Here is a 57,030-nt window from a genome sequence, read left to right on the forward strand (position 1 = left end):
TGTCCGCGCCCTGCACTACTTCGGCGGCGCGCAGGAGCACCCCGCCGGGCTCGTCGTCTTCCCCGCTGATGACGTTGGCGCAGAAATGCATGCCGTAGACGAAGTACACGTACAGATACCCCGCCGGACCCCACATCAGGGCGTTGCGCGGGGTCTTGCCGCGGAAGCTGTGCGACGCCGGATCGTCGAAGCCGCGGTAGGCCTCGACCTCCACTAGCCGCACGCCGACGGTGCCGTCGGGCGCGTCGGCCTCGAGGACCGCGCCGAGCAGCAGGTGCCCCAGGTCGACCGGGTCCAGTGCCAGTTCCTCGCGCCGGAACAACCGGTCCACACGTGCTCCCCTCGTTCCGCCCCAGCCTAACCGGCGGCTCCCGGGTGATCGGTCCGGCCGGGAAGCTCATGCTCCCCGGCCGGTCCGGCGCGTTACTTCAGCCACTGCCGCACGGTCGTCACCCGGTCCACGAGGCGCTCGCGCTGCTCGGCGACGCGCTCGGGCGCCGTGCCGCCGCGGGCATTGCGCGAACGCACCGACCCCTCGACGGTGAGCACCTCGCGCACCGCCGGTGTGAGGGCCGGGTTGATGGTGCGGAACTCCTCGTCGGTCAGCTCGTCGAGGCCGACGCCGCGGCCCTCGGCCACGCGCACGCTCTCCCCCGCCGCCTCGTGGGCCACGCGGAACGGCACGCCCTGGCGTACCAGCCACTCCGCGATGTCCGTGGCGAGCGTGAAGCCGGCCGGGGCCAGCTCGGCCAGCCGATCGGTGTGGAAGGTCAGGGTGGCGAGCATGCCCGCGATCGCCGGGAACAGGAGCTCCAGCTGCTCGACCGAGTCGAACACCGGTTCCTTGTCCTCCTGCAGGTCGCGGTTGTACGCGAGCGGCTGCGCCTTCAGCGTCGCCAGCAGTCCGGTGAGGTTGCCGATGAGCCGACCGGCCTTGCCACGCGTGAGCTCCGCGACGTCGGGGTTCTTCTTCTGCGGCATGATCGAGCTGCCGGTGGCCCACGCGTCGTCGAGGGTCACGTAGCCGAACTCGGCGGTGTTCCAGATGATCACCTCTTCGGCGATCCGCGACAAGTTCACCGAGAGCATCGCGACGGCGAACGCGAACTCCGCCACGAAGTCGCGTGAAGCGGTGCCGTCGATGGAGTTCTCCACGCTCGTGTCGAAGCCCAGCTCCGTGGCCACGGCCTCGGGGTCGAGGCCGAGCGACGAGCCGGCCAGCGCGCCCGAGCCGTACGGCGACTCCGCGGTGCGGGCGTCCCAGTCGCGCAGGCGGGAGACGTCGCGCAGCAGCGCCTGGCCATGGGCCAGCAGGTGGTGCGCGAGCAGGACCGGCTGCGCGTGCTGCAGGTGCGTACGGCCGGGCAGGATGGCCTCGGGGTGGCGCTGCGCCTGCGAAACGAGGGCGTCGACCACGTCGAGGGTGCCCGCGACCACGCGGCGCGCGGCGTCGCGCAGCCACATGCGGAACAGCGTGGCCACCTGGTCGTTGCGCGAGCGGCCCGCCCGAAGCTTGCCGCCCAGCTCCGTGCCCGCGCGCTCCAGCAGCCCGCGTTCGAGGGCGGTGTGCACGTCTTCGTCGGCCACGGTCGGTGTGAACGCGCCCGAGGCCACGTCCTGCGCGAGCGTGTCGAGGGCCTCGAGCATGCCCGCCAGCTCCGCGTCGGTGAGCAGCCCCGCCTTGCGCAGCACACGGGCGTGGGCCCGTGAGCCGGCGATGTCGTAGGGCGCCAGGCGCCAGTCGAAGTGGGTGGAGGCGCTCAGCGCCGCCATCGCCTCGGCCGGCCCGCTGGCGAACCGGCCGCCCCACAGGGCCACCGGCTGGTCTTTCGCGCTCACGTTCTGCCTTTCTGCCTCGGGCGTCTCACGACGCCCGGTGGGTCGGGTGGTCCGGGTGCTCCTGCCCGGTCAGGGGACGGTACCGCCGGCCGACGGGGCGCAGGTGCCTGCCGCGTCCGGCGGGCTCTTCGCCGCGGCGCCCGGTGACGACGGCGGTGCCGCCGTGGAACACCAGCCGGACGTCGCCGCACACGTGCTCCTGGCTGTGCCGCACGAACGCGTCGAGCGGCTCGCGCAGCGGCGAGGACCAGAGCCCGTCGTGGACGAGTTCGGTCCAGCGCCGGTCGACCGAACGCTTGAACCGGGCCAGGTCCCGGTCCAGTGTCAGGTTCTCCAGCTCCTGGTGCGCGGTGATCAGCACCCACGCGCCGGGGGCTTCGTAGATCTCGCGCCCGAGGTCACAGCCGTCGGTGGTGAGGTCGAACCGGCCGACGCCGTGGGCGCCGGCGCGGTGCCCGAGCCGCACCACTGCCTCGGCCACACTCACCGTCTCGCCGTCGACGGCCACGGGCACCCCGCGGTCGAACGTGATCACGGCTTCGTCGGGCGCGTCGATGTTGGCCGAGGCGTCCTCGGTGTAGGCGAAGACGTCACCGGGTCCGTGCCACGGATCGGGGTCGCTGACCACGACGGCGCGGCCCCAGAGCGTGCGGTCGGGACACAGCTTTCCGCGCTGTTCGCGTGGCCACACGACATCGGCGTTGTGCGCGCGGGCGATCGCGGTCACGTGCTTCTCGATCAGCGGGCGAGCCAGGGACCCCACGAGCGGATACCGGTCGTACAGCAACGCGTTGGCCTGCAGGGCGGGCAGGCAGTGCTCGTTGGCGAACTCGGCGCGCGCGTCGACCACGATCGATTCCGCCGCACCGGCCGCCAGGGCCCGCTCACGCAGCGCCGTGAGGTCGACGTCGGCCGCGCCGAGGTCGACGGAGACCGTGACCACGTCCGTCTCGCGCGCGAGGTGGGCCAGCGCGACCGAGCCGGCGGGGCCACCGGCGTAGGCGAGGACGGTGGTCACAGCTCCTCGCCCTCTGCCGAGCGCCGGGCGAGCGCGGTGAACCGTTCCGCGAGATCCCGGCCGCTCAACGGTTCGCGGGCGATGACGGCGACCGTGTCGTCGCCGGCGATGGAGCCGACGACCTCCTCCAGTGCGGCGCGGTCGATGGCGCTCGCGAGGAACTGCGCGGCGCCGGGCGGCGTGCGCAGCACGGTGAGGTTGCCGGACGCGTCGGCCGAAACGAGCAGTTCCGCGAGCAGCCGGGACAACCGCGACGTACCACCCTGCACCCCGCGCACCGGGCTGCCGTCCTCGGGGATGACGTAGACCGGCGCCCCCGAGTCGGCGCCGCGCAGCTTCACGGCACCGAGCTCGTCGAGGTCGCGCGACAACGTCGCCTGCGTGACCTCGATGCCCTCGGCCGCGAGCAGCTTGGCGAGCTCGGTCTGGCTGCGGATGGCCATCGTGGACACCAGCTCCGTGATGCGAGCCTGGCGCCCGACCCGGCTGCCGGTCATCGCCCGCTCTGCTCGAACAACCAGACCAGCAGCGCCTTCTGGGCGTGCAGACGGTTCTCGGCCTCGTCCCACACCGCGCTGGCCGGGCCGTCGAGCACCTCGTCGGTGATCTCCCAGCCGCGGTGCGCGGGCAGGCAGTGCAGCACGATGGCCTCGTCGGCCGCGCGCTTGAGGAGCTCGGCGTTGACCTGCAGCGCCCGGAACGGGCCGATGCGGTCGAGGCCGTCGTTCTCCTGGCCCATGGACGTCCAGGTGTCGGTGACCAGCACGTCGGCGCCCGCGACGGCGTCGTGCGGGTCGGTGAACACGGCCGCGCTGCCGCCGGTCTCGGTACCGCGGTGCTTCGCGTCGAGCATCACCTGCTGGTCGGGCTGGAAACCCTCGGGCGAGACGACGCGCACGTGCATGCCCGCGGTCACGCCGCCGAGCAGCAGCGAGTGGGCCATGTTGTTGGCGCCGTCACCGAGGTACACCAGTGTCAGCCCGGCGAGCTTGCCTTTGCGCTCGCGGATGGTCATGAGGTCGGTGAGGACCTGGCACGGGTGGAACTCGTCGGTGAGCGCGTTGACGACCGGCACCGACGCGACCGACGCCATGGAGTCGATGCGCTTCTGCGCGAAGGTGCGCCACACGATGCCGTCGACGTAACGCGACAGCACGCGCGAGGTGTCCTCGATGGTCTCCTCGCGGCCCAGCTGCATCGACCGGCCGTCGACGATCACCGGGTGCCCGCCGAGCTGGCTGATGCCGACCTCGAACGAGAAGCGAGTACGGGTGGAGTTCTTCTCGAAGATCGCCGTGACCGTCTTGCCGGCCAGGATCTTGTTGCCGAGCGGGTCGGCCTTCAGCGCATCGGCGAGGTCCAGGAGCGCGGCCTGCTCGGCGGGGCTGACGTCGTCGTCGCGGAGGAAGTGGCGAGGCATCAGTTCGGATCCTTCGTGGTGGTGGAGTCGAGCGCGTCCGGGAGTGCGGTCAGGAAGGCCTGGGCCTGCTCGGCCTCGAGCACCAGCGGCGGGGCGAGCCGGATGGTGTCCGGTGCCACGGGGTTGACGAGGTAGCCGGCTTCCTGCACGGCCTTGGCGACCGCCGCGGACACCGGCTCGCGCAGCGTGATACCGAGCAGCAGCCCGGCGCCGCGCACACCGCTGACGAGCGGGTGCCCGAGTGCCTCGACGCCGGTCGCGATGTCCTTGCCCAGCGAGGAAACGTGGTCGAGCAGGTTGTCGCGCGCGATGGTGCGCAGCACGGCCAGCCCGGCAGCGCAGCAGACCGGGTTGCCGCCGAACGTGGTGCCGTGCTGGCCCGGCTTCAGCAGCTCGCCCGCCGGGCCGATGCCGATCACGGCGCCGATCGGCAGCCCGCCGCCGAGGCCCTTCGCGAGCGTGATGAGGTCGGGGACGATGCCCGTCTGCTGGAAGGCGAACCAGGTGCCGAGCCGGCCGATGCCGGTCTGCACCTCGTCGAGCACGAGCAGCGTGCCGGTCGCCTTGGTGATCTCGCGAGCCGCCTGCAGGTAGCCGTCGGGCGCGGGGATCACGCCGGCTTCGCCGAGCACCGGCTCGAGGAACACGGCGGCGGTGTCGGTGTCGACGGCCGCGCGCAGCGCTTCGACGTCGCCGAACGGCACGTGTGTGACCCCGGGGACCAGCGGTGCGAACGGTTCGCGCTTGCCCGGCTGGCCGGTGAGCGACAGCGACCCCATCGTGCGGCCGTGGAACGCGCCCTCCGCCGCGACGACCTTGGTGCGGCCGGTCAGGCGGCTGATCTTCAATGCCGCTTCGTTGGCCTCGGCGCCGGAGTTCACGAACAGGACCTTGGCCTGGCCGGTCAGCCCCGCGACGTCGAGCAGCGCCTCGGCGAGTTCCAGCGCGACCGGGTTCACGTACAGGTTCGACGTGTGGCCCAGCGTCGCGATCTGCTCGGAGACGGCGCGCACCACCTCGGGGTGGGCGTGGCCGAGCGCGTTGACCGCGATGCCGCCGACGAGGTCGAGGTACTCGGTGCCCTCGGCGTCCCACACCCTCGCGCCCTCGCCGCGGACAAGCGTCAGCCCGGGGGTGCCGTAGTTGTCCATCAGGGCCGACTGCCAGTGCTGCCGGCTCGCCTCGTTCGAGGTCGGGGTGGTCACGGGAGCTCCGTTCCTGTGTTTTCCGGGTAAAGGGTGGGCTCGGGGTAAACCATCGTGCCGACGCCGCGGGAGGTGAAGACCTCCAGCAGCACGGAGTGGGCGAGGCGCCCGTCGATCACGTGGGCGCGGTGCACGCCGCCGCGCACCGCGCGCACGCAGGCTTCCATTTTCGGGATCATGCCGCTGGCCAGCTCGGGCAGCATTTTCTCAAGGCGGTCGACCTGGATGCGGTCGATCAGCGACGAGCGGTCGGGCCAGTTGGCGTACAGGCCTTCCACGTCGGTGAGCACCACGAGCTTCTCCGCGCCCAGCGCCGCGGCCAGCGCGCCCGCGGCGGTGTCGGCGTTGACGTTGTGCACCACGCCGTCGATGTCGGGCGCGACCGTGGACACCACGGGGATGCGCCCGGCGTTGACGATGTCGAGCACCGCGTCGGGGTTCACCGCGGCGACCTCGCCGACGAGGCCGATGTCGACCTGTTCACCGTCCACAGTGGCCTGTTTGCGCTCGGCGGTGAACAGGCGCGCGTCCTCGCCGGAGATGCCGACGGCGTACGGGCCGTGGGCGTTGATCAGGCCGACCAGCTCGCGGCTGACCTGCCCGACCAGCACCATGCGGACGATGTCCATCGTCTCGGGCGTGGTCACGCGCAGGCCGCCCTTGAACTCGCCCTCGACCCCGAGCCGGGTGAGCATCGCGGTGATCTGTGGTCCCCCGCCGTGCACGACCACGGGGCGCAGGCCGGCGAGACGCAGGAACACCATGTCCTGCGCGAATGCCGCCTTGAGGGTGTCGTCGATCATGGCGTTGCCGCCGTACTTCACCACCACGGTGGCGCCGTGGAACCGCTGCAGCCACGGCAGCGCCTCGATGAGCACCCCGGCCTTCTCGGCCGCCGTCTCGAGCCTGTCGTCCGCGGAAATCAGGTCCTCCGTGCCGGTCATGAGGAGTAGGCGCTGTTCTCTTCGACGTAGCCGTGGGACAGATCGGTGGTGTAGATCGTGGCCTCGGCCGAGCCGACGCCCAGGTCGACGACGATCTCGATGGCGCGCCCCGACAAGTCGGCGGCCGAGCGGTCCGCGGCGGTGGTGCCGGACGCGAACAGCGTGACGCCGTTGATCGTGATCGACACCGTCTCGGGGTCGATGCGCGCGGGCGCGCGGCCGAGCGCCATGGCGATGCGGCCCCAGTTGGGGTCGGAGCCGAACAGCGCCGTCTTCACGAGGTTGTCCTCGGCGATCGTGCGGGCGACCACCACGGCGTCGTCCTCGGACGCGGCGCCGCGCACCGTGACGTCGACGTCCTTGGTCGCGCCTTCGGAGTCGGCGCGCAGCTGCAGCACGAGGTCGTGGGCGACGGCGGTGAGCTGCTCGGTGAGCTCGGCCTCCGTCGGCTCGACCCCGCTCGCGCCGGACGCGAGCACCAGCACCGTGTCGTTGGTGGACGTGCCGCCGTCGACGTCGAGCCGGTCGTAGGTGACGCGTGTGGCGGCGCGCAAGGCGCGGTCGAGAACTTCCTTGTCCGCCACGGCATCCGTGGTGAGAACCGACAGCATCGTGGCCAGGTTCGGCGCGAGCATGCCGGCACCCTTGGCGAAGCCGCCGACGCTCCAGCCGGCGTCGTGCTTCGCAAACGCTTGCTTCGGCTTGGTGTCGGTGGTCATCACGCCGGACGCCGCGTTCAGGCTCGCCTCGGCGCTCGCGTCGAGCGCCTTCACGGCACTGTCCACACCGGACAGCACCGCGGCCATCGGGAGCCGCTCGCCGATGAGGCCTGTGGAGCACACCGCGACCTCGATCGCACCGACGTCGAGGACCTCGGCGACCTTCTCCGCGGTCGCGTGCGTGTCCTGGAACCCGCCCGGGCCGGTCGCCGCGTTGGCGCCGCCCGAGTTGAGCACGACCGCCTTGAGCTTCTGCTGCTTCAGGACTTCCTGCGACCACAGCACGGGCGCGGCCTTGATCACGTTGCGCGTGAACACGCCCGCGGCGACGTCGAGCGGGCCGTCGTTCACGACGAGCGTGAGGTCGAGCGCGCCGGAGGCCTTGATGCCTGCGGCGACGCCGGCGGCACGGAAGCCCTTCGGGCCGGTGACGGTCACGGTGCCACTCCCACGGTGGAAAGTCCGGTGGTCTCGGGGAATCCGAGCGCCAGGTTCATCGACTGGACGGCACCGCCCGCGGTGCCCTTGGTGAGGTTGTCGATCGAGCAGATCACGACCAGCCTGCCCGCGTCGGCGTCCACGCCCACCTGGAGCTGGACGTTGTTCGACCCGAGCGTCGATGCCGTCGCGGGCCACATACCCGCGGGCAGCAGCTGCACGAACGGTTCGGCGTCGTAGGCCTTCTCGTACACCTCGCGCACGGTGTTCTCGTCGACGTCGCCGATCAGCGGCGCCGTCGCGGTGGTGAGGATGCCGCGTGGCATCGGGGCGAGCACGGGCGTGAAGGACACGGTCACCGGCTTTCCCGCCACGCCGGAGAGGTTCTGGGCGAATTCGGGGGTGTGCCGGTGCTTGCCCGCCACGCCGTACGCGCTGGCGGATCCCATGACCTCGGACCCGAGCAGGTTCGGCTTGAGGCTCTTGCCCGCGCCGGACGTGCCGGTGACTGCCACGACCGTGACGTCGGGCTCGACCAGGCCCGCGGCGAGAGCCGGGGCCAGGGCGAGCGAGCCGCCGGTCGGGAAGCAGCCGGGGACCGCGACGCGCTTGGTACCCACGAGCTTCTCGCGCGCGCCGGGCAGCTCGGGCAGGCCGTAGGGCCACTGCCCGGCGTGCTCGCCGCCGTACCAGCGCTGCCAGTCGGCCGGGTCGGCCAGCCGGTGGTCGGCGGCGAGGTCGACCACGAGCACGTCGGGTCCGAGCTGCGCCGCGACCTCGGCCGAGTGGCCATGGGGCAACGCGAGGAACACGACGTCGTGGCCGGCCAGCGTCTCCGCTGTCGTCTCGGCCAGCACGCGCCCGGCCAGGGGCGCGAGGTGCGGCTGGTGCGTGCCCAGCAGCGTCCCCGCGCTGCTCGCCGCCGTCAGCGCACCGATCTCGACTTCCGGATGGGTCAGCAACAGGCGCAACAGTTCACCGCCCGCGTAGCCGCTCGCGCCGGCCACCGCGATCTTCACCGTCATACGCATGATTATGCACGACCATGCAATCTCAAACAAACAGGATTCCGCTGGGCCAAGTGTGTTTCCTGCCATGCCGAGCCGGAGCCAGGCCGTCCGACCCGGTCGTCCGACCGTTGTCGCAGCTCCCGGCATCGCGGCGACCGGACTGTTCGCGCTTCACCCGTTCGAGTGGACTCGCCGGGGCCGTGCCCGCGGCCACGAGGGCCGCGGGCACGGCTGCTCATTCCTCCCCCTCGGCGGACTCGCGCAGGCTCGGCGGCGCGGGCAGGTGGTGCCCCGGCCGTTCCGGATCGCAGCCCACGCGCGGCAGGCGGGAGCGGATACCACCCGCCGTGCGCTCGAACCGGCGGGCCAGCTCGGCGACCGTGTCGCCCGCGAGCCACGCGGACTCCAGCTCCGCGTCGAGCTCGGCGCTCCACGGTTTCCCTTGCTGCGCGGGCCGTTCGCCCGATCTTCGGCGCGGCCCGCCTGCGAACGCGTGGAGGCTGCCGGCCAGGAGGTCGGCCACCGCGGCGACCACGGTGGTGTCGAGGTCGAGCCTGCCGTGCACGACGGACTCTCCGTCGGGCCCTTCGCCGCCCACGGTGACCGTGACGCGGCGCTGCTCGGCCGTCTCGCCCGGGCGGGCGACGACGGCGATCTGATACTGGACGTTTCCGGCCCGGACCTCGGTCCGATGCTCTTCGATGATCGTCATGGCGGCGAAGGTAGCGCCCACCCCCGACAGAATCCGCTCACGGCCCGTGCCCGGGCGGCTGCGCTCCGAAATTGTCGGACCTCTGTCGTAGCGTCCTCGAGCGATCACGAACAGCGAGCGAGGGGGATCGGTGGAAGGGCACGGATCAGTACCGGAGCACAGACGGAGGGTGCCCCGGTCCGGCGGACCGGACCGGGGCACCGGGAGGAAGGGATCAGAAGTGCGACAGCGCGCCCGTTTTGGCCTGAGCCTGGGCCGGCTCTGGTGCCTCGCTCTTCTGCTGCGCGTCCGCGGCCGCCGGGACCGGCGGTGGCACCGGGTCGCACTGCGCGTCGGAGTGGTTGCCCGAGGTGCGCTTCGGCAGCGCGCCGGTCGCGAGGTAGTCGGCGACCTTGTCGTCCACGCAGGCGACGCCGGACAGCGAGCCGGCGTGCGTGGTGCCGCCGGGGGCGCTGATCAGGCTCGACTTCGGGAACAGCTTGCGCACGGCGAGGCTGCCCGCGTACGGCGTCGCCGCGTCGAGCTCCTCGCTGATGAGCAACACCCCGCCGACCTTGCCGCCGTCGACCTTCACCGGTTTGCCGACCTTGGCGGGCCAGTCGCGGCAGGGCGCGTTGAACCACGCGTTGCCCCAGGTCTCGAACGGAGCGCGGAAGTAGGTCGTCCAGTTGTCGAGGCGCCAGCGGTTCCAGCCGGCCGGCCACTGCACGTCGGTGCACTGGACGGCGCTGTACACGGCGTACCCGTTGTCGTCACCGGGCGGGTTGGAGCTGTCGTAGAGCTTCTTGAGCGTCTGCCAGTCGCCGCGGTGCACCCAGCCGTCGAACGCCTTGGCCAGGTCCTCCCAGCCGAACACGTAGTAGCCGGCCTGCAGGAAGACGTCGGTCCACTCGTCGCCGCCGATCACGCCGCCGGCGGCGGAGCGGTCGAGCTTCTTCTGCTGGTCGTACCAGAGCTTCTCCACCGCGGCCTCGGTCTTGCCGAGGTGGTAGACGCTGTCGTACTTCGCGAGCCAGCCGAAGTAGATCTTGATGTTGCGGTCGAAGGCCACGTCCTGGTCCAAGTTGGCCTCGTACCAGACCTTGCCCGGGTCGACGTTGCCGTCGAGCACCATGCGGCGCACGTTCTTCGGGTACAGCGTGCTGTAGACCTGGCCGAGGTAAGTGCCGTAGGAGAAGCCGTAGTAGTTGATCTGCTTCTCCCCCAGCGCGAGGCGGAGGCTGTCCATGTCCTGCGCGACGTCGGTGGTCTTGATGTGGTCGAGGATCGCGCCGTTCTTCGCACACGCCTTCGCATAGCCCTTGGCCTTGGCGAGCCAGGTGCGCTCGAGCTGCGGCGTCGAAGGCACGTACGGCGGGCGGTCGTAGGAGAAGTAGCCGCCATCGCACGTCACGGCCGGCTTGCTGGAGCCGACGCCGCGCGGGTCGAAGCCGATCCAGTCGTAGCTCTCACCGGCGCCGTGCGGCACGTACTGACCGAGTACCGAGAGCCCGAGCCCGGAACCGCCGGGGCCGCCGGGGTTGACCAGCATCACGCCCTGGTCCTGCGCGGACTTGTGCTTGATCCGCGACACGGCGACCTGCACCTTGGTGCCGGAGGGCTTCGCGTAGTCCATCGGGACCACGAGGAACCCGCACTCGGCACCGGCGTTCTTCAGGCTCGTGGTCTGGCACGGCCCCCAGCTGATCGACGGCGGGGTGTAGCCCGGCTTCGCCGCCCCCGGCACAGCTGTGGCCGCCGGCGCGGCGGCCATCGTCCCGACCGCGACACCCGCGGCGGCCAGGACAGCAAGGATTTTCTTCACGGTGGCCCTCTTCGCTCGCGGGTTACCCGAATTGGTCGAAACTACCGACAACCCGGAACAATCTCCTCGCACGACACGAGTTGCGCCAGCCGTCGCCCGCCGGTGGCCGGCGCGGTGGAGGTGACCGCGGATGGGTGTGGACAAGGCGTTGATCTCGGCTGTCCGAACCGGACTCGCCGCCCGGTCGGACCCGGGGAAAGCGCCCGCCATGCAGGCCTACATGAAGTCGGCGATGCCGTATCGCGGGGTGGCCAAACCGGGGCGCGCCGCGCTCATGAAAGAGGTCCTCGCCGCCCACGTTCTGCCCGATCGGGTGAGTTTTTCAACGACCGTGCTGGCCCTGTGGCGCGACGCGGAATTCCGCGAAGAGCGCTACGCGGCGATCGACCTGTCGGGTCACCGCGCGTACCGGCGGTGGCAGGACCCGGACCTGCTCGGCCTCTACGAGGAGCTCATCGTGGACGGTGCGTGGTGGGACTTCGTCGACGAGGTCGCGATCCGCCGCGTCGGGCCGATCCTGCGGGAGTACCGCGCGGAAGTCACGCCGGTGCTGCTGCGCTGGGCCACCGACCCCGACCGCTGGCGGCGCCGCACCTCGGTCATCTGCCAGGTGTCGGCGAAAACGGACGTCGACCGCACCCTTTTGACGACGGCGATCGAAGCCAACAGCGCTGACCCGGATTTCTTTCTGAGGAAAGGAATCGGCTGGGCGTTGCGCGACCAGGCGAAAACGGATCCGGACTGGGTGCGCTCCTTTGTGCGCGACCACCCGGGGCTGTCACCACTGTCCACACGGGAGGCTGTGAAGAACCTGACCTGACAGCAACCCACGACCGGACGAAGGGAGGACCAAGCACGGAACAGGAGCCGACAGGACGACCGGAAGCCGAGCCGCCGAGGCGGGTACTCGGCGCAGGTACCGGGGCACGCAGCCGGGTCGCCACTCGCGGCGGAGGCCCGGGGCAGCGACCTGAGGCGGGCACCTGGGTGAGCGCCCGAGACCGGCACCCCGGGGCGGCCGCGCACAGCAACCGGGATGGCCGTTCGCGGCAAGCAGCCGCGGCAGTCACCCGAGACCGGCACCGGGGCAGGCGCCAGCGGCCAGCGCCCGGAGCCGGCACCGAGTGGAGAGCCGACAGTGGAGAGCCGGCGGCGGAGAAACGGCAGTGGGCCGGAAACTCCGCGGCGAGGCGGTGTCTCCGGCCCACTGGACCGAGATCGGTCAGGTGGTGCTGCGGGGGTCAAGCCCGCAGCGTCGCTCCGAAGCGGTCGCCGGCGGCGGAGACGGCGGCGTCGCGGGCCTTGGTGGCTTCGTCGACCGTCAGGGTGCGGTCCGGGGCCCGGAAGCGGAGCTTGTAGGCCAGGGACTGCTTGCCTTCGCCGATCTGAGTGCCGGTGTAGACGTCGAAGAGCGCGATGTCTTCGAGGAGCTCACCGGCGCCCGAGCGTAGGACCTCGGCGAGGTCGGCGGACGGGACGTCGGAGCCGGCGACCAGGGCGACGTCGAGCAGCACCGGCGGGTAGGCCGAGACCCTCGGTGCCGGGCGGGAGTCCGGCAGCGGGATGGCGTCGAGGTCGAGCTCCATGGCGACGGTGCGCGGCGGCAGGCCCAGGGCCTCGACGACCTTGGGGTGCAGCTCGCCCGCGTGGCCCACCGGCCAGTCGCCCACGCGCAGCTGGGCGCAGCGGCCCGGGTGCCACGGCGGGAGGTCGGCCGCCTGCACCGTGAGCTCCACGCCGGCGGCCTCGGCCACCAGGCGGGCGGCCTCGACGGCGTCGGCCCAGCCGGCCGGCTCGCCCTTCCCCCACCAGCCGGCGCGGCGGCGCAGGCCGGTGAGCACGACGGCGACGTGCACGGGCTGGGCGGGCACGGCGGCTTCCAGCACGGCAAGCTCTTCGTCGCTCGGCCGGTGCTCGACGCCGAGGTCCGGCACCTTCAGCTGGTGCGGCTTCGGCAGCACGACCTGGCCGATGTGGAAGAGCGAGACGTCCTTCATGCCGCGGGACACGTTGCGCTGCAGCGTGTCGAGCAGGCCGGGCAGGAGCGTCGTCGACATGCGGTCGTGGTCGGCTTCGAGCGGGTTGCGCACGCGGACGGTCTTGCGGCGCACGTCGTCCTCGGGCAGGCCGAAGGAGTCCCACACCGAGTCGCCGACGAACGGGAAGGGCAGGACCTCGACGTAACCCGCCTCGGCCAGAGCACGGGCGACACCGCGGCGGCGCTTCTGCTCTTCGGTGAGGCCACGGCCCGCGGGCGCCGCAGGCAGAACCGACGGGATGCTCTCGTAGCCCTCGAGCCGCAGCACCTCCTCGACGAGGTCGGCGGGCTGCACGAGGTCGGCGCGCCAGCTCGGCGGGTTCGCGGTGACCGAGGAGATGCCGGCGTCGCTGGTGCTCACCTGGACCTTGCAGCCGATCTGGGTGAGCCGCCGGACGGTGACGCCGCGCTCGTAGCGCACGCCCGCCACCTGGTCGGGCAGGTTGATCGGCATGGTGACCGGCGGCAGCGGCGCGACGCCGCCCTCGTCGGTGCGGCCGGGCTGGATGGCGCCCTCGCCGTACTGGCGCAGCAGCCTGGCGGCCAGCTCGACTGCGGCCGCGCACAGGCCCGGGTCGGTGAAGCGCTCGAAGCGCTTGGCCGCCTCGGAGAACAGCTTGTGGCGACGCGCCGTGCGGCTGATCGACGCGGGGTTCCAGTGCGCCGCTTCGAGGAGCACGTCGGTGCTCTCCGGGGTGATCTCCGTGCCGGCGCCACCCATGGTGCCCGCGAGCGAGATCACGCCGGAGTCGTCGGCGATCACGATGTCGTCGGCGTCGAGCGTGCGCACGACGTCGTCCAAAGTGGTCAGCTTCTCCCCCGTCTTCGCGCGCCGCACCACCAGGTCGCCCTGGATGGCGGTGGTCGCGAACGCGTGGAGCGGGTGACCGAGTTCGAGCATCACGTAGTTGGTGACGTCGACGGCCAGCGAGATCGACCGGATCCCGGCGAGCATCAGCCGGCGGCGCATCCACCAGGGCGACGGCGCCGTCGCGTCGAGACCCTTCACGCGGCGCAGCACGAACCGCGGGCAGCCTTCGGGGTCCTCGACCCGCACCGGCCACGCGTCGCCCTCGGCCTCGGGGATGTCGATGTTCGCGGGGTCGCCGAAGGGCACGTCGAGCGCGTTGGACAGCTCGCGCGCGAGGCCGCGGATCGACAGCGCGTAGCCGCGGTCCGGGGTCGGCGTGACCTCGATGACGGTGTCGGACAGACCCAGCAGCTCCTTGGCGTCGTCGCCAGGGCTCGCGGTGCCCGGCGGCAGCACGAGGATGCCGCTGTGGTCCTCGCCGAGGCCCAGCTCCTTGGCGGAGCAGATCATGCCGTCGCTGACCTTGCCGTAGGTCTTGCGCGCGGCGATCTCGAAGTCGCCCGGCAGCACGACGCCCGGCAGTGCGACCACGACGAGGTCGCCCTCGGCGAAGTTGGCGGCACCGCACACGATGCCGCGGGTCTTGATGCCGTGGGGGCCCTCGTTCTCGATGGGGCCTTCGTCGTCGTCCTCGTCGTCGTCCTCATCGGACGCGGCGGTGTCCTCTTCGGACTCCGGCTCCTCGCCGACCTCGACGCGGCAGAACCGCACCGGCTTCTTGAAGCCCGTCAGCTCCTCGATTTCGGCGACGCGCCCGACCACGAGCGGGCCGGTCACGGGGCCGAGCTCGCTCAGCTCGTCGACCTCGATCCCGATCCGCACGAAGGCGTCGGCCAGGTCCTGGGGCGTGACCTCGTCACCCACGTCGAGGTGCTCGGTCAGCCAGCTCACCGGGACTCGCACTACGCCTCCGTTCCGAAGGGAAGGGTGAACCGGACGTCGCCTTCGACCATGTCGCGCATGTCCGGGATGCCGTTGCGGAACTGCAGGGTCCGCTCGATGCCCATGCCGAACGCGAAGCCCGAGTACACCTCGGGGTCGACGCCGCACGCGCGCAGCACGTTGGGGTTGACCATGCCGCAGCCGCCCCATTCGACCCAGCCGGGGCCGCCCTTCTTCTCCTCGAACCACACGTCCACCTCGGCGGACGGCTCGGTGAAGGGGAAGAAGTGCGGGCGAAGCCGCGTCTTGGAGCTCTCGCCGAACATCGCGCGCGCGAACGCGTCGAGCGTGCCCTTGAGGTGGGCCATGGTGATGCCCTTGTCCACGGCCAGGCCCTCGACCTGCGTGAACACCGGCGTGTGCGTGGAGTCCAGCTCGTCGGTGCGGTAGGTGCGGCCCGGGCACACGACGTAGACCGGCAGGTCGCGGTGCAGGAGACTGCGGGCCTGCACCGGCGAGGTGTGCGTGCGCAGCACCAGGCCGGAGTCCTCTTCGCCCACGTAGAACGTGTCCTGCAGCTGGCGCGCGGGGTGGTCCTTGCCGAAGTTCAGCGCATCGAAGTTGAACCACTCGGCCTCGAGCTCGGGCCCTTCGGCGACCTCGTAGCCCATCGCGATGAACGCGTCGGCCACGCGCTCGGACACGGTGCTGATCGGGTGCCGGGCGCCGCGCGGGATCTGGTCCCACGGCAGCGTGACGTCGACGGCCTCTTCGCGCAGCACGTGCTCGTCCCGCTCGGCCTGCAGCACCGCGCGGCGCTCGTCGAACGCGGCTTGGACGGCCTGGCGGGCCTCGTTGACCCGCTTGCCGGCGTCGGCCTTCTCCTGCTTGGACAGCGCGCCGATGGCCCGGCGCGCGAGCAGCAGCGGCGCCTGGTCCCCGAGGTGCGCCGGCTTGACGGCGGCGAGCGCCTCCAGGTCGGTGGCACCCGCGAAGGCCTCTTCGGCCGCCTTGATCGCCGCACGCAGGGTTTCCGGTGCGAGCACGTCGACCGGCTTGTCTGTGGCTCCGGACATGACTCCTCGGCGTCCGCTGGGACGGGTTGAGCGGCAGCGCACGGGCAGGAAGCCGCACGTGCACATCGGGCAGCCCAGTCTAGGGGATCGGCCACCGGCCCCGGCCGCTCACCCTCCGCTAAGGAGCCCGCCTCCGCACCGGCCGCGATCGGCCGCGCGCGACGGCGCCGGTCAGCGGTGCGCGGCCATCGCGGCCGTGTACACGCAGACAGCGGCCGCCGTGGCCAGGTTGAGGCTTTCGGCTTTGCCGTACAACGGGATGCGGACGGCGGCGTCGGCCGCCGACAGGACGGCCGGGGACAGGCCGTGCGCCTCATTGCCGAAGATCCACGCGACCGGGTCACCGAACGTGATCTCGTCGAGCGAAGTGTCCGCGTAGCCGTGGGCGGCCAGGGTGCGCAGGCCGGCGGCGCTCAGCGACGTAAGCACCGACGGGATGTCACGCTCGCGGGCCAGCGGGACGTGGAAGGTGCTGCCGGCGGCGGCGCGGACGCTCTTGCCGTTGTGGGGGTCGACGGTGTCGCCCGCAAGGATCACGGCGTCGGCGCCCGCGGCGTCGGCGACGCGGATCACGGTGCCGGCGTTGCCGGGTTCGGCGACGTCCACCAGGACGACCACCAGTCGAGCACCGGTCAGCACCGTCGAGAGTGGACGGTCGACCAGGGCGCACACGGCCACGAGGCCTTGCGGGGTCACGGTTTCCGACAGGCCGTCGGCGGCGCGGTCGGTGATGAGCGAAACGGCCACACCCGCCGAGGAGGCGGCGGTCATCAACTCGGGGTGCGCCGAAGCCGCGCGTTCCGTGGCGAACAGCTCGAAAACGGTGCCGTGGGCCAAAGCGGCCTCGACGGCGTTGACGCCCTCAGCCAGGAAGCGGCCGGTCTTTTCGCGTTCCGCGCGGCGCGTCAGTTTGCGCGCAGCAACGACCCGGGGGGTCCGTTCGGTGAACGGGACCGCCCCGGGTCGCGGAAAACTGCCGGTCAGGCCGACTTCGCTTCGCCGGTGTTGACGTTCGCCTTGGCGAGCTCGGCGAGCGCCGTGAAGGCGGCAGCGTCGTTGACCGCGAGGTCCGCGAGGATCTTGCGGTCGACCTCGACACCGGCGACCTTGAGGCCCTGGATGAACCGGTTGTAGGTCACGCCGTTGGCCCGAGCGGCCGCGTTGATACGGGTGATCCACAGCTGGCGGAAGTCACCCTTGCGCGCGCGGCGGTCGCGGTAGGCGTAGTTGAGCGAGTGAAGCGTCTGCTCCTTGGCCTTGCGGTACAGCCGCGAACGCTGGCCGCGGTAGCCGCTGGCCAGTTCGAGAGTTGCGCGACGCTTCTTCTGGGCGTTGACCGCCCGCTTGACGCGTGCCACTGGTCCATCCTGTCGGTTTCAGGGGGCGCGGAGACCCCGGAGTGATGTGGTGCGAGTACGGGGAGAGTCAGATCCCGAGCAGGCGCTTGACCCGGCCGGCCTCGGTCTTGGAGAGCTCCGTGGTGCCCTCGAGACGGCGGGTGAGGCGGTTGGACTTCTTCTCCATCAGGTGCCGGCGGCCGGCCTTCTGGCGGCGCAGCTTGCCCGTGCCCGTCACGCGGATCCGCTTGGACGTACCGCTGTGCGTCTTCATCTTCGGCATGGTTGTTCTGTCCTCTTCCGTGCGGCGGCACACCGGTCCCCCGGTGTGCCGCTGACTGTGCTGGTCGGCGCTGCGGGAGGCGTTACGCCTCGGGCACCTCGGCCTCGGCCTTGACGGCCTTGGGCTTCACGTTCTTGTGCGGGGCCAGCACCATGATCATGTTGCGACCGTCCTGCTTGGGCGACGATTCGACGAAGCCCAGCTCGGTCACGTCGTCGGCCAGCTTCTGCAGCAGCCGGAAACCGAGCTCCGGCCGGGACTGCTCGCGACCGCGGAACATGATCGTGACCTTGACCTTGTTGCCTGCCGCCAGGAACCGCGACACGTGACCCTTCTTGGTCTCGTAGTCGTGCTGGTCGATCTTCGGACGCAGCTTCTGTTCCTTGATGACGGTCAACTGCTGGTTGCGGCGGGACTCGCGGGCCTTCTGCGCGCTCTCGTACTTGAACTTGCCGAAGTCCATGAGCTTGCATACGGGCGGGCGGGCCTGAGGCGCGACCTCGACGAGGTCGAGATCGTTCTCCTGTGCCAGCCGCAGCGCATCTTCGATCCGGACGATGCCGACCTGCTCGCCGTTGGGTCCGACGAGCCGGACTTCCGGCACCCGGATACGTTCGTTGATGCGTGTCTCGGAGCTGATGGGGCCTCCTTGGTCCGAGTGACTACTTCTCTTCTCGACCTGGTGCCCACATGACTCAGGCCCCGTCTCCGGCATCCTGCCGGTTCACGGGGCCCGCTCTGTCTCCGATCGCGCCCGATCACCAGGATCGAACGCTTCGCCGAAATGACAGATGTACCGACATCCACCACTTCGGCGAGACCGGACCCGGACACCTGAAGCGGTGACGCGGGTGGGAGCGGGGCTCCACTTGCCGCCCCCGATTCCTCAGGGGCTGGTCGCTCGTGGAAGGGTACCAGACGTGTCAGAACAACCTTCGCCGCAGCCCCCGTATTCCCCCCATCAGCCCCCCTACTCCCCGGACGTCCGCGACCTTGAGGACATCCCGAGCGTCGAGGTGATCAGCCGCGCGGCCGTGATGCTGATGTCGGCCGCCGCCGAACGCCTGGGCCTGGCCGACGCCGACCCGGACACCTCGCCCCACCGCGACCTCGACGAGGCGCGCCGGCTCATCACGGCGCTGGCCGGGCTCATCACGTCGTCCGTAGAGTACCTGGGCCTGCACGCCGGCCCGCTGCGCGACGGGTTGCAGTCGCTGCAGAAGGCGTTCCGCGAAGCTTCCGCCGTCCCCGACGCGCCGGGCCAGGGCCCGGGCGAGAAGTACACCGGCCCGGTCTACTGACCGTCGCTTCCGAGGCCCGTCCGCCACCCCGCGGACGGGCCTTCGTCGTCCCGGAGTCCCGAAGGCCTTGTCGAACAGCTCGAAAGACATCTAACATGTTAGATGTGAGTCCGCTTCCCAAAGTCACCCGGCCGCTGCTGCGCGACGAGGCCTACGACCGCATCCGCCAGGCCATCATCGACGGCAGCCTCGCGCCCGGCACCCCGCTGCGCGACGCCGACCTGGCCGAAGAGCTCGGCCTGTCGCGCGCTCCCGTGCGCCAAGCCTTGCTGCGCCTGGCCGGCGACGGGCTCGTCGAGTCCAAGCCGCAGAGCTACACACGCGTGGCCGCGATCGCGGGCGACGAGGTGCGCGACGCCGTTCAGCTCGTCCGCGCGCTGCACGAGTTCGCCATCCGCCAGGCCCTTCCCCGGCTCGGCACCGAGCAGGCCGCCGCTATGCGCGCGGCCAACGAGCGCTTCGCCGCAGCGGTCGGTTCGGGTGACGTCGCCGCGGCGATCGCCGCCGACGACGAACTGCACGACGTGCCCGTACGCGCGTGCGGCAACCGCGCCGTCGCCGCGACGCTCGAGCGCTACACCCCGCTGCTGCGCCGGCTCGAGTACGCGCGCTTCAGCTCCCTTCCCGCGCACCGCTCGATCCGGCGGCACACCGAACTCGTCGACGCGATCGAAGCCGGAGACGCCGAAACCGCCGCCGCCGTCACCTCGACCATCTGGTCCGACCTCGAAGCCAGCCTGGAAACAGCCGAAACCCTGGAGACCCCGTGAGCCTCGCCGACTTCCCGCGTTTCCCGCTGATGATCGGCCCGTCGCCGATCCACCGGCTCGACCGCCTCACCGAGCACCTCGGCGGCGCGGCCGTGTGGGCCAAACGCGAAGACCTCAACTCCGGTCTCGCCTACGGCGGAAACAAAACCCGCAAGCTCGAGTACCTCGTGGCCGACGCGCTCGCCCAGGGCGCCGACACGCTCGTCTCCATCGGCGGCGTGCAGTCCAACCACACCCGTCAGGTCGCCGCGGCCGCGGCCCGCGCGGGCCTGAAAGCCGTGCTGGTGCAGGAAAGCTGGGTCGACTGGCACGACCCGCTGCACGACAAGGTCGGCAACATCCAGCTGTCGCGGATCCTGGGCGCCGACGTGCGGCTTGTCGAGGCCGGCTTCGGCATCGGCTTCAAGGAGAGCTGGGAGCAGGTCCTCGCGGAGGTCCAGGACGGCGGCGGGAAGCCGTACGCGATTCCGGCCGGCGCGTCCGACCACCCGCTGGGCGGGCTCGGCTTCGCGGGCTGGGTCGCGGAGCTGGAAGAACAGGAGCGCGAGCTCGGCGTTTTCTTCGACACCGTGGTGGTCTGCTCGGTCACCGGGAGCACTCAGGCCGGGATGGTGGCGGGCGCCGCGCTGAGCGGACAACCCCGCCGGATCCTCGGGATCGACGCGTCGGCCAAGCCCGCAGAGACGCGCGAGCAGATCACCCGCATCGCCAAGAACACCGCGGAGCTCATCGGCGCACCCGGCATCGGCGACGTGCTCCTCGACGAGCGCTACCACGCCGGCGTCTACGGCATCCCCGACGAGTCCACACTGGACGCGATCCGCACGGCGGCGCGGCTCGAGGGCATGATCACCGACCCCGTGTACGAGGGGAAGTCCATGGCCGGGCTCATCGATCTCGTCCGCTCCGGTGAGATCCCCCGCGAGTCGAATGTGCTCTACGCGCACCTCGGCGGCCAGCCGGCGATCAACGCCTACACGAGCGTGCTGGGCTGACCCGGGCGCCTGGGCCAGCCACCCCGGCGAGCCCAGGCGAACCCGGCAAAACTCAGTGCACCGAACTCAGTCGAGCACGCAGAGCACGTCGATCTCCACGAGGAGACCGGCGGGCAGGCCGACGTAGACCGTGGTGCGAGCCGAGTGCGGGCCGTCGCCGATCAGCTCGTTGTAGACCTCGTTGAACGGTGCGAAGTGGCTCGTGTCGGTGAGGTACACGCGCACCATCACCGCGTCGGCCCAGCCCGAACCGGCCTCGGTGAGCAGGGCCTCGATGTTCTTGGACACCTGCCGCGTCTGCGTCGCGATGTCGTCGCCGACGACCGCGCCGGTCGCGGGGTCGAACGCGACCGTGCCCGCGACCTGCAGGATGTTGCCCTTGCGGACGGCCTGCGAGAACTTCGCCGGCGGCTTCGGCGCGTTCTCGGTCGTGATCGCCGTCTTGCCCATCATTACCCCTTTCCGTTCCCCGTCCATCCACTGTGGACGGAAGCCTCGTCGGTGGCGGCCCTCAGCTCGGGCACGAGCGCGAGCAGGCCGTCGTAGTCCAGCAGCACCTTCGGCACCGACATCGACGCCGCGGCCAGCACCTCGCCGCCCGCGCCGCGCACGGGGGCCGCGATGCAGTGGATGAAGTCCTCGTGCTCGGCGTTGTCCACGGCGTAACCGCGTTCGGCGACCTTCTCCAGTTCCGCCAAGTACGCCTCGGGTGAGGTGATCGTGTTCGGCGTGAGCACCACGTAGTCCAGCGAACGCGCGATCTCCTCGCGCCGCGCCCGCGGCATCGCGGCCACGAGCACCTTGCCGACGGCGGTGCAGTGCAGGGGCGCGCGTTTGCCGATGCGGGAGTACATCCGCACGGAGTGATGGCCTTCGAACTTGTCGATGTAGACGACTTCGCCGTCCTCATAGGACGCGAGGTGCACGGTGTGCCCGGTGCGGATGTTGAGCGCCGCGAGCGAGTCGTGGGAGCTGCGGCGCACGTCGTGGTCTTCCAGCGCCTGGTTCGCGAGGTCGAACAGCGCGCTGCCGAGGCGGTAGTGGCGGGTTCCCTCGCGGCGCACGAAGTGGTGCGACTCGAGTGTGCGCAACAGCCGCAGCACGGTCGTCTTGTGCACGCCGATCTCCTCGGCGAGCTCGTCCAGCGTCTTCGCGCCGCGGGCGAGCCCGGCCAGCACGGTCAGCGCCCGGTCCAGGCTCTGGCTCACCTCACCACCACACCCTCTCCCGTCAGGCGGGCCGCGCTCCACTCTTCGGCGTCCGCGCGCAGCAGCGTATCCACCACAGGGGCGGGCAGGGGCACGCCGACGTCGTCGTGGGTCAGCAGGGTCGCGGCGGCCTGCAGGTGCCCGCGGCGCAGCCGGGTCGACGGGTCGGCGCCGCGCAGGGTGGCGGCGAGGAACCCGGCCGCGAACGCGTCGCCCGCACCGACCGGCTCGATCACGTCCACGCGCAGCGCGGGTTCGAACACCGGCGCCGCCTCGCCTTCGACGAGCGTCGCGCCGCGTTCGCCGTGCTTCACCACGAGGGTGCGTGGCCCGGGCAGCAGCTTCCGCAGCCGCGCGGGGTCACCGGTCCCCCACACGCGTTCGGCCTCGTCGTCGCCGGTGAGCACGAGGTCGGCGCGCCCGGCCAGCTCCGCGAGCACGGAGAGGTCCTGTCCCAGCGCCGGCCGGTGGTTGACGTCGAACGACACGAGCCGCTCGCCGCGCGGGGCCTCCAGCACCGCGCGCACGAGCGCGAGGCAACTGGCCGACAACGCGGGCGTGATCCCGGACAGGTGCAGCACGCGCACGCCGCCGAGGTGCAGCCGGCTCACGAGGTCCGGTCCGAGCGCCGAGGCGGCCGAACCGGTGCGGTAATAACGCACCGGGCTTCCCTGGGCGCCGCTTTCCTTGACGTACAGGCCCGTCGGACGCGCCAGATCGATCTCGACACCGCTCACGTCGACGCCGGCCGAAGCGATCTCCCGCACCAGCGCGCGGCCGAACGGGTCGTCGCCGACCGCGCTCACCCACGCGCTCGGAACACCGAGCGCGGGCAGGTGGCACGCGACATTCGACTCGGCGCCGCCGAAGGTGCGCAGCCAGCTGCGCACCTGTTCGGGTGGGCCGGGTTCGGCCGGCACGAACAGGGCCATCGACTCGCCGATGCAGAGCACCTCGGGCGGGCTCGTCACTGACTTTCTCCCTGTTCCGTCACCCCGTTGACCTGTGGCGAACCGGATGCTACACCTATGTCGCGCATTTTGCGCAACGCCCGTTGCACTATACGCAACCATATTCGGTCCACGAGGTCTGAATCGATGAACAGCTCCGAGCACGCCGCCCTGGCCGCCGCCGTCCGCGCAGGCCGGGACGAGAAGATCGACTGGCGCTTCCGCTCGATCGCGCCCGCGCTGGCCGGGCTCACCCTCGACGAGGCCGCGGCCCGGCGCGCGAACCTGTTCGCCGACGGCTTCTTCGGCCCGTTCGTGGTGCTCGACGCCGCGGCGCTGGAGCACAACCTCGCCACCATGGCCGCGTGGTGTGACGGGCACGGGATCGCGCTCGCGCCGCACGGCAAGACCACGATGGCGCCCGAGCTGTTCGCGCGCCAGCTCGAGCACGGCGCGTGGGGCGTCACCGCCGCCAACGCCGGGCACCTGCGGATCTACCGCGCGTTCGGCGTCTCGCGGATCCTGCTGGCCAACCAGCTCGTGGACCCGGCGGGCCTGCGCTGGCTCGCGGCCGAGCTGGCGGCGGATCCGACGTTCGAGTTCGTGTGCTGGGCCGACTCCGTGCGGGGCGTCGAGCTGATGACCGAGGCGCTGGCCGGTTGCGCGCGGCCGGTCGACGTGCTCGTGGAACTGGGCGGCGCAGGCGGGCGCACAGGGGTGCGCGACCCCGAGACCGCGCTGGCCGTGGCCGAGGCCATCGCCAAGAGCCCGGCGCTGCGGTTGCGCGGCACCGGCGGTTACGAGGGCGCGTTGTCGCACGACACCGACGACGCCGCCCTGACCAAGATCAGTTCCTATGTGGACACCCTGCGCGACTCGGCGATCGCGTTCGCGGAAAAGGGCCTGCTCGCCGAAGGCCAGGTGTACGTGACGGCCGGCGGGAGCGCGTACTTCGACCGTGTGGCCCAGGAGCTCACGAAACCGTGGCCGGACGGGATGGATGTGCTGCCGATCCTGCGCAGCGGCGCCTACGTGACTCATGACGACGGCTTCTACCGCGAGATCTCACCGCTCGGCGTGCACCCACGCCTGACCGGCGTCGCGCCGTTCCACGCCGCGCTGCACGCGTGGGCGCAGGTCACCTCGAAGCCCACTCCCGAGCTGGCGCTGCTCACCGCCGGCAAGCGCGATCTGCCCTACGACGAGGGTATGCCGGAGCCGCAGCTGCTGCGCAAGAACGGCGTCAACGCCGAGCTGACCGGCCACGCCGTGACGAAGCTGAACGACCAGCACGCGTTCCTCGCGCTGTCCGCCGGCTCGCCCGTCGAGGTCGGCGACTGGGTGCGGCTCGGGCTTTCGCACCCGTGCACGACGTTCGACAAGTGGTCGCTGCTGCCGGTGGTGGACACCGACGGCGAGACGGTCGTCGACTTCGTGCGGACGTGGTTCTGATGGATCTGGTCTTCCGCGGCGCCCAAGTCGCGGACGGCACCGGCGACCCGCTGGCCCGCCGCGACGTCGGCGTCACCGGCGACCGCATCACCGAGGTCGCCGAGCCGGGCTCGCTCACCGGAAAGCGCCTTCTGGACGCCGACGGCCTCGTGCTCGCGCCCGGGTTCATCGACATGCACTCGCACTCCGACCTGCAGCTGCTCACGAACCCGGACCATCTCGCGAAGGTCTCCCAGGGCGTGACCACCGAGGTGCTCGGCCAGGACGGCCTCTCGTACGCGCCGGTCGACGACACCGTGCTCGAAGCCCTGCGCCAGCAGCTCGCCGGCTGGAACGACGACCCGGCCGGCTTCGACTGGAACTGGCGCTCGGTCGGCGAGTACCTCGACCGGCTCGACAGCGGCGTCGCCGTGAACGCCGCCTACCTCGTGCCGCAGGGCACGGTCCGGATGCTCGCCGTCGGCTGGGAGAACCGGCCGGCGACCGACGCCGAGCTCGACCGCATGAAAGAGCTGATCGCGACCGGGCTCGAAGAAGGCGCTTTCGGGCTGTCCTCGGGGCTCACCTACACGCCGGGCATGTACGCGGACACGGCCGAGCTCGTCGAGCTGTGCCGCGTGGTCGGCGCGCATGGCGGCTACTACAGCCCTCACCACCGCAGCTACGGCGCGGGCGCGCTGGAGGCCTTCGCCGAGATGGTCGACGTTTCGCGCCGCGCGGACTGCCCGCTGCACCTCGCGCACGCCACGATGAACTTCTCCGTCAACAAGGGCAAAGCGCCGGAGCTGCTGAAGCTGCTGGACGACGCCCTCGACGCCGGCGGAGACATCACCCTCGACACCTACCCGTATCTGCCGGGCGCCACCTACCTGTCGGCGCTGCTGCCGAGCTGGGCCACCGAGGGCGGGCTCGACGCGACTCTCGCGCGACTGTCCGATGCGGACAGCCGTGAGCGGATCCGCGTCGAGATCGAGGAGACCGGCTCGGACGGCGCGCACGGCGTGCCCATCGACTGGTCCGGCATCGAGATCAACGGCGTGCGCCGGCAGAGCAACGCCGGCCTCGTGGGCCACAGCGTCGCGGAGTCCGCGCGGGCACAAGGTAAAACGCCCGCCGAGCTGTACTTCGCCACGCTGGTCGACGAGCGCCTCGGCACCTCGTGCCTGATGCACATCGGCCACGAGGAGAACGTGCAGGCGATCATGCGCCACCGCACGCACACCGGCGGTTCCGACGGCCTGCTCGTCGGCAACCGGCCGCACCCGCGGGCCTGGGGCACGTTCCCCCGGTACCTCGCCCGCTACGTCCGTGAACTGGGCGTGCTCGGGCTGGCCGACTGCGTCGCGCACCTCACCGGACGCGCGGCGCGGCGGCTGCGGCTCGCCGACCGGGGCCTCGTGCGCCCCGGGTACGCGGCCGACCTGGTGTTGTTCGATCCCGCCACGATCACCGACACCGCCACCTTCGAAAACCCGAGGCAGCCCGCCGAGGGGATCTCCCACGTTTTCGTGAACGGCGTCGCCGCGATCGAGGACACCCACCCCACCGGCGCCCTCGCCGGCCATTCCCTTCGTCACCCCGGGAGGGGCCGATGATCCACTGGCTGCAGACCACGACCGGCGGTCTGCTCACGCTCGCCGCGGTTTCGATCGCCGTCCTGCTCGTGCTCATCATCAAGGTCAAGGTCGAACCGTTCATCGCGCTGATCGTGGTGGGCGTGCTCACCGCGCTGGCCGCCGGGCTGCCGGTCGGCACACTGGTCGGCACCGCGCAGAAAACGTCGGACTCCTTGCTGGAAAAGGGGTTCGGCAGCATCCTCGGGCACATCACGGCGATCATCGGCCTCGGCACGCTGCTGGGGTCGATCCTCGAACGCTCCGGTGGCGCCCGCGTGCTGACCTCGGCGCTGCTGCGCTCCTTCGGCGAGAAACGCGCGCCGCTCGCGATGGGCCTGTCCGGCCTGATCTTCGGCATCCCGGTGTTCTTCGACATCGGCATCTTCGTGCTGGCGCCGCTCGTTTACGCCGCGGCCAAGCAGGGCGGCCGTTCGATCGTGCTGTACGCGATGCCGCTGCTGGCGGGTCTGTCGATCACGCACGCGTTCATCCCGCCGCACCCCGGCCCGGTCGCGGCGGCCGGGTTGCTGCACGTGGACCTCGGCTGGCTCATCCTGATGGGCGCGGTCTGCGGCATCCCGGCGTGGTTCGTCGGCGGCATCCTCTACTCGACGTGGATCGGCAAACGCGTGAACGTGCCGCTCGCCGAGGAATTCGCGAAGCTCGCCGGTGACGATGAGGACGAAGCCACAGACCCGCCTTCGCTCGGCCTGGTCAGCGGCATCATCGCGATCCCGCTCGTGCTGATCCTCGTGGGCACGTTCGGCAGCATCGTGCTGCCGAAGAACTCCGGCGCCGCCGGGGTCGCGGCCTTCCTGGGCACCCCGGCCATCGCGCTGACGATCGCGACGCTGCTCGCGTCGTGGCTGCTGGGCCGCCGGCGCGGCATGACGGGCGCGGACCTGGCGCAGCTGTCGACGAACGCGCTGCGCCCGGTCGCGATGATCCTGCTGGTGGTGGGCGCGGGCTCGTTCTTCGGAGCGGTGCTCTCGGCGACCGGCATCGGCAAGGCCGTCGCCGGCTCACTCGGCGACGCGGGCCTGCCGGTGATCTTCGCGGCGTACATCATCAGCTGCGGCATGCGCATCGCGCAGGGCTCGGCGACGGTCGCGATCGTGACCACGAGCGGCATCGTCGCGCCGACAGTGGTGGAGCTGCACTACTCGCAGCCGCAGCTGGCCCTGATCGTGATCGCGATCTCCGCGGGCTCGATCATCGCCTCCCACGTGAACGACGGCGGGTTCTGGATCGTGTCGCGTTACTTCGGTCTTTCCGTGCCCCAGACGCTGAAAACGTGGACCGCACTCGAAACGGTCCTTTCCGTCAGCGGCTTCGTCGTGGCAGCATTGATCATGGCAGTGGTCTGAACCACCTTCTGGTCCCCTCACCGTTGGGAGAAACCTCGATGGCCGGACTTTCCCGTCGCACGTTCCTCGGCGCCGCCGGCGCCGCCGGACTCGGCACCGTGCTCAGCACCCAGCTCGCGAGCGCCGCACCCGTCGCGTGCCCGCGAGACGCGGGAACCACCGCGTACGTCGGCAGCTACACCAGCACCCCACCGGCCGGACACGGCCTCGACGTCACAGGCCGCACGGGCACCGCGCCGGCGCTCACCCCGGTACGCACCGTCGCGGGCGTGCCCGACGCGTCGTGGTTCGACCGCAGCCGCGACGGCCGCACCCTCTACGTGACCAACGAGGGCGACCCGAACGGCGCGATCTCCGCGCTCGACGTCACCACGGCGACGAGCCCGAGGCTGCTCAACTCCGTGTCGTCGAAGGGCAGCGCGCCCACGCACCTGTCGGTGCACAGCAGCCAGAAGTACGTGCTGGCGGCCAACTACGGCTCGGGCAGCGTGGTCGTGCTGCCGATCCTGGCGGGCGGCAAGCTCGGCCCGGCCACCGACGTGCAGCAGCACACCGGGGCCGAGCGCGACGCGCACGCGCACCAGGTGGTGAACGACCCGACCGGCCAGTGGGTGCTGTCGGTCGACCTCGGCGCCGACTCGGTCTACGTGTACTCGCTCGACACCGGCAGCGGGAAACTCGCGCTGCACCAGCAGGTCGAGCTCCCCTCCGGCGCGGGACCCCGGCACCTGGCGTTCCACCCGAACGGCCGCTACGCCTACCTCGCGCAGGAGCTGCGGCCGGAGATCACCGTGCTGTCCTGGGACGCGGCGGCGGGCAAGCTCACGCCGCTCGCGGTCGTCCCGGCGGTGCCGGCCGGCAGTACCGGCGACCTGTTCCCCGGTGAGATCGCCGTGTCGAAGGACGCGAAGTTCGTCTACGCGACCGTGCGCGGTCCGAACACGATCGCCACGTTCTCGGTCTCCGGCGGCGGCACCACGCTGAAGCTGATGTCCGGTGTGGACACCGGGGGCAACTGGCCGCGCCACCTCGCGCTCTCGCCCGACGAGCGCTGGTTCTACGTGTCCAACCAGCGTTCGGGCACCGTCACCTGGCTGCCGCGCGACCCGGCCACGGGCCTACCCGGCGCGGTCGCCGGCTCGCTGGCCGTGCCGTCGGCCAACTCCGTTTTCTTCGCCTGACCCGGCGTTGCCCGCAGGCGGCGGACCGACCGGTCCGTCGCCTGCGGGCCCTACCCTCTGGGAGCTCAACGATGAGAGTGCGTCGTCCGTCCACCGTCATCAGTGTCGCCGCGGCGCTGGCCCTCCTGGCCGGCTGCGCACCCACGCAGTCCGCCCCGGCCGCGGCCGGCGGGGACGACCAGACCGGCACCCTGCGGGTGTGGCTGTTCGACGAGGCCAGCCGCGCGCCCAAGGAAGCGGCGGTGAAGGAGGCCATCACCGAGTTCAAGGCCGCGCACGCCGGCGTGGACGTCGACGTGCAGTGGGTGCCGGTCGAGGGCCGCGCCGACAAGTTCTCCGGCGCCTTCAACGACCCGTCGAACGCCCCGGATGTCGCCGAGTTCGGCAACACCGATGTGGCGAGCTACGCCCAGACCGGCGCGCTCAGCGACCTCACGGGCGACATCTCGTCGTGGAGCGAGGGCAAGGACCTGCTGCCCTCGGTGCTCGACACCGCGAAGTCGGGCGGCAAGACCTACGGCCTGCCCTGGTACACCGGCATCCGCGCTCTCTACTACCGGACCGACGTGTTCACCGAGCTGGGCCTCAAGCCGCCGGCCACCCTCGCGGAGCTGACCGACGACGCCCGCAAGATCCACGCCGCCAAGCCCGACCTCTACGGCATCTCGACCGGCGGCAAGTACACCTACGCGCTCCTGCCGTTCGTCTGGGCCAACGGTGGTGACGTGGCCAAGTCCGACGGTGGCAAGTGGACGTCCACTGTGGAATCCGCTCAGGCGAAGGCCGGCATCACCGCGTACGCGAACCTGCTCAAGGACGACATCTGCCCGCCCGCCGCGTGCGCGAACCTCACCGGCACGCAGAGCGTGACCGCGTTCGCCGGCGGCAAGGCCGGGATGACCATCGGCGGTGACTTCAACCGCAAGGCCGTGGAGCAGGGCGCGGTGAAGGGCAAGTACGCCGTGGTCCCGCTGCCGGGCACCACCCCGGGCTCGGTCGCGCCCGCGTTCGCCGGCGGCAACCTGCTGGGTGTGTTCGGCGCGAGCAAGCGCCACGGGCTCGCCGTGCAGTTCGCGGAGCTGCTGGCCGGGGCGAAGTACCAGGAGAAGATGTACAACGCCATGGGCAACCTGCCCACGCTGGAGAGCGTGCAGAAGAAGCTCGCGGCGAGCGACCCGACGCTCAAGCCGTTCGTGGACACCCTCGCCGCCGGCACGAAGTTCGTGCCGAGCACGCCCGGCTGGTCGAAGATCGACAGCCAGAACGTGCTGCCCACCGCCGTCCAGCAGATCGCGACCGGCGGCAAGGACGTGGACGGGGCGCTCGCCGACGCCACGGCGGCGATGAACAAGAACTTCGGCTGATGGTCACCCAGCAGCTGCCCGTCTCCGTCCCGGCTCCGGTCGCGCCCCGACGCGCGCGCCGGCGCCGGGACGGCCGGGCGGCCCTGATGTACCTGCTGCCCGCGGGCATCCTGCTCGCGGCGCTGCTGGTGTACCCGATCTACCAGCTGGTGCTGATCTCGTTCTACGACTACGGGCAGCCCCAGGCCGCGGGCGCGGCGCCGCTGGTGTTCCTCGGTTTCGACAACTACGCGGCGCTCCTCCAGGACGTGCAGTTCTGGACGGTGCTCGCGAAGACCGTCGGGTTCGCCGCCGCGTGCGTGATCGGCAGCCTCGTGGTCGGCACGGCGCTGGCGGTGCTGGCGTCGAGGGTGCGCGCGGTGCCGCGCACGCTGCTGTTCCTCGCGGCGCTCGGCGCGTGGTCGACGCCCGCGATCGCCGGCTCGTACGTGTGGCTGTTTCTCTTCGACACCGACTTCGGTCTCGTGAACGAGGTGCTCTCGGGCATCGGCTTCACGGGTATGGCGCACCACTCCTGGACGTTCGGCACCTTCGGCGCGTTCGGGCTCGTGGCGGCCGAGGTGGTCTGGTGCTCGTTCCCGTTCGTGCTGGTCACGATGTACGCCGGGATCAAGGCGATCCCGGAGGAGGTCCTCGAGGCCGCGTCGCTCGACGGCGCGTCGATGTGGCGCAGCACGTGGACGGTCGTGCTGCCGATGGTGCGGCCGCTGCTGATGATCGCGACGATCCAGTCGATCATCTGGGACTTCAAGGTGTTCACGCAGATCTACGTGATGACCAACGGCGGCGGCGTGGCGGGGCGCAACCTCGTGCTCAACGTCTACGCCTACCAGCAGGCCTTCGCCGGGCAGGAGTACGGCCTCGGCTCGGCGATCGGAGTCGTGATGACGGTGCTGCTCCTGTCGATCACCGGGCTGTACGTCCGGTCCCAGCGCCGGAGCACCGCATGGCTGTGATCAGTGCGCGGTCCTCCTCGAAAACCACGGGCCACCGCCGGGTGCGTCGGCCGGGCCGGCTCGTCGCGGAGATCATCACGGTCGTGGTGGCCGGGATCGTGGCGTTCCCGCTCTACTGGATGGTGCTCTCGGCGTTCAAGCCGGCGGGTGAGATCCAGACGGCCGACCCGAAACCGTGGACGCTCGCACCTTCGCTCGACAGCTTCCAGCGGGTGCTCACCGTGTCGGGCTTCGGCCGGTTCTTCGTGAACAGCCTGGTGGTCGCGCTCGCCGTGGTGGTGCTGTCGCTGCTGCTGTCCTTCCTGTCCGCGGTCGCGCTCACGCGGTTCCGCTTCCGCGGGCGCACGGTGCTGCTGGTGATGATCCTCGTGGCGCAGATGGTGCCGGTGGAGGCACTGACGATCCCGCTGTTCTTCCTGATGCGCCAGATCGGCGCGGTCGCGCCGGCGTTCGGGCTCAACGAGCTGGGCTCGCTCGTGCTGGTGCACCTGGCGTTCAGCCTGCCGTTCGCGATCTGGATGCTGCGCGGGTTCGTCGCGGCGGTGCCGGCGGAGCTGGAGGAAGCGGCGAAGCTGGACGGCGCGTCACGGATGCGCTTCACCTGGCAGATCCTGTTCCCGCTGGTGGCGCCCGGCTTGGTCGCCGTGAGCGTGCTGGCGTTCATCCACGCGTGGAACGACTTCCTGTTCGCGAAGACGTTCATCATCTCCAAGACCGAGAACCAGACGCTGCCGCAGGCGATCCTGGTGTTCTTCAAACCGGAGGAGACCGACTGGGGCGCGGTGATGGCGTCGTCCACCCTCATGACGATCCCGGTGCTGGTGTTCTTCGTGCTGGTGCAACGCCGGCTCGTCTCCGGGATGTCCGGCGCGGTGAAAGGCTGATCATGCCCGGGTTCGACACTCTGCTCCCCCGTCCCGTCTCCGTCACGGAGGTCCCGGGCGCGTGCCCGTGGCCGGCGCCGGTCACCGTGCGGCCGGCGCCGGAGCTGCCCGCCGAGGGCTACCGCCTGACGATCACGCCGCGCGGCGTCACGCTGGCGGTCGCCGACGCGGCGGGCGAGGTGTACGGCCGGCAGACGCTGCGCCAGCTCGCCGGGCCGGACGCGTTCCGGGCGGCGTCGATCCGCACTGGGCTGACGCTGCCGTGCGGCGTGGTGGACGACCACCCGCGGTTCGGGTGGCGCGGCTGCCTGCTCGACGTGGCGCGGCACTTCCGCACGAAGGCCGAGGTGCTGCGGTTCGTCGACCTGCTGGCGGCGCACAAGCTCAACGTGCTGAACCTGCACCTGACCGACGACCAGGGCTGGCGGATCGAGGTGCCGCGGTTCCCGCGGCTGACCTCGGTCGGCGGCTGGCGGCGTTCGTCGATGGTCGGGCGCCACGACGGCCCCGAGCGCGACGGCCGTCCCCACGGCGGGTTCTACACCACCGACGACCTGCGGGAGATCGTCGCGTACGCGGCTTCGCGGGCCGTGACGGTGGTGCCGGAGATCGACGTGCCGGGCCACGCCCGCGCGGCCATCGCCGCGTACCCGAAGCTCGGCCCCGATCCCGACGCGGACTGGGAGGTGTGGACGTCCTGGGGCATCAGCACCTCGCTGCTGGATCCTTCGGAGTCCACTTTGGACTTCTTCCGCACCGTGTTCGACCACGTGCTGGACATCTTCCCCTCGCCGGTCATCGGCCTCGGCGGCGACGAGGTGCCGGGCGCGACCGAGGCCCACGGCCGGTTCGTCCGCGAGATCGCCGCGCACCTGGCTTCGCGCGGCCGGCAGGCGCTCGGCTGGGACGAGGTGCTCGACATCGACGACCTCCCGCCCATGGTGATCGGCGCCTGGCAGGACGAGGCGCGCGGCGAGCTAGCCGCGTCGCGGGGTCACGACGTGGTGCTCTCCCCGGAAGACCGCGTGTACCTCGACCACCGCCAGTCCGCCCACCCGGACGAGCCCATCGCCGTCGGCTACCTGCGCACGCTGGAGGACGTCTACACATACGAACCGGCGTTGACCGGTCCCCGCCTGCGCGGCGCCCAGGCCCAGGTCTGGACCGAACACCTCGACACCGCCCGGCGCGTGGACTACGCGGCTTTCCCCCGGCTGAGTGCGTTCGCGGAGCTGGCGTGGAGCACCGGCCCCCGCGACTTCGCCGAGTTTCTGCCGCGGCTGCAAGAGCACCACCTGCCGCGGCTCGACGCGCTGGGGGTGGAGTACCGGCCGCTCGACGGGCCGCACCCGTGGCAGACCCGGCCAGGCGTGCCGGGGCGGCCGCGCTGAGTCCTAGCGCCGCCCGCGGTCCGGCCTGACCACGTGCGGCCCGGGCTTCCCGTCCGGCAGCGCGCTCACCGGACGGACACCCGTGGCCCACCACCAGAACGCCGCTCCGACCACCGCCACCAGCAACCCGCCCACCATCAGGACGACGGCGAGCCACACAACCGACGCCGACAGCGCGGCCATGCCCCCGACCACGGCCAGCACCCCGGCAAAATACACCAGCGCCCACGCCAGCAGCGACTGTCGCACCTTCCGGGCGGCCGCGACACGCAGCCGGAGTTCGGCGCCGCACCAACCGCAGACGGCTGTCGCCGAGGTGTACCCGGTCGCGGGGCGCCGGACGGTGAGCGGCGAGGTACGTTCGCCGCCTTCGGTGCTCCGCTCGTGCGCGAGGTGCCGCAGTCGCAGCCGTGGGCGCGGGTCTCGCTCCACCGGTTTCCCCTTCGTCGGGCTGGTTCGCGGCGACCGTACCGCGCGCCCTGCCGAGCTGTGTAGAGCGTTATACAGAACAGTGAGCGAACAACCATCCGGGTGAAACCGGGCGATTCGCCCCACGCATCCGGGTGCGACCAAGCAGCAGCTGACCCGCGGCGTTGAGCGCGGCTCGTTTTGACGGCAGCGGCCCGTACGGCGCTAAGCCGGGCCGTGGCGGTACCAGACCTCGGGCCGGCCGACCTGGCCGTAGCGGGGCTCGCGGTGGGCCAAGCCGTTGTCCGCCAAGTACTCCAGGTAGCGGCGGGCCGTGACGCGCGAAGCGCCGATCGCGCTCGCCGCGCCGGCGGCGGAGAGTCCTTCGGAGGTGGCGGCGAGGGCGGCGGTGATGGCTTCGAGCGTCTCGGCGCTCATGCCCTTCGGCAGGGCGTGCTGCTCGCTCGTGCGCAGCGTGGCGAGCGCGCGGTCGATCTCGGCCTGGCCGGTGACCTCGCCCGAAGCCTGGTGGAACTCGGCGTAGCGCTCGAGCTTTTCCCGCAGCGAAGCGAAAGTAAACGGTTTCAGCAGGTACTGCACCACGCCCACCGACACCGCCGCCTTCACCAGCGCGAGGTCGCGCGCCGAGGTCACCGCGATGACGTCGATGGGCAGGCCGGCCGCGCGCAGGGAGCGGCACACGGCGAGGCCGTGGGTGTCGGGCAGGTAGAAGTCGAGCAGCACGAGGTCGACGGGTTCGCGTTCGCAGAAGCGCAGCGCGTCGCCGCCGGAGTGGACCACGCCGGCGACGCTGAAGCCGGGCAAGCGCTCCACGTAGAGCCGGTGGGCCTCGGCGGCCACGGGCTCGTCCTCCACCACCAGCACGCGGATCACCGCAGCGCCTCCTGCCTCGGCAACCGGACCGTGAACACCGCACCGCCGTCCCGGCCGACGTCCACGCCGCCGCCGTAGCGGCGCACGGCCTGGACCACCAGCGCGAGCCCGAGCCCGTGGCCCTCGCCCGCCTTCGTGGACCAGCCGCGGCGGAACATGTCCTCCACAGCTTCCTCCGGTACGCCCGGGCCGTTGTCGGCGACCCGCAGCAGCAGCCCGTCCTCGTCGGTCCGCGCGGTCACAACCACGGCGGGCCGGCCGCTCGCCCCGCGCGCGGCGGCGTCGATGCCGTTGTCGACGAGGTTGCCCAGGATCGTCACGAGGTCCCGGCCGACGATCTCCGGGCCGAGGTCCTCGATCACCGTGTCAGGGGTGATCGTGAACTCGACGCCGCGTTCGCTGGCTTCCGCGGCCTTGCCGAGCAACAGGGCCGCCAGCACGGGCTCGGACACCGCGCTCATCACGCGGTCGGTGAGCTCCTGGGCCAGGACGAGCTCGGCCGTCGCGAACTCCACCGCGTCCTCGGGCCGGCCGAGCTCCACCAGGGAAACGACGGTGTGCAGCCGGTTCGCCGCCTCGTGCGCCTGCGACCGCAGCGCCTCCGCGAGGCTGCGGGCAGTGGTGAGCTCGCCCGTCAGCGTCTGCAGTTCCGTGTGGTCGCGCAGGATCACCACGGTGCCCTGCGCGCGTCCGCCGGAGCGCACAACAGTGGTACTCACCACCAGCACGCGCGTGTCGGTGAGGTGCAGCTCCTCGGTGCGCGTCTCGGCGGACACGAACGCGGCCACCAGTTCCGGCGGCAGCCCCAGCTCGACCAGCGGCTGCCCGACCGGATCCGCGGTCAGGCCCAGGAGCGTGCGCGCACCGTCGTTGCACAGGCCGACGCGGCCGTCGCGCCCGACCAGCAGCACGCCCTCGCGCACGGAATGCAGCACCGCTTCGTGGTACTCGAACAGGTTGCTGAGCTCGCCGGGCGCGATCCCGCGCGTCTGCCGCTTGAGCCGGGCGCTCACGAGCCAGCCGCCGCACGCGCCGACGAGCAGCACCGCGGCCGCGACGCCGGCGAGCGGCCATACGCGATCGCGCAGCTCGGCGGAGATCGCGGCGATCGTGATGCCCACCGCCACGAGGGCGACGACGCGGTGGTTCGCGTCGAACACCGGCACCACGGCCCGGACCGAAGGCCCGAGCGAACCCGTGTAGGTCTCGGTCACCACACCACCCTGCTGGGCGGCGGCGATGTGGCCGAGGAACGGCTGCCCGATCAACGCCGGGTTCGGGTGGGTGTAGCGGATCCCCTGCGGGGTCATGATCGTGACGAAGTCGACCTCGGCGTCGGTCTGCACCCGCACCGCGTAGGGCTGCAGCACGGCCGTCGGGTCCGGTGTGGACACCGCTCGGGTCACACTCGGCGAGTCGGCGATCGCGTGGGCGACCGCCAGCGACTGGTCGCGCGCCCGGTCGGTCGTCGTGTGGCCGGCGTCGAGGTACGCGATGGTGATCCCGCCGCCCACGAGCACCAGCAGCACCGCCAGCTGGAGCACCAGCAGCTGGCGGGCGAGGCTCCAGCGGCTCGTCCGGGTCCGGGTGGGGGCAGGCACGTGCTCATACCAGCACACGCGGGCGCGGGGCAACACCCGGGTGGTGCCACGACCCTCGTGTACCACCGTCCGAACCGGACTGGACCTATCGTGCGAACTCAATGAACACAACGGTGACGCTGGTCATATCCTCCCCGCATAGTGACCGGCGTTCCACCCATTCCCCTACTGGAGGCAACGGTGCCGACACCGACCCCCGAAGCGGCCGCGCCCAAGCGCGACCGCACGCGTTACCTTTACCTGGCCGTGATCGTCGCCGTGGTGCTCGGCGCCGCGGTCGGCTTGATCTGGCCGTCGGTCGGCAAACAGCTCGCACCGCTGGGCACCGGTTTCGTCAACCTGATCAAGATGATGATCGCGCCGATCATCTTCTGCACCATCGTGCTGGGCATCGGCTCGGTCGCGAAGGCGGCGAAGGTCGGCAAGGTCGGCATCACCGCGCTGGTCTACTTCGTCGTGATGTCGACGTTCGCGCTCGCGATCGGCCTCATCGTCGGCAACATCCTGCACCCGGGCAGTGGTCTGCACCTCAACCCCGCCGACGTCACCAAGGTCCACGACCAGGCCAAGGGCGCCGAGGGTGGCGTCGACTTCGTGCTCGGGATCATCCCGACCTCGTTCGTCTCGGCGTTCACCGAGGGCCAGACCCTGCAGGCGTTGCTCATCGCGCTGCTGACCGGGTTCGCGCTGCAGAAGCTCGGCCGGCGCGGCGAGCCGATCCTGCGCGGCATCGAGCACGTGCAGCGCCTGGTGTTCCGCATCCTGTCGATGATCATGTGGGCCGCGCCCGTCGGCGCGTTCGGCGCGATCGCGGCGGTGGTCGGCGCCACCGGCTGGGGCGCGCTGCGCAGCCTGCTGGTGATCATGCTCGGCTTCTACGTCACCTGCCTGATCTTCGTCTTCGGCATCCTCGGCACGGTGCTGTGGCTGGGCGCACGGGTCAACATCCTCCAGCTGCTCAGGTACCTGGGCCGCGAGTTCCTGCTGATCCTGTCCACCTCGTCGTCGGAATCGGCGCTGCCGCGGCTGATCGCGAAGATGGAGCACCTCGGGGTGAGCAAGCCGGTCGTCGGCATCACGGTGCCCACGGGCTACTCGTTCAACCTCGACGGCACGGCGATCTACCTGACCATGGCGACCCTGTTCATCGCCACGGCGCAGGACCAGCCACTGGCGCTGGGCGAGCAGATCGGGTTGCTGCTGTTCATGATCCTCGCCTCGAAGGGCGCGGCGGGCGTCAGCGGCGCCGGCATCGCGACCCTGGCGAGCGGCCTGCAGTCGCACCGGCCGGAGCTGGTCGACGGCGTCGGGTTCATCCTCGGCATCGACCGGTTCATGTCCGAGGCCCGCGCCCTGACGAACTTCGCCGGCAACGCCGTGGCGACCGTCCTCATCGGATCGTGGATGAAGGAGTTCGACCGCGACAAGTCCCGTCAGGTCTTCGCTGGGTCCGCGCCGTTCGACGAAGCCACGCTGCTCGACGAAGCGCCCGCACCGGCCGAACTGCCCGCCACTGAGCCGCCCACCGACCGGGGCGAACCCGTCGGAGCCTCAGCGGGCAACTGAAGCCGTTCGCACCCCAGGGCTCCTTCCGGCCCACACTCCCCCCGCCGGGGTGCGAACACCCCCGTGTGCCGTGGTCGTGAGCGTCCCCCGTGCTCACGACCACGGCACACGCGTTTCTACTGCGCGTCGTAGACGTCGCGCGACACGGCGATCGCCTCGCGGTGGCGCTGCGCCCAGTCGACGAGCCCCGACAACGTGCCGTAGAGCTCACGCGCCATCGGCGTCGCCTCGTACTCCACGCGCGGCGGCACGGTCGGGTAGACGGTGCGCTCCAGCAGCCCGTCGCGTTCGAGGTTGCGCAGGGTCAGCGTGAGCATCCGGCGGCTGATGCCCGCCACGGAGCGTTCCAGCTCCGTGAACCGCACCGGGCCCTGCGACGCCTCCAGCAGGATGCCGATCGCCCACTTGCCACTGATCCGGTTGAGCACCTCGAGCAGCGTGCACGCCTCGAGTTTCTCCGGGTCGATCGTGCTGACCTGGTCGGTCACACCGGTGTTCCCCTGGGACATGAAAGTGCCTCCTTCCGCGCTCCTCGATGGTCACACAAGATGGTCGCTGTAACAAGAGATGCCCTGGGCACGACCTGGGGATTCTCTTCGGTGATCGTTCTGGAGGGACCGAAATGCCGGAAGTCCGTCGCCGGGCCGTCGCGCTGGTGGTGCTGTGCGCGGCCTCGCTCATGGTGGTGCTCGACGGGACCATCGTCGCCGTCGCGCTGCCCTCGATCCAGGCCGAGCTTGGCTTCACGTCCGCGGGGCTGGCCTGGGTCGTCAACGCCTACCTCGTCGCGTTCGGCGGGCTGCTCCTGCTCTCGGGCCGGCTCGGTGACCTACTGGGCCGGCGGCGGGTGTTCCTCGCCGGGCTCGTCGTCTTCACCGCGTCGTCGCTCCTGGCCGGGCTCTCGACCGACGCGGCGGTACTGGTGGCCGCCCGGTTCGTGCAGGGCATCGGCGGCGCGCTCGCGTCGGCCGTGGTGCTGGGCATGATCGTGACGATGTACCCCGAACCCCGTGCGCAGGCCCGCTCGATCGGCGTCTTCAGCTTCACGCAGGCCTCGGGCGCGTCGATCGGGCTCATCGCCGGCGGCGCGCTCACGCAGGCGCTCGACTGGCACTGGACCTTCTACGTGAACCTGCCGATCGGCATCGCCGCGCTGGTGCTGGCGCCGCTGGTCGTGGACGCCGATCGCGGCCGGGGGCTGCGCACGGGCATCGACGCGCTGGGCGCGGTGCTCGTGACGGGCGGCGTAATGCTGCTGGTGTACGGGATCGTCGAGACCGGCGCCGCGCTTCCGTTGGCGGGCGCGGCTTTGCTGCTCGTCGCATTCGTCGTCCGGCAGGCTCGCGCGCGGACTCCGTTGCTGCCGCTGCGGCTGTTCCGCGTTCGCGCGATCAGCGGCGCCAACGTCACGATGGTGTTCATGGTCGCCGGCATGATGGGCTTCCAGTTCGTGACGGCGCTGTACCTGCAGAAGGTGCTCGGGCTCGACGCGCTCGCCACCGGGCTCGCGTTCCTGCCGGCGCCGGTGATGATCGCGGTGTTCTCGCTGGGGATCTCGGCGAAGCTCAGCGCGCGCTTCACGCCGGGCGCGGTGCTGCTGGGCGGGCTCGTGGTGGTCGTGATCGCCTTCGCGTTGCTCACCACCGTGCCCACGGACGGCAGCTACTTCCTGCACGTGTTCCCGGCGCTGGTGCTCATGGGTTCCGGTGCGGGCGCGGCCATCCCGGCGGTGATGGGGCTGGCGATGTCCGGGACCGACCCGGCCGACGCGGGGGTGGCGTCAGGCCTGATCACCACCACGCAGCAGGTCGGCGCGGCCATCGGCACCGCGGTACTCGCGACGGCCGCGGCGGCGCGCACGGCAGGGCTGGCGTCGGAGGGGGCCCGCGCTGCACTCCCTTCGGGTTACCGGCTCGCGTACGGGCTGAGCGCGGGCTTCGTGGCACTCGCGGCGGCGGCGGCGATCGTGCTGGTGCGCCGCCCGCGCCCGGCCGCGGAGCCCGAGCTGTGCGTGGCGGGTCAGGCCAGGTAGGCGGACAGACCGCGGTGGCCCCGGCGCATCATCCACGCGTGGTTGGCGCGGAAGAACGGCCGGGCCACCGTGTCCAGCTTGCGCAGCAAGGGTTTGCTGGCCCGCACGTGCTGCGTGATCTCCAGCCGCGTGCCCTCGCCGACGACGTGCAGCGCGCCGGCGAGGAAACCTTCGAGATCGCCGCTCAGGCCGACGCGGACGTGGCCCGTGACGGGATCCTCTTCCTCGCGGCGCATGGCGATCACGAGGTGGTAGGGCAAGCGCGAGCGGCAGACGACCTCGGCGGTGTCGTCGTCGAGGCGGCGGACCGAGCGCACGTCGCGCCACCAGCTCGGGTACGCCTCGAGGTCCACGACGGCGTCGAAGACCCGGCGGGCCGGGGCGGCCGGGAGCCACCAAGTGCTGGAGAACCGGTACTCCGCTCCCACCACGGCCTACACCTGCGCCGAGACCAGGTCCCGGCCGTCGAGGGTGACGATGCCGACCGAGGCGACGTCCGCCGGCGCGACCAGCGCCGAACCGTCGAGGCCGAAGCCCTGCGTGCTCCACTTCTCCGACACGAGCCAGCTGCCGGCGTCCCACTTCGCGCCGGTCTTGTCCGTGACCACGAGCTTGCACTTCTCGCCCGCGGGGATCCCCTTCACGGCCACGTGCACCTTGACCCAGCCGGCCGCCGGGATCACCGACGCGGTGAGGCTCGCGCCCGTCGCCGCGTTGGTGGCGGCCACGTCTCGGGTGCCGGGCACGGCCACCTGCTGGGCGGGCTCGGGCGCCGTCTGACGGCCGATGAAGACCCCGCCGCCGAGCGCCACCGCGGCGACGACCGCCGCGGCCGCGATCGCGAGCCCCCGGCGTGAACCGGCGCGGCTCGGTGCCGCGGTGGATGGGGTGGGGGCGGACTGCTCCTCCTCGGCCCGGATCCGGCGCAGCGTGCGCTGCAGCAACAGGTCACCGCCCTCGGGCGGGCCGTCGAGGAACGCCTCGGGCGGCACCTCGTCGAGTGCCTCCCGCAGGGCGCCGAAGTCCTTGAGCTCGAAGCGGCACTGCGCGCACGTGGCCAGGTGGCGTTCGAACTCGACCGCCTCGGCCGGGTCCAGCGCGCCGAGGACGTAGGCGCCGAGCTGCGCGTGCTCCTGCTCGACCGCGCTCATCTCACCGCCTCCGTTCCACCGCTCACCATCGCCGCGCGCAGGGCGCGCAGCGCGTAGTAGGACCGGGATTTCACGGTGCCGGGAGCGACCCCCAGCATCTCGGCTGCCTCCGCCACCGATCTCCCTCGATAGTAGATCTCCACGAGCACGTCGCGATGCTCTTGCGACAACCCTTCGAGGGCTCCCAGCACCGTCATCGAGTCGACCACTCCCTGGGCGTGGTCGCGTTCCACCGGCGCCGCGAGCGTCTCCGGGCCCTCGGCGACCTCCGGTGGCCGCGAAGCGCGAGCCCGCGCCCGGTCCGTGACGAGGTTGCGCACCACGGTGAGCAGCCAGCCGCGCACGGACCCCTGGCGGTCGCCGCTCAGGTCGTCGGCGTGTTTCCAGGCGCGCACGAGCGTCTCCTGGACCACGTCCTCGGCGGCCGCACGGTCACCCGTGAGCCTGGTCGCGTAAGCCACCAGGCTCCGGCCGTGTTCCGCGTAGAGCTGCTCCACGAGCCGCTCGGCGGCGGCCCTTTTCGGCCGCCCGCGTCCGATCGCCACCCTCGACCTCCCGACGGTGTTCTGGGTAGGCGAGGACAGTACTGCAAACCGCGGCGTGAACGCCGGTCGTCGCCGCACGCCCAGCACCGCCGCCGTGTCCACCGTGGGATCGCCCCCCTTCCGAGGTGAGAGTGGGTCGTGCCGCCGCCGGTGAGAGCCCCCGACACCCCTCACACGGATGCCGGCGCCACGCGGTTCACCGCGAATTCAGAAAGTTCGCCGGAGGAATTCGTCGCCGGAGGCCGGGCGGATGGGTGGTGCCGGTGGCCGGGACGCGCCTTGTCGATCACCGGCACGGGTTCCTAAGCTGACGCGGCACCGCCGCCGCCTGGACGTCCCGGAGGCTTCGCCGTGCCCGTGAAAACCCGCCTCGCGCTCGCGGCGCTGGCCGTGCTGGTCGCCGCCGGCTGCTCCGCGGCCCCGGCCGCCGCTCCGGCGCCACCGCCCCAGGGCCTCACGGCGACGCTCACGACGCCGACGGACATCGACCTGCGCTGGCCCGCGGGCGACCCCGCCGCGGCCGGGCACCTGCTCGAATACGCGAACTCCGCCGACGGCCCGTGGACGGCGCTGCAGTACGTCCCGCGCTCGCAGACCGCCTACCGGCACCCGGACCTGATCCCGGAGACACCGTTCTACTACCGCGTGCGGGACTTCTACGGTCCCGTGTCGGCGGTCGTGCAGCCTGGCTCCGATGACCGGCCCGGCTCCGCGGGGCACGCCACTCCCCCGGCCGCGGCCGTGCCGGTGCGGACGCCGGGGGACGCCGCTGCTCCGGCCGACGTCACCGTGGTCCCGGCCGAGGACGCGTCCGTGCACTTCACCTGGGCGGACCGCTCAAGCGACGAGGCGGGGTTCCTCGTGGAGATCCGCAAACCGGGCGTGGCGGACTTCGTCCCGGTCGAGATCACCGACCCCGACACGACGACCTGCGCGCTGTCGCTGCTGCCCGACGAACAGGGCCCCGCCTTCCGCGTGCGCGCGCTGTACTACGGACCGCTCTCGCCGGTGGTCGACCGCACGACCGGCAAGGACTGACTCCCGCCGGCGCGGTGACCCGGTTTTCGGGCCACCGCGCCAGGACGGGGTCAGGCCGGGTTGAGGACGTGGCCGAGGAACTCGCCGGTGTAGCTCTCCGGCACCGCCGCGATGTGCTCGGGCGTGCCCTCCGCGACGATCATGCCGCCGCCGGAACCGCCCTCCGGGCCCATGTCGATGATCCAGTCGGACGTCTTGATCACGTCGAGGTTGTGCTCGATCACGATCACCGTGTTGCCCTTGTCCACCAGCCCGTTGATCACGCCGATCAGCTTGCTGATGTCCTCGAAGTGCAGGCCAGTGGTCGGCTCGTCGAGGATGTACACCGTCTTGCCGGTCGAGCGCTTCTGCAGCTCGCTCGCAAGCTTCACACGCTGCGCCTCGCCGCCCGACAGGGTCGGCGCGGGCTGGCCGAGGCGCACGTAGCCGAGGCCGACGTCGACGAGCGTCTGCAGGTGCCGGTGGATCGCCTTGATCGGCTCGAAGAACTCGGCCGCCTCCTCGATCGGCATGTCCAGCACGTCGGACACCGTCTTGCCCTTGTAGTGCACCTCGAGCGTCTCGCGGTTGTAGCGGGCGCCCTTGCAGACCTCGCACGGCACGTACACGTCGGGCAGGAAGTTCATCTCGATCTTGATCGTGCCGTCGCCGGCGCACGCCTCGCAGCGGCCGCCCTTGACGTTGAACGAGAACCGGCCCTGCTGGTAGCCGCGCACCTTGGCCTCGGTGGTGGCCGCGAACAGCTTGCGCACGTGGTCCCACACGCCGGTGTAAGTGGCCGGGTTGGACCGCGGGGTGCGGCCGATCGGCGACTGGTCCACGCGCACCAGCTTGTCGACCGTGTTCAGCCCGTTGACCCGCGTGTGGCGGCCCGGCACCTGGCGCGCGCCGTTGAGCTTGTTGGCCAGCACCTGGGCGAGGATGTCGTTGACGAGCGTGGACTTGCCCGAGCCGGACACGCCGGTGACGGACACGAGGCAGCCCAGGGGGAACGACACGTCGATGCCGCGCAGGTTGTGCTCGCGCGCGCCCACGACCGTGAGCTGCCGCTTCTTGTCGACCGGGCGCCGGATCGCCGGCACCTCGATCGCGCGGCGGCCCGACAGGTAGGCGCCGGTGAGCGACTCCTTGCTCTTCAGCATCTTCTTGTACGGTCCACTGTGGACGATGTGCCCGCCGTGCTCGCCCGCGCCCGGGCCGATGTCGACGACCCAGTCGCTCGCGCGGATCGTGTCCTCGTCGTGCTCCACCACGATCAGCGTGTTGCCGAGGTCGCGCAGGCGCGTGAGGGTCTCGATCAGGCGGTGGTTGTCGCGCTGGTGCAGGCCGATCGACGGCTCGTCGAGCACGTAGAGCACACCCACCAGGCCCGAGCCGATCTGCGTGGCCAGCCGGATGCGCTGCGCCTCGCCGCCCGAGAGCGTGCCCGACGCGCGGTCGAGCGAGAGGTAGGTGAGGCCGACGTCGAGCAGGAAGCGCAGGCGCGCCTGGATCTCCTTGAGCACCGCGCCGGCGATCATCGACTCGCGCTGCCCGAGCACCAGCTCGTCGAGGAACTTCGACGCCTCGTCGATCGACAGGGCGCAGACCTCGGCGATCGAACGCTCACCCTGCGTCGCGTGCTCCAGGGTGACCGCGAGGATCTCCGGCTTGAGCCGCGTGCCCTGGCACGTGGGGCACGGCACCTCGCGCATGTAGCCCTCGTACCGCTCGCGCATGTACTCGGACTCGGTCTGCTCCTGGCGCCGCTCGAGGAACGGGATCACGCCCTCGAAGTTGGCGTAGTACGAGCGCTGCCGGCCGTAGCGGTTGCGGTAGCGCACGTGGACCTGCTCGTCGACGCCGTGCAGCACCGCCTTCTGGACCTTCGCCGGCAGCTGGCGCCACGGCGTGTCCATGCGGAACCCGATGGCCTCCGACAGCGACTCCAGCAGCCGGATGAAGTAGTCGGCGCTCTGCCCGCCGGCCCACGGCGCGATGGCGCCCTCGCCCAGCGACAGCTCGTCGTCCGGGACCACCAGCTCCGGGTCGACCTCCTTGCGGATGCCGATGCCGGTGCACACGGGGCACGCGCCGTAGGGCGAGTTGAACGAGAACGACCGCGGCTCGAGGTCCTCGATCGCCAGCGGGTGCCCGTTGGGGCACGCCAGGTTCTCGGAGAACCCGCGCACGCGGTGCGGGTCGTTCTCCGGCAGGTCGACGAACTCCAGCTCGACCAGACCGTCGGCCAGCCGCAGCGCCGTCTCGACCGAGTCGGTGAGCCGCTGGCGCGAGCTCGTCTTCACGCTCAGGCGGTCGATGACCACACCGATCTGGTGCTTCTCCTGCTTCTTCAGCTTCGGCGGGTCGGTGAGCGGGTGCACCTTCCCGTCGACGACCACGCGCGCATAGCCCTGCTGCTGCAGGTTCTGGAACAGGTCGAGGTACTCGCCCTTGCGCCCGCGCACGACCGGCGCGAGCACCTGGAAACGCGTGCCGTCGTCCATGTCGAGCACCTGGTCCACGATCTGCTGCGGCGTCTGCTTGCTGATCAGCTCACCGCACTGGGGGCAGTGCGCCTTGCCCGCGCGGGCGTAGAGCAGCCGCAGGTAGTCGTAGACCTCGGTGATCGTGCCCACCGTGGAGCGCGGGTTGCGCGAGGTGGACTTCTGGTCGATCGACACCGCGGGCGAGAGGCCCTCGATGAAGTCGACGTCGGGCTTGTCCATCTGCCCGAGGAACTGCCGCGCGTAAGCCGAGAGCGACTCGACGTAACGGCGCTGCCCCTCGGCGAAGATGGTGTCGAAAGCGAGGCTCGACTTGCCCGACCCGGACAGGCCCGTGAACACGATCAAACTGTCGCGGGGCAGATCGAGGTCGACACCGCGGAGGTTGTGCTCGCGGGCCCCGCGAACAACGAGGCGATCAGCCACGCCCACGTCCCTTCAATTCAAATCTCGGCTCGGAGGCCGGCCCGGTGGAAGTCCTGCACGGGCGGCCGCGTCCATGCTAGGACGCACCACCGACAGAAACGGGCTCCGGCTCTTCGACCTGGGCTTTTGCGGGTTCCTGGGCGGGTTTGCCCGCCCGCCGGGCGGTCAGGCGCCGGTGCAGCGGCCGTTCCACCCACGCGGTGAGCGCCCAGCCGGCCAGCACGGCGCCGGCCAGCACCGCGGGGAGCCGCAGCCAGCCGGGGACACCGATGTCCAGCAGGGCGCGCGCCAGGACGTAACCCAGTTCCTGGTGCACCAGGTAGAGACCATACGAGATCCCGGCGAGCCAGGTGAGCGCCGGGGCGACCCGCGCGAGACCCGGGAACCGCCAGTCGGAGCCGCGTGCCGCGAGGCAGATCACCAGCAGCAGCACGGCGAAGCCGATCGTGGAGGGCCAGCGTGCGGGGTCCTGGGCCATCGCCCGGTGGAACGGGAAGACGTGCAGGTCCTGCACCACGATACAGGCCGCGACGAGCAGTCCGAGGTGCCAGGACTTCAGCCGCTTCCGGCTCCAGAGCCACAGCGCGATCCCCATGGCGAACAGGTGTGTGCGCTGCAGGCCGAGCCCGAAGAAGACGTTGACGACCTGGATCGGCGTGCTGCCGGGGTCGAAGATCCCGAACCGGACCACCGCCGGCGCGACCATCAACACCCAGACGAGCCCGATCATCACTCGATCGGTGCGCCACCGCCGCGGGAACAACCACGCGGCGGCGCAGAACGCGAACAGCTGGACCGGCAGCGTCCACCACGAACCGTCGAGGTAGTGGAACCCGTAGTAGTCCCACGCCTGGATCATCCCCAGGTTCGTGAGCAGGTCCTGCCAGGTCGGGATGTACCACGGGAACGGGTCCGCCGGCGGGCCCTGCGGCACGCCGAACAGGAAGCCGGTGAAGCCGTCGGGCACGGGCAACCCGCTGAAGCGAATGGCGGCGTAGCGCGTGACGACGTAGGTGACGAGCACCGCGACGAGGTACGCCGGCACGAGCCGCGCGACGCGGCTCCACAGCCACCGGCCCGTGTCCGGCTTGCGGACGCTCACACACACGAAGTACCCGGAGATCACCATCAGCCCCGCGGCCCCGAACTGCGCGGGCACACGGAACGGGTAGCCGGTGAGCTCGCCGTGCAGCAGCGCGCCCTGGTGCGTGACGTGGCCGAGCACGACCGAAACGATCGCGATGACTCTGAGCAGGTCCCAGCTGATCCGTCGGGTGGAGTGGTGCGGTGTCGCGGTGTTCGGCACTGGTTCCCTGGGGTCGCCCGGCTGGTCGCGCCGAGCCTACGTGTGCGGGGGTGGGACAGACCGCGTTGCCCCGGCTACCGTGTGGACGTGAACATCGCCGACACCTACACCGGGCACGTCGAACCGGGCGGCGACGCCGCCCGCCGCACGCTGGACGCGCTGACCATCACCAAGCTCTCCGTGGGGCCGATGGACAACAACGCGTACCTGCTCGTCTGCCGCGCCGAGAACGAGGCGCTGCTGATCGACGCCGCCAACGACCCCGAGCGCATCTCCGACCTCATCGGCCACGGCCCCGACCGGCCCGCGCTGCGCACCGTCGTGACCACCCACCAGCACCAGGACCACTGGCAGGCCCTGGGCGCCGTGGCGGGCGCCAACGGCTCGAACACCGCCGCGCACCCACTGGACGCCTCGCCGCTGCCCGTGCCGCCCGACTTCCTGGTCGAACACGGCGACACACTCCAGGTGGGCCAGGTCACGCTCGAAGTGATCCACCTGCGCGGCCACACCCCGGGGTCGATCGCCTTGCTGTACCGCGACCCGGCCGGGCACCCGCACCTGTTCACGGGTGACTCGCTGTTCCCGGGCGGCGTGGGGAAGACGTCGTCGCCGGAGGACTTCGCGTCGCTGCTGGACGATGTTTCGGCGCGGATCTTCGACGAGCTGCCGGACGACACGTGGTTCTACCCGGGGCACGGGGATGACTCGACGTTGGGGGCTGAGCGGCCGAAGCTCGCGGAGTGGCGTTCGCGCGGCTGGTGAGCTGAGGATCGACCTACCCGGACTGGGCTGCCTGGTTTTCAGGCAGCCCAGTTTTGTTTCGCCGTAACGGACTCGGCTCGCCGAGTTGCCATTTTCGAACCGGTTGACGTGGTGGGTGCTCGCGAGCGCGGTGAGGTCGTGCGCTCCGATCACGTGCCAGACGTGGCGCACGACGCCGAGGAAGAACGGGCGATCCCAGAACTTCACCCCCGGCTCGAACTCCACCTCCTCGGTGGTGAATCGCTCGTAGTCCAGCGCGTTCGACCACGTGTCGAACAAGTAGCGGCCACCGACCTGAGGGACTGCGGCGACGGGGTCGAACCGCAACGGCAGGTATTTGTGCCGCATCCCGGGGCGGACGTCCATGGCGGGCCGGTCGGCCTCCACCAGGTCCGCGATCTGCCGCACCCGAAGCTCACCGGGGAGCGCGAAATCGGAGGTGAAGGCGGCTTCCGCTGTGATCGGCCCCGGCTCGTACCCGCGGATGTCCGTCGACGCTCCCCTCGCCCGGCTTCTGCGACGAACGTAAGAAGCCGGCGGGGCCAAGATCAACTTCGCCGGCCGCGCGTGTCGGCACGGTGGTCGAACGGGTCGTCGCGGCGAACCGAACGGCCAGTTTTCTCTTACAGGACGGCGATGTCGCTGATGCGCCAGTGCCCGTTGTCTTCCGTGGCGGTGAGGCGGACCTGCGCGCCGCCGCTGGAGGTGTCGGGGGTGCCGGCGCGGGAGGTCGTCTGGTCGGCGAAGACGAGGACGTGGGCGGTGGTGCCGGTGATGTCCTTGATGCCGATGGTGCGGACGCGGCTGGTGAGCGTGAGGTGGTTGGGGACGGCCTACTGCTGGACCGCCGAAAGCAACTGCCGGTACTGGGTGACGGCGTTGCCGGTGAGGTACTGGTCGGCGGCGCGGTCGGTTTTGGCGACGTCCTGGTAGTCGAGGGAGAAGACGGCTTCGGAGGCGGCGCTGAGCTGGCCGGTGACGGCGGAGGTGGCGGCGCTGTCGGAGAAGGCGTGTCGGCGGCCGGGCCGGAGGTCGTGGAATGGTGGGCCTCGAAGGCGAACCAGCCGGCAGCGGCCAGGAGGACGACGGTCAGGGCCGACAGGCCCAGGACGACGCGGTTGCGGCGAGGTTTGCCGGGCGCGGCAGTTGCCGGTTCTTCGGTGGGTTCGGCCGACAGCTCCTCGGCGCCAGCCTCAGGTGTGGCGGCAGTGCGGCTGCGCGGCGCGGCATCGTGGCTGCCCGTGGCGGCAGCGCGGCCGCCCGACGCGGCATCGGAGTCCGGCGCGAAGGCACCACGAGCCTTCGACTCGATTCCCGAGTCCGGCGCGGCGGCCTCGGGCTCGGCGGCGAGGTCCGGCCCCGCCGCCGCCTCGATCACGTCGACGGCAGACGCCGCCGAAGGCTGCGCGGCGCGGGGTTTCCCGGCGACCGCGGTGCGGCGCGGGCGGGGGACGGCGGGCGGTGGCGGGTGAGGGCCATGGCGGGAATCCGTTCGGAAGGGTCTCAGAGGCTGACGGTGACCGGCTGGACGGCGGACAGCTTCCAGCCGTCCGGAGTCCGCGTGACGGTCGCCTGGAAGCGGTTACGCTTGACGGTTTGCGCATGCCGCCGGAGATCTCGCCGGGCAGCTTGCGGTCGGCGCCGGCCAGGCCCGTGAGCTCCGGCTTCTCGTGCACGATCCGCCGGATCTCGGTCTCCGACTTGCGGGTGTGCTCGCGCGGCGGGAACGCGATGTTGTCGAACAAGGTCATGGAGCCGAACAGCGCGCCGTCCTGGAACAGCACCCCGAACAGCTTGCGCACCTCGTAGAGGCGGTGCTCCGAGCACGTGACCACGTCGACGCCGTCGACCACGCAGCGGCCGCGGTCGGGCTTGAGCAGCCCGATCAGCGACTTGAGGAACACCGACTTCCCGGTTCCCGAGGGACCCAGCAGGACGGACACCTCACCCGGGGCAGGGTGAGGGTCACGTCCCGCCAGATCGTCTGGCGCCCGAACGACTTCGTCAGGCCCTCGACGACGACTTCCGCACCCACCGTTGCGCTCGCCCTTCCCGGCTCAGTCGACGATCAGGTCCTCGCGCCCGTCGGCGCGCAGCTTTTCGACGTACACGGGGAAGAGCCTCTTCGACAGCGGGGCGAGCTTGATCAGCTTCGACACCGGACCGTCCACTTTGACCTTGCCGCGGGCCATGGCGAACGTGAGGTTCACCTTGCCCTGCCAGTAGCCGTTGGCGACCTCGCTGTCCATCGTCATGGTCGCGTCGGCCGGGGCGTCGAACGCGTCGCCGACCACACGGCGGTTCTGCGTGTCGATCAGCAGCGCGGACTCCGGGTTGGTGCACACCATCTTCAGCACCAGTCCGGTGCCGGCGAGCTTGGCGGCGAGGTCGGCGTCGGCGAACGCGGTCTCGAAGATGCCGCCGATGTACTGGTAGATCTCTTCGGGCTTGCTGAACGCGGGCATGGCTGGTCTCCGGTCTGTTCGGGCTGCTGGAGGAACTGCTGCTCAGAAGTGACAGGGCATGGCGCGCACGGCGTGCACGAAGTTGCCGGCCAGGTAGTCGGGCTCGCCGGCGGTGATGGTCGGCAGGGTGCGCAGCAGCTCGCCGAACAGGGCGCGCAGCTGAGCCTTGGCGACCTGGTTGCCCAGGCAGAAGTGGGCGCCGCCCCCGCCGAAGCTCACGTGCGGGTTGGGGCTGCGGCTCAAGTCGAAGCGGCCCGGCTCGTCGAACACCTCGGGGTCGAAGTTGCCGGACGCGTAGAACATCACCACCTTCTCGCCGGTGCTGATCCGCTGCCCGCCCAGCTCGAAATCCGCGACGGCCGTGCGGCGGAAGGTCATCACCGGCGAGGCCCAGCGGACGAACTCCTCGAGCGCGCTGCCGATGCGGCCGTCGAAGTCGGCCATCAGCCACTCGCGCTGCTCCGGGAAGTCGGTGAGCGCGCGCAGGGTGTGGCTGGTGGTCTGGCGGGTGGTGTCGTTGCCGGCCACCGACAGCAGCACGAAGAACGCCGCGATCTCCTCGTCGGTGAGGCGCTCACCGTCCACTTCGGCCTGTACGAGGTTGGTCATCAGGTCCTCGGCCGGGTGGGCGCGGCGGTGCTCGGCCATCTCGAACGCGACGCCGTGCAGCGTCATCTGGGCCTCGAAGATCATGTCGATCGGGTCGCGCCCGGCCAGGTAGACCGGGTCGGCCCAGGACACCGACGCGTCGGCGGCGTGGGCCACGCTCTCGCGGTGGGCCTGGGGGATGCCGACCATGTCCGACAACGTCCGGATCGGCAGCTGCCCGGAACACTGGCGTACGAAGTCGGCGCCACTGCCCGCCTCGGCCAGCTCACGGACGATGTCGGCCGCGTTGGCCTTGATCTGCTCCTCGATGCGGCGCACCTGCTTCGGGGTGAACGCCGCGCTGACGAGCTTGCGGATCTTCGTGTGCCGCGGCGGGTCCATCGCCAGGAACGACTGCGACGCCTCGAGCATCTCCTCGGGGATGTTCTCGAACATCACGCCCTGGCCGGACACGAACACGTCGTTGCGGCGGCTCACCTCGACGATGTCGGCGTGGCGGACCACGGCCCAATAGCCGGGGTCCTCGGGGTCCTCCATCAGCGCGTCCTCGACCGGCCGGTGCCACGACACCGGACGCTCCTGGCGCAGCGCCGCGAAACTGCGCTCGCGGTCGGCGGCGCGGGTCGACCAGAAGGCCCGCGACGAAAGGTCGATCTCGTCGTACTCGGGCGGCTGCGGGGTCACGATGGCGGTCATGCGGGAATCTCCTGTCCCAAGTAGACGGACTTGAGCTGCTGGTAGGCGGCCAGGCCCTCGGGCCCGAGCTCGCGGCCGACGCCGCTGGCCTTCACGCCGCCGAACGGAGCGCCCAGGTCGAGGTCGTAGAAGTTCACGCCGACGCTGCCGGTCTCGACGCGGCGCGCCACGTCGAGACCCTTCTCCACGTCGGAGGTCCAGATGGTGCCGCCGAGGCCGTAGTCGGAGTCGTTGGCGATCGAGACCGCTTCGTCGACGTCGCCGTACGGGATCACCGTGAGCACCGGGCCGAAGATCTCCTCCCGCGCGATCCGGCTGCCGTTGTCGACGCCGCCGAACACGGTCGGCTGCACGTACCAGCCGCGGTCACGGTCGGGGCGCCCACCGCCGGCGGCGAGCGTCGCACCGGACTCGCGGCCCACGGCCACGTACTCCTCGACCCTGCGCCGCTGCTTGTCGCTGACGAGCGGGCCGATGTGCGTGCCCGGGTCGAGCGGGTCGCCGACGGTCAGCGCGGACGCCAGCCCGGACAGCGCGGCGACGACCTCGTCGTGGCGCGAACGCGGGGCGAGGATGCGCGTGGAGAGGTAGCAGGTCTGGCCGTTGTTGAGCAGGCTCGCGGTGGCCAGGCCCTGCACGGTGGCCGCCAGATCGGCGTCGTCGAGCACGATCGCCGCCGACTTCCCGCCCAGCTCCAGCGTGACGGGACGCAGCAGGCGGCCGCAGGCCTCGCCGATCTTGCGGCCCACCGGCGTGGACCCGGTGAACGCGACCTTCCGCACGCCCGGGTGCGTCACGAGGTACTCGCCGATGTCGGCGCCGCCGGAGATCACGTTCAGCACGCCCGCGGGCAGGCCGGCGCGCTCGGCGGTGGCCGCCAGCTCCAAAGCGTCCAAAGTGGTCTCGGGCGAGGGCTTGAGCACCACGGTGCAGCCCGCGGCCAGGGCCGGCGCGAGCTTGAACATCGTGAGCACCTGCGGGAAGTTCCACGGCACCACGAGCGCGACCACGCCGGCCGGCTCCTTGCGCACCACGGTCACGCCCTGCCCGTCCAGCCGCGGCCGGCGCTCCTCGGCGGGCGCGGCCCCGAGCGCGGCGTAGTACTGCAGGATCCCGACGGGGCCGGCGCCCTCCGCGGCGGTGGCGACGGTGATCGGCATGCCGTTCTGGATCGTGGTGAGCTCGGCGCGCTGGGCCACGTTCTTGCCCAGCTCCTCGGCGAACGCCATCAGCAGCCCCGCCCGGGCCTCCGGCGTGAGCCCGCCCCACTCCGCGGACCGCAGCGCGCGGCCGGCGGCGGCGACGGCGGAGTCCACTTCGGACTCTCCGGCGAGCGGCACCGTGCCGATGCGTTCCTCCGTGTCCGGCGAGATCACGGCGAGCGTGGCACCGCCGGCCGGGCGCACCCACGCGCCGTCGATGTACAGGGCTTCGTGTTCGTGCATCAGCGCACTCCTTCGGACACGGGTTCCCGCCGCCGGGCGGCGAAGTCGAGCGCGCCGGACCAGTCGGTGCGGCGGGCGATGAGGGCCCGGAACTTCATGATCTCCCGCTGTTTGTTCACCGCGAGCACGCCGGTGAGGCGGTCGCCGGAGCGGTACAGCGCGACGAACCGGCCCTCGTCCGGATCGCCGAGCACCACCTGGGTCTCGTCGGCGTCGGGCACGCCGGCGAACTGGATGCGGCTGTCGTACCAGTCGGACCAGAAGTAGGGCACGGTCTCGTACGGCTTGGCCGCCCCCGGCAACGCGGCGGCAACGCCCGCCGCGGCCCCCTGCTCCGCGGCGCTGCTCCAGTGCTCCAGGCGCATGGCCCGGCCGAACAACGGGTTGGCCCACCGGGCGACGTCACCCGCGGCGTACACGCCGGGCAGCCCGGTCGCGAGCGTCTCGTCGCACACCACACCGTCCTCCAGCGTGAGGCCGCTGCCCGCGAGCCAGTCCGTGGCCGGGACCGCGCCGGCGCCGACCACGACGAGGTCGGCGTCCAGCGTCGTGCCGTCGGCCAGCCCCACGCGTTCGACACGGTCGTGGCCTTCGACGCCGGTCACGGCGACGCCGCAGCGCAGGTCCGTGCCGTTCGCTCGGTGCAGCGCCGAGCACGGTTCTCCCATGGCGCCGATCGCGCGCATCAACGGCGTCGGCGCGGCCTCCACCACGGTCACCGGGAGACCGCGTTTGCGCGCTGCCGAAGCGACTTCCGAGCCGATGAACCCGGCGCCGATCACCACCGTGCGCGCACCGGCGTCGAGGGCCGCGCGCACGGCGAGCGCGTCGTCGAGGGTGCGCAGCGTGTGCACGCCGGCCAGGTGGCTCGTGCCGGGCAGCGTCCGGGCGGTCGCGCCGGTGGCGATCACAAGGCCGTCGTACGGGATCTCCTTCTCGCCCGCGTGCACCACGCGCTCGGCCGGGTCCAGCGCGTGCGCCCGAATGCCGAGCACGAGCTCGACGCCGAGCTCGTCCCGCAGCACCTGCTCCTCGCGGAACACCGGCGCGGCGACCGGCCCGTCGAGGAACGCCTTCGACAGCGGCGGCCGGTCGTAGGGCAGGTGTTCCTCGGCGCCGACGAGCGTGACGGGCCCGGTGAACCCGGCCTTGCGCACGCCCTCCACGGCCCGCAGCCCGGCCAGGGAGGCGCCGACCACCACGAGACGTGTCACTTCTCAAGCCCCGTCACTTCTCAAGCCTCAGTGCCTCGGTCGGGCACCCCGTCACGGCTTGCTCCACTTCGGACTCCAGCCCGTCGGGCACGGTCTCGGACGAGAGGACCAGGTCACCGTTGTCGTCCACCTCGAACACCTCGGGCGCGAACGACTCGCAGATGCCCAGCCCGGTGCAGCGGGCGCGGTCCACGACGATCTTCACGTGCTCACTCCTTCCGCGCGGAGGGAACCAGGACGGGCTTCACGACCTCGCCCTTCAGGCTCGCCTGCTCGGCTTCGTTGATCTCCTCGAACGGGAACGTCTCCACGAGCCGGTCGAACGGGAACCGGCCCTGGCGCCACAGCTCGATCAGCCGCGGGATCATCACCTGCGGCACAGCGTCGCCCTCGAGGATTCCCATCACGTTGCGGCCCACGGCGAGCGCCGTCGGGTCGAGCACCAGGTCGCCCTGCTGCACCCCGACGAGCCCGCAGGTGCCGGTCGGGCGCAGCACCGCGATCGCCGTGGTGATCACCGACGGCACGCCGGTGGTGTCCAGCGTGTACTGAGCGCCGCCCGTGGCCGCGAGCAGCTGCTCGACCAGGTCGGCCGCGGCGCCGTCGACGACGTGCGTGGCGCCGAGCTCCTTCGCCAGCTCCAGCCGGCGCGGGTTGAGGTCCACGGCGACGATCCGCGCGGCACCGGCCACCCGCGCGGCCATCACCGCGGACAGGCCCACGCCGCCGGCGCCGAACACGACGAAACTCGTGCCGGGCGCCACGCCGAGCGCGCTGAACACCGAGGCCGCGCCGGTCTGGATGCCGCAGCCGAGCGGGCCGAGCAGCTCCAGCGGCAGCTCCGGGTCGACCTTCACCGCGTTGCGTGCGGCGACCACCGAGTGCGAGGCGAACGACGACTGCCCGAACCAGCGGGCGGCCACGGCCTCGCCGGCGGCGTCGAGCACCGGCTGCTCGCCGTCCGGGTCGTGGCCGGTGAGGTTGCGCGGGAAGAAGGTCTCGCAGTACGACGGGTGCCCGGCGACGCAGTTGGCGCAGTGGCCGCAGAAGTCGAACGAGAGCACCACGTGGTCACCCGGCGCCAGGCTCGTGACGTCGGCGCCCACGGCCTCGACGATCCCCGAGCCTTCGTGCCCGGTGATGATCGGCGGCGCGGCCAGGAAACCCGGCGCGCGCGGCAGCAGGTCCGTGTGACAGAGCCCGGCGCCGGCGATGCGCACCAGCACCTGGTCCGTGCTCGGGGCGGGCAGCTCGACGTCCTCGATCCGGTAGGGCCCGTCGGCGGCGCGCAGCACCGCGGCCTTGATCTGCATGATCTTCTCGCTCCTGGTGAGTCCGAGGTGGTCGGTCAGCGGGTGAGCTCGCCCTTGACGAGCTTCCCGGTGGGAGTGCGGGGCAGCCGGTCCACGAAGGTGAACGCCCGGGGGACCTTGTAGTGCGCGATGCGTTCGCGCAGGTACTCGCGCAGCTCGTCGCCGAGCCCGGGCGCGGCCTCGCCCGCGGGTTCGACGAACGCCTGCACCGCCTCGCCCATCTCCGGGTCGGGCACGCCGACCACGGCGACGTCGAGCACCTTCGGGTGCAGCGTCAGCGCGTTCTCGATCTCCTGCGGGTAGATGTTCACCCCGCCGGAGATGATCATGAAGGCCTTGCGGTCGGTGAGGAACAGGAAGCCGTCCTCGTCGACGTAGCCGACGTCGCCGGTGGTGGTCCACGTCGGGTGCTCCGGGTGCTGCGCTTCGGCGGTCTTGCCCGGGTCGTTGTGGTAGGCGAACGGCAGCGCGTCGCGTTCGAAGTAGACGGTGCCGATGCCGCCCGCCGGCAGCTCTTCGCCGTCCTCGCCGCAGATCCGGAGCACGCCGACGCCGGCCGGCCCGACCGAGCCGGGCTTGCGCAGCCACTGCTCGCTGTCGATGAACGTGATGCCGCTGCCCTCGGTGGACGAGTAGTACTCGTGCAGGACCGGGCCCCACCAGTCGATCATGGCGCGCTTGACGTCGACCGGACACGGCGCCGCGGCGTGGATGGCCGCGCGCTGGCTCGACAGGTCGTACTTCGCGCGCGTGGCTTCGGGGAGCTTGAGCATGCGGACGAACATCGTCGGCACCCACTGGCTGTGCGTCACGCGGTGGGTCTCGATCGCGGAAAGCGCTTGCTCCGCGTCGAACTTCTCCATCAGCACCACCGTGCCGCCCAGCGCCTGCACCACACCGCCGAAGCGCAGCGGCGCCGCGTGGTAGACCGGCGCGGGCGAGAGGTAGACCGTGTCGGGGCCGAACTCGTACAGGGGCCCGAAAACCGCGGTGTAGACGTCGCCTGGCTCGTCGACCCGGCGCTCTGGCAGCGGCGGCTTGATCCCCTTGGGCCGGCCGGTGGTGCCGGACGAGTAGAGCATGTCCATGCCCCGCGGCTGCTCCGGCAGCGGCTCGGCCGACGTGCTCGCCAGCGCGTCCTCATAGGACTCGTACCCGGCCACGCTTGCCCGGTACGCCAGGCGGATGCGCACCTTCGGCGTGTCCGCGACGACGGCCTCGGCCACGTCGGCGAGCCCGGCCGACACGATCAGCGCCTCGGCGCCGCAGTCGTCGACGATGTAGGCGACCTCGGCCGGCGACAGGTGCCGGTTCACGGCGGTGATGTAGAGGCCCGAGCGCAGCGCGGCCCAGTAGACCTCGAACACTTTCGGGTCATTTCCCGAAAGGAGCGCGATGTGGTCGCCGCGGCGCAGCCCCGCGTCGTGCAGGTAGCGCGCCAGCCGCGCCGAACGCTCCTCCAGCTGCCCGTACGTGAGCACCTCGCCGCCCGCCACGACGACGGCGGGCTTGTCGGGGAACTGCTCGGCGTGGACACCGGGGTACATGGGCGCTCCTGGCGGGGGAACCGGACGGGGAGTCGACCGGTGCGCCGCGGGCGCCCGAACCGGTCGGCTGTGACCTCGGAAGAGCTATCTAGCGTTCGTTAAGTTGAGCGTATGGCCCAGCTCACATGTTGTCAAGACAGTATGTCTGGATTCTCTGTCCAGTCAATTCGAGCGGCGAGCCGGTAGGGTGAGAGCGAAGAAAAGGAGGCTGGATGCCGTCGGTGACCCGCAAGCCCCAGACCGCTCGCAAGCAGCAGCGCCGGGAGACGCTCGGCCGTCAGTTGCTGGAGGCCACCGAGCGCCTCATGGGCGAGGGACTCACGTTCACCGAGCTGAGCGTCGACCGCCTGGCATCCGAGGGCGGCATCTCGCGTGCCACCTTCTACGTCTACTTCGAGGACAAGGGCCAGCTGCTGCGGCTGTTCGCCCAGCACGTGTTCGCCGACCTCACCGAGGCCGCGCAACGCTGGTGGGACAGCGCCGACGCGCGCG

54 protein-coding genes and 1 pseudogene (2 of these 55 only partly in view) are annotated in these 57,030 nt (G+C 71.2%); 18 read left to right on the plus strand and 37 right to left on the minus strand.

The features are described from left to right. The 11 genes from K1T34_RS50995 to K1T34_RS51045 form a co-directional block, all read right to left on the minus strand. A protein-coding gene (locus tag K1T34_RS50995) for a DNA-3-methyladenine glycosylase (RefSeq protein ID WP_220241944.1) crosses the window boundary here: on the minus strand, positions 1-331 show its 5' portion. Its footprint begins 299 nt before the window's first position; only the first 331 of its 630 coding nucleotides appear in the window; its start codon is at positions 329-331; its stop codon lies beyond the left edge, outside the window. A 92-nt stretch (positions 332-423) separates the two neighbouring features. Further along, a complete protein-coding gene (gene argH, locus K1T34_RS51000) occupies positions 424-1,839 on the minus strand; it encodes an argininosuccinate lyase (RefSeq protein WP_220241945.1) in 1,416 nt (471 codons plus the stop codon). Between the two features lie 25 nt (positions 1,840-1,864). Beyond that, on the minus strand, positions 1,865-2,857 hold the full coding sequence (locus K1T34_RS51005) for an argininosuccinate synthase domain-containing protein (protein ID WP_220241946.1): 993 nt from the start codon (positions 2,855-2,857) through the stop codon (positions 1,865-1,867). Further along, a complete protein-coding gene (locus tag K1T34_RS51010; protein ID WP_220241947.1) occupies positions 2,854-3,354 on the minus strand; it encodes an arginine repressor in 501 nt (166 codons plus the stop codon). Before K1T34_RS51010 ends, K1T34_RS51005 begins: the two co-directional genes overlap by 4 nt. Further along, positions 3,351-4,277 (minus strand): ornithine carbamoyltransferase, encoded by a 927-nt coding sequence (gene argF / locus K1T34_RS51015; protein WP_220241948.1) that lies wholly within the window; start codon positions 4,275-4,277, stop codon positions 3,351-3,353. The genes K1T34_RS51010 and argF overlap by 4 nt, the downstream gene beginning before the upstream one ends. Then, positions 4,277-5,482 carry an acetylornithine transaminase gene (locus tag K1T34_RS51020; RefSeq protein ID WP_220241949.1) on the minus strand — a complete coding sequence of 402 codons (1,206 nt, stop codon included), beginning with the start codon at positions 5,480-5,482 and terminating at the stop codon, positions 4,277-4,279. Before K1T34_RS51020 ends, argF begins: the two co-directional genes overlap by 1 nt. Then, on the minus strand, positions 5,479-6,426 hold the full coding sequence (gene argB, locus K1T34_RS51025) for an acetylglutamate kinase (RefSeq protein WP_220241950.1): 948 nt from the start codon (positions 6,424-6,426) through the stop codon (positions 5,479-5,481). Before argB ends, K1T34_RS51020 begins: the two co-directional genes overlap by 4 nt. Next, positions 6,423-7,583: a bifunctional glutamate N-acetyltransferase/amino-acid acetyltransferase ArgJ gene (gene argJ, locus K1T34_RS51030; protein WP_220241951.1), complete on the minus strand. Its 1,161-nt coding sequence runs from the start codon at positions 7,581-7,583 to the stop codon at positions 6,423-6,425. The genes argB and argJ overlap by 4 nt, the downstream gene beginning before the upstream one ends. Further along, on the minus strand, positions 7,580-8,608 hold the full coding sequence (argC, locus tag K1T34_RS51035; RefSeq protein WP_220241952.1) for an N-acetyl-gamma-glutamyl-phosphate reductase: 1,029 nt from the start codon (positions 8,606-8,608) through the stop codon (positions 7,580-7,582). Before argC ends, argJ begins: the two co-directional genes overlap by 4 nt. Before the next feature lie 220 nt (positions 8,609-8,828). Further along, complete coding sequence (locus K1T34_RS51040) at positions 8,829-9,305, minus strand: helix-turn-helix domain containing protein (protein WP_220241953.1); 477 nt, start codon at positions 9,303-9,305, stop codon at positions 8,829-8,831. Positions 9,306-9,519: 214 nt separating this feature from the next. After that, positions 9,520-11,109 (minus strand): alpha/beta hydrolase, encoded by a 1,590-nt coding sequence (locus tag K1T34_RS51045; protein WP_220241954.1) that lies wholly within the window; start codon positions 11,107-11,109, stop codon positions 9,520-9,522. A 130-nt stretch (positions 11,110-11,239) separates the two neighbouring features. On the opposite strand from K1T34_RS51045, the gene K1T34_RS51050 reads away from it, so the two are divergent. Further along, positions 11,240-11,929, plus strand: a complete 690-nt coding sequence (locus K1T34_RS51050) for a DNA alkylation repair protein (protein ID WP_220241955.1) — start codon at positions 11,240-11,242, stop codon at positions 11,927-11,929. Between the two features lie 421 nt (positions 11,930-12,350). Here the strand turns inward: K1T34_RS51050 and pheT are convergent, their stop codons facing one another. The 6 genes from pheT to infC form a co-directional block, all read right to left on the minus strand. Further along, positions 12,351-14,921: a phenylalanine--tRNA ligase subunit beta gene (gene pheT / locus K1T34_RS51055; RefSeq protein ID WP_220241956.1), complete on the minus strand. Its 2,571-nt coding sequence runs from the start codon at positions 14,919-14,921 to the stop codon at positions 12,351-12,353. Next, a complete protein-coding gene (gene pheS / locus K1T34_RS51060; RefSeq protein WP_220241957.1) occupies positions 14,921-15,976 on the minus strand; it encodes a phenylalanine--tRNA ligase subunit alpha in 1,056 nt (351 codons plus the stop codon). Before pheS ends, pheT begins: the two co-directional genes overlap by 1 nt. Positions 15,977-16,147: 171 nt before the next feature. Continuing rightward, a complete protein-coding gene (locus K1T34_RS51065) occupies positions 16,148-16,960 on the minus strand; it encodes an RNA methyltransferase (protein WP_220247852.1) in 813 nt (270 codons plus the stop codon). Then, positions 16,957-17,334 carry a 50S ribosomal protein L20 gene (gene rplT, locus K1T34_RS51070; protein ID WP_220241958.1) on the minus strand — a complete coding sequence of 126 codons (378 nt, stop codon included), beginning with the start codon at positions 17,332-17,334 and terminating at the stop codon, positions 16,957-16,959. Before rplT ends, K1T34_RS51065 begins: the two co-directional genes overlap by 4 nt. Before the next feature lie 67 nt (positions 17,335-17,401). After that, positions 17,402-17,596, minus strand: coding sequence for a 50S ribosomal protein L35 (gene rpmI, locus K1T34_RS51075; RefSeq protein ID WP_220241959.1), 195 nt, complete (start codon positions 17,594-17,596; stop codon positions 17,402-17,404). An 82-nt stretch (positions 17,597-17,678) separates the two neighbouring features. Continuing rightward, positions 17,679-18,311 carry a translation initiation factor IF-3 gene (gene infC, locus K1T34_RS51080; protein ID WP_220241960.1) on the minus strand — a complete coding sequence of 211 codons (633 nt, stop codon included), beginning with the start codon at positions 18,309-18,311 and terminating at the stop codon, positions 17,679-17,681. Positions 18,312-18,516: 205 nt separating this feature from the next. On the opposite strand from infC, the gene K1T34_RS51085 reads away from it, so the two are divergent. The 3 genes from K1T34_RS51085 (at position 18,517) to K1T34_RS51095 (ending at position 20,662) form a co-directional block, all read left to right on the plus strand. Further along, positions 18,517-18,897, plus strand: a complete 381-nt coding sequence (locus K1T34_RS51085) for a DUF1844 domain-containing protein (RefSeq protein WP_220241961.1) — start codon at positions 18,517-18,519, stop codon at positions 18,895-18,897. Between the two features lie 104 nt (positions 18,898-19,001). Then, the gene (locus K1T34_RS51090; protein WP_370643586.1) at positions 19,002-19,667 is read left to right on the plus strand and encodes a GntR family transcriptional regulator; all 666 of its coding nucleotides are present in this window, start codon (positions 19,002-19,004) and stop codon (positions 19,665-19,667) included. After that, on the plus strand, positions 19,664-20,662 hold the full coding sequence (locus K1T34_RS51095; protein ID WP_220241963.1) for a 1-aminocyclopropane-1-carboxylate deaminase: 999 nt from the start codon (positions 19,664-19,666) through the stop codon (positions 20,660-20,662). The genes K1T34_RS51090 and K1T34_RS51095 overlap by 4 nt, the downstream gene beginning before the upstream one ends. Before the next feature lie 66 nt (positions 20,663-20,728). On the opposite strand, the gene K1T34_RS51100 is transcribed toward K1T34_RS51095, so the two are convergent. The 3 genes from K1T34_RS51100 to K1T34_RS51110 are packed head-to-tail and all read right to left on the minus strand — an operon-like array spanning position 20,729 to position 22,841. After that, positions 20,729-21,112, minus strand: coding sequence for a RidA family protein (locus tag K1T34_RS51100; protein WP_220241964.1), 384 nt, complete (start codon positions 21,110-21,112; stop codon positions 20,729-20,731). A gap of 2 nt (positions 21,113-21,114) precedes the next feature. Continuing rightward, complete coding sequence (locus K1T34_RS51105) at positions 21,115-21,870, minus strand: IclR family transcriptional regulator (protein ID WP_220241965.1); 756 nt, start codon at positions 21,868-21,870, stop codon at positions 21,115-21,117. Beyond that, a complete protein-coding gene (locus K1T34_RS51110; protein WP_255638177.1) occupies positions 21,867-22,841 on the minus strand; it encodes a sugar kinase in 975 nt (324 codons plus the stop codon). Before K1T34_RS51110 ends, K1T34_RS51105 begins: the two co-directional genes overlap by 4 nt. Positions 22,842-22,967: 126 nt before the next feature. On the opposite strand from K1T34_RS51110, the gene K1T34_RS51115 reads away from it, so the two are divergent. The 8 genes from K1T34_RS51115 to K1T34_RS51150 all read left to right on the plus strand — a co-directional run bounded on the left by K1T34_RS51115 (position 22,968) and on the right by K1T34_RS51150 (position 33,031). Then, positions 22,968-24,272 carry an amino acid deaminase gene (locus K1T34_RS51115; protein WP_220241967.1) on the plus strand — a complete coding sequence of 435 codons (1,305 nt, stop codon included), beginning with the start codon at positions 22,968-22,970 and terminating at the stop codon, positions 24,270-24,272. Next, positions 24,272-25,867, plus strand: coding sequence for an amidohydrolase family protein (locus tag K1T34_RS51120; protein WP_220241968.1), 1,596 nt, complete (start codon positions 24,272-24,274; stop codon positions 25,865-25,867). The genes K1T34_RS51115 and K1T34_RS51120 overlap by 1 nt, the downstream gene beginning before the upstream one ends. Further along, positions 25,864-27,255 (plus strand): GntP family permease, encoded by a 1,392-nt coding sequence (locus K1T34_RS51125; protein WP_220241969.1) that lies wholly within the window; start codon positions 25,864-25,866, stop codon positions 27,253-27,255. Before K1T34_RS51120 ends, K1T34_RS51125 begins: the two co-directional genes overlap by 4 nt. A 38-nt stretch (positions 27,256-27,293) precedes the next feature. Next, positions 27,294-28,436: a lactonase family protein gene (locus K1T34_RS51130; RefSeq protein ID WP_220241970.1), complete on the plus strand. Its 1,143-nt coding sequence runs from the start codon at positions 27,294-27,296 to the stop codon at positions 28,434-28,436. A 71-nt stretch (positions 28,437-28,507) separates the two neighbouring features. Continuing rightward, positions 28,508-29,800, plus strand: a complete 1,293-nt coding sequence (locus tag K1T34_RS51135) for an extracellular solute-binding protein (RefSeq protein WP_220241971.1) — start codon at positions 28,508-28,510, stop codon at positions 29,798-29,800. After that, a complete protein-coding gene (locus tag K1T34_RS51140; RefSeq protein ID WP_220241972.1) occupies positions 29,800-30,756 on the plus strand; it encodes a carbohydrate ABC transporter permease in 957 nt (318 codons plus the stop codon). The genes K1T34_RS51135 and K1T34_RS51140 overlap by 1 nt, the downstream gene beginning before the upstream one ends. Continuing rightward, positions 30,747-31,640 carry a carbohydrate ABC transporter permease gene (locus K1T34_RS51145; protein WP_220241973.1) on the plus strand — a complete coding sequence of 298 codons (894 nt, stop codon included), beginning with the start codon at positions 30,747-30,749 and terminating at the stop codon, positions 31,638-31,640. The genes K1T34_RS51140 and K1T34_RS51145 overlap by 10 nt, the downstream gene beginning before the upstream one ends. A 2-nt stretch (positions 31,641-31,642) precedes the next feature. Continuing rightward, a complete protein-coding gene (locus tag K1T34_RS51150) occupies positions 31,643-33,031 on the plus strand; it encodes a beta-N-acetylhexosaminidase (RefSeq protein WP_220241974.1) in 1,389 nt (462 codons plus the stop codon). A gap of 3 nt (positions 33,032-33,034) precedes the next feature. On the opposite strand, the gene K1T34_RS51155 is transcribed toward K1T34_RS51150, so the two are convergent. The 3 genes from K1T34_RS51155 to K1T34_RS51165 all read right to left on the minus strand — a co-directional run bounded on the left by K1T34_RS51155 (position 33,035) and on the right by K1T34_RS51165 (position 35,934). Beyond that, positions 33,035-33,463 carry a hypothetical protein gene (locus K1T34_RS51155; protein WP_220241975.1) on the minus strand — a complete coding sequence of 143 codons (429 nt, stop codon included), beginning with the start codon at positions 33,461-33,463 and terminating at the stop codon, positions 33,035-33,037. Positions 33,464-33,664: 201 nt separating this feature from the next. Continuing rightward, positions 33,665-34,333, minus strand: coding sequence for a response regulator (locus K1T34_RS51160; protein WP_220241976.1), 669 nt, complete (start codon positions 34,331-34,333; stop codon positions 33,665-33,667). Further along, entirely contained in the window at positions 34,330-35,934 is a 1,605-nt protein-coding gene (locus tag K1T34_RS51165; protein WP_220241977.1) for a sensor histidine kinase, read from the minus strand. The genes K1T34_RS51160 and K1T34_RS51165 overlap by 4 nt, the downstream gene beginning before the upstream one ends. 180 nt (positions 35,935-36,114) lie before the next feature. On the opposite strand from K1T34_RS51165, the gene K1T34_RS51170 reads away from it, so the two are divergent. Continuing rightward, positions 36,115-37,500: a cation:dicarboxylate symporter family transporter gene (locus K1T34_RS51170; protein ID WP_220241978.1), complete on the plus strand. Its 1,386-nt coding sequence runs from the start codon at positions 36,115-36,117 to the stop codon at positions 37,498-37,500. Between the two features lie 116 nt (positions 37,501-37,616). Here the strand turns inward: K1T34_RS51170 and K1T34_RS51175 are convergent, their stop codons facing one another. Beyond that, the gene (locus tag K1T34_RS51175; RefSeq protein ID WP_220241979.1) at positions 37,617-38,009 is read right to left on the minus strand and encodes a helix-turn-helix domain-containing protein; all 393 of its coding nucleotides are present in this window, start codon (positions 38,007-38,009) and stop codon (positions 37,617-37,619) included. Between the two features lie 113 nt (positions 38,010-38,122). Between K1T34_RS51175 and K1T34_RS51180 the strand changes: the two genes are divergently transcribed. Then, positions 38,123-39,532, plus strand: a complete 1,410-nt coding sequence (locus K1T34_RS51180) for an MFS transporter (RefSeq protein WP_220241980.1) — start codon at positions 38,123-38,125, stop codon at positions 39,530-39,532. Here K1T34_RS51180 and K1T34_RS51185 read toward each other — a convergent pair. Genes K1T34_RS51185 through K1T34_RS51195 form a run of 3 tightly spaced genes read right to left on the minus strand, consistent with a single transcriptional unit; the run spans position 39,520 to position 41,228 of the window. Then, a complete protein-coding gene (locus K1T34_RS51185) occupies positions 39,520-39,963 on the minus strand; it encodes an SRPBCC family protein (RefSeq protein ID WP_220241981.1) in 444 nt (147 codons plus the stop codon). The two genes, K1T34_RS51180 and K1T34_RS51185, sit on opposite strands and share 13 nt — an antisense overlap. A gap of 3 nt (positions 39,964-39,966) precedes the next feature. Then, positions 39,967-40,683 (minus strand): anti-sigma factor, encoded by a 717-nt coding sequence (locus tag K1T34_RS51190; protein ID WP_220241982.1) that lies wholly within the window; start codon positions 40,681-40,683, stop codon positions 39,967-39,969. Beyond that, positions 40,680-41,228, minus strand: coding sequence for a sigma-70 family RNA polymerase sigma factor (locus K1T34_RS51195; RefSeq protein ID WP_220241983.1), 549 nt, complete (start codon positions 41,226-41,228; stop codon positions 40,680-40,682). Before K1T34_RS51195 ends, K1T34_RS51190 begins: the two co-directional genes overlap by 4 nt. A gap of 351 nt (positions 41,229-41,579) precedes the next feature. On the opposite strand from K1T34_RS51195, the gene K1T34_RS51200 reads away from it, so the two are divergent. Next, on the plus strand, positions 41,580-42,266 hold the full coding sequence (locus K1T34_RS51200) for a fibronectin type III domain-containing protein (protein WP_255638178.1): 687 nt from the start codon (positions 41,580-41,582) through the stop codon (positions 42,264-42,266). A 50-nt stretch (positions 42,267-42,316) separates the two neighbouring features. Here K1T34_RS51200 and uvrA read toward each other — a convergent pair whose 3' ends face one another. Both uvrA and K1T34_RS51210 read right to left on the minus strand, forming a co-directional pair. Beyond that, positions 42,317-45,178, minus strand: a complete 2,862-nt coding sequence (gene uvrA, locus K1T34_RS51205; RefSeq protein ID WP_220241984.1) for an excinuclease ABC subunit UvrA — start codon at positions 45,176-45,178, stop codon at positions 42,317-42,319. Between the two features lie 76 nt (positions 45,179-45,254). Continuing rightward, positions 45,255-46,484: an acyltransferase gene (locus K1T34_RS51210; protein WP_220241985.1), complete on the minus strand. Its 1,230-nt coding sequence runs from the start codon at positions 46,482-46,484 to the stop codon at positions 45,255-45,257. A gap of 87 nt (positions 46,485-46,571) precedes the next feature. On the opposite strand from K1T34_RS51210, the gene K1T34_RS51215 reads away from it, so the two are divergent. Both K1T34_RS51215 and K1T34_RS51220 read left to right on the plus strand, forming a co-directional pair. Then, positions 46,572-47,249 (plus strand): MBL fold metallo-hydrolase, encoded by a 678-nt coding sequence (locus tag K1T34_RS51215; RefSeq protein WP_220241986.1) that lies wholly within the window; start codon positions 46,572-46,574, stop codon positions 47,247-47,249. A 578-nt stretch (positions 47,250-47,827) separates the two neighbouring features. After that, positions 47,828-48,721 (plus strand): hypothetical protein, encoded by an 894-nt coding sequence (locus K1T34_RS51220; protein ID WP_220247892.1) that lies wholly within the window; start codon positions 47,828-47,830, stop codon positions 48,719-48,721. A 123-nt stretch (positions 48,722-48,844) separates the two neighbouring features. Here K1T34_RS51220 and K1T34_RS51225 read toward each other — a convergent pair. From K1T34_RS51225 to K1T34_RS51260, 8 genes and pseudogenes are all read right to left on the minus strand, one after another. After that, positions 48,845-49,284, minus strand: a pseudogene (locus tag K1T34_RS51225) (ABC transporter ATP-binding protein); the annotation flags it as partial. Positions 49,285-49,306: 22 nt separating this feature from the next. Further along, positions 49,307-49,714 carry an SCP2 sterol-binding domain-containing protein gene (locus K1T34_RS51230; protein WP_220241987.1) on the minus strand — a complete coding sequence of 136 codons (408 nt, stop codon included), beginning with the start codon at positions 49,712-49,714 and terminating at the stop codon, positions 49,307-49,309. A 42-nt stretch (positions 49,715-49,756) separates the two neighbouring features. Then, positions 49,757-51,019 (minus strand): cytochrome P450, encoded by a 1,263-nt coding sequence (locus tag K1T34_RS51235; RefSeq protein WP_220241988.1) that lies wholly within the window; start codon positions 51,017-51,019, stop codon positions 49,757-49,759. After that, on the minus strand, positions 51,016-52,464 hold the full coding sequence (locus K1T34_RS51240) for an aldehyde dehydrogenase (RefSeq protein WP_220241989.1): 1,449 nt from the start codon (positions 52,462-52,464) through the stop codon (positions 51,016-51,018). The genes K1T34_RS51235 and K1T34_RS51240 overlap by 4 nt, the downstream gene beginning before the upstream one ends. Next, positions 52,464-53,678 (minus strand): NAD(P)/FAD-dependent oxidoreductase, encoded by a 1,215-nt coding sequence (locus K1T34_RS51245; RefSeq protein WP_220241990.1) that lies wholly within the window; start codon positions 53,676-53,678, stop codon positions 52,464-52,466. Before K1T34_RS51245 ends, K1T34_RS51240 begins: the two co-directional genes overlap by 1 nt. Before the next feature lie 13 nt (positions 53,679-53,691). Beyond that, a complete protein-coding gene (locus tag K1T34_RS51250; protein ID WP_220241991.1) occupies positions 53,692-53,883 on the minus strand; it encodes a ferredoxin in 192 nt (63 codons plus the stop codon). A 4-nt stretch (positions 53,884-53,887) separates the two neighbouring features. Further along, positions 53,888-54,991 carry an NAD(P)-dependent alcohol dehydrogenase gene (locus tag K1T34_RS51255; RefSeq protein ID WP_220241992.1) on the minus strand — a complete coding sequence of 368 codons (1,104 nt, stop codon included), beginning with the start codon at positions 54,989-54,991 and terminating at the stop codon, positions 53,888-53,890. A 35-nt stretch (positions 54,992-55,026) separates the two neighbouring features. Further along, complete coding sequence (locus K1T34_RS51260) at positions 55,027-56,538, minus strand: acyl-CoA synthetase (protein WP_220241993.1); 1,512 nt, start codon at positions 56,536-56,538, stop codon at positions 55,027-55,029. Positions 56,539-56,750: 212 nt separating this feature from the next. Between K1T34_RS51260 and K1T34_RS51265 the strand changes: the two genes are divergently transcribed. Continuing rightward, a protein-coding gene (locus K1T34_RS51265) for a TetR/AcrR family transcriptional regulator (protein ID WP_220241994.1) crosses the window boundary here: on the plus strand, positions 56,751-57,030 show its 5' end (the start). Its footprint extends 359 nt past the window's final position; only the first 280 of its 639 coding nucleotides appear in the window; its start codon is at positions 56,751-56,753; the stop codon falls past the right edge of the window.

This window comes from Amycolatopsis sp. DSM 110486, assembly GCF_019468465.1.
GTDB lineage: Bacteria > Actinomycetota > Actinomycetes > Mycobacteriales > Pseudonocardiaceae > Amycolatopsis.

Excerpts from the sequence above, each read along its gene's own strand:
- K1T34_RS51010 (WP_220241947.1), bottom strand. The coding sequence starts at position 3,354 with ATGACCGGCAGCCGGGTCGGGCGCCAGGCTCGCATCACGGAGCTGGTG.
- argF (WP_220241948.1), bottom strand. The coding sequence starts at position 4,277 with ATGCCTCGCCACTTCCTCCGCGACGACGACGTCAGCCCCGCCGAGCAG.
- argB (WP_220241950.1), bottom strand. The coding sequence starts at position 6,426 with ATGACCGGCACGGAGGACCTGATTTCCGCGGACGACAGGCTCGAGACG.
- argC (WP_220241952.1), bottom strand. The coding sequence starts at position 8,608 with ATGACGGTGAAGATCGCGGTGGCCGGCGCGAGCGGCTACGCGGGCGGT.
- K1T34_RS51040 (WP_220241953.1), bottom strand. The coding sequence starts at position 9,305 with ATGACGATCATCGAAGAGCATCGGACCGAGGTCCGGGCCGGAAACGTC.
- K1T34_RS51050 (WP_220241955.1), top strand. The coding sequence starts at position 11,240 with ATGGGTGTGGACAAGGCGTTGATCTCGGCTGTCCGAACCGGACTCGCC.
- pheS (WP_220241957.1), bottom strand. The coding sequence starts at position 15,976 with ATGTCCGGAGCCACAGACAAGCCGGTCGACGTGCTCGCACCGGAAACC.
- rpmI (WP_220241959.1), bottom strand. The coding sequence starts at position 17,596 with ATGCCGAAGATGAAGACGCACAGCGGTACGTCCAAGCGGATCCGCGTG.
- infC (WP_220241960.1), bottom strand. The coding sequence starts at position 18,311 with ATGCCGGAGACGGGGCCTGAGTCATGTGGGCACCAGGTCGAGAAGAGA.
- K1T34_RS51100 (WP_220241964.1), bottom strand. The coding sequence starts at position 21,112 with ATGGGCAAGACGGCGATCACGACCGAGAACGCGCCGAAGCCGCCGGCG.
- K1T34_RS51115 (WP_220241967.1), top strand. The coding sequence starts at position 22,968 with ATGAACAGCTCCGAGCACGCCGCCCTGGCCGCCGCCGTCCGCGCAGGC.
- K1T34_RS51120 (WP_220241968.1), top strand. The coding sequence starts at position 24,272 with ATGGATCTGGTCTTCCGCGGCGCCCAAGTCGCGGACGGCACCGGCGAC.
- K1T34_RS51125 (WP_220241969.1), top strand. The coding sequence starts at position 25,864 with ATGATCCACTGGCTGCAGACCACGACCGGCGGTCTGCTCACGCTCGCC.
- K1T34_RS51130 (WP_220241970.1), top strand. The coding sequence starts at position 27,294 with ATGGCCGGACTTTCCCGTCGCACGTTCCTCGGCGCCGCCGGCGCCGCC.
- K1T34_RS51135 (WP_220241971.1), top strand. The coding sequence starts at position 28,508 with ATGAGAGTGCGTCGTCCGTCCACCGTCATCAGTGTCGCCGCGGCGCTG.
- K1T34_RS51140 (WP_220241972.1), top strand. The coding sequence starts at position 29,800 with ATGGTCACCCAGCAGCTGCCCGTCTCCGTCCCGGCTCCGGTCGCGCCC.
- K1T34_RS51145 (WP_220241973.1), top strand. The coding sequence starts at position 30,747 with ATGGCTGTGATCAGTGCGCGGTCCTCCTCGAAAACCACGGGCCACCGC.
- K1T34_RS51150 (WP_220241974.1), top strand. The coding sequence starts at position 31,643 with ATGCCCGGGTTCGACACTCTGCTCCCCCGTCCCGTCTCCGTCACGGAG.
- K1T34_RS51175 (WP_220241979.1), bottom strand. The coding sequence starts at position 38,009 with ATGTCCCAGGGGAACACCGGTGTGACCGACCAGGTCAGCACGATCGAC.
- K1T34_RS51180 (WP_220241980.1), top strand. The coding sequence starts at position 38,123 with ATGCCGGAAGTCCGTCGCCGGGCCGTCGCGCTGGTGGTGCTGTGCGCG.
- K1T34_RS51190 (WP_220241982.1), bottom strand. The coding sequence starts at position 40,683 with ATGAGCGCGGTCGAGCAGGAGCACGCGCAGCTCGGCGCCTACGTCCTC.
- K1T34_RS51230 (WP_220241987.1), bottom strand. The coding sequence starts at position 49,714 with ATGCCCGCGTTCAGCAAGCCCGAAGAGATCTACCAGTACATCGGCGGC.
- K1T34_RS51235 (WP_220241988.1), bottom strand. The coding sequence starts at position 51,019 with ATGACCGCCATCGTGACCCCGCAGCCGCCCGAGTACGACGAGATCGAC.
- K1T34_RS51240 (WP_220241989.1), bottom strand. The coding sequence starts at position 52,464 with ATGCACGAACACGAAGCCCTGTACATCGACGGCGCGTGGGTGCGCCCG.
- K1T34_RS51255 (WP_220241992.1), bottom strand. The coding sequence starts at position 54,991 with ATGCAGATCAAGGCCGCGGTGCTGCGCGCCGCCGACGGGCCCTACCGG.
- K1T34_RS51260 (WP_220241993.1), bottom strand. The coding sequence starts at position 56,538 with ATGTACCCCGGTGTCCACGCCGAGCAGTTCCCCGACAAGCCCGCCGTC.